We start from the raw sequence: 57,671 nt of genomic DNA on the forward strand, positions 1-57,671 counted from the left end.
GTATCTGCCAACCTGATGGCGCAAGCGGCCTTGCATTTACGTTTGCGCTCGATGAGTGGTGAAGTGCCAGAAACACTAGAACGTCCATTGCCTTGGCAGAAAACCCGCCGTCGTGCATTTTATGAAAAGAAAATGAATGACCAGGATTCAAAGTAATAGTTAGCCAGTTCTACTTAAAAGTTCAACAATAAAAAAGCCACCCTAAGGTGGCTTTTTTATTGCGCTTTATAAAAGCTTATTCTTCATCTTTCTTGTCTTCAGCAGGAGGTAAATCCTTCACTGCTTCAGCAATCAGACCAAACATATAGTTACCATATGCATTGGTTTTGTCATAATGGAAACGTAGACGAGGCGTAATACGTGTCTTGATCCGACGGCCCAGTTCATGGCGCAGGAACCCGGATGCCTTATTCAGGACATCGAGTGTTTCTTTATTTGCCGCTTCACTTTGCTCATCACCAAGTTCACGACCCATTACTGTGACATAAACTTCTGCATATCCTAAGTCTGGGCTTACCTTCACGGCTGAGATGGTCACCAGACCACCCAGACGTGGATCTTTCAGCTCCTGACGGATCAGTTCAGACAACTCGCGTTGTACCGTATCCGCCATACGCTTCAGACGTTGACTACCCGCCATTAAAGACTCCGTTTAATCAATTGCACATCATACACTTCGATTTTATCGAGAGGTTTGATGTCTTTATAGCCTTTCACCGCAAGACCACATTCCATACCGGCACGAACTTCTTCCACCACTTCTTTATAGCGACGAAGAGATTCTAGCTCGCCTTGGAAGATCACCACGTCATCACGTAATACGCGAATCGGTTTGTTACGGTGTAATACGCCTTCAAGCACCATACAGCCTGCTGCAGCACCGAATTTGCTTGAGTGGAACACTTCACGCACTTGAGCAACACCCAAGATGGTTTCACGGTGTTCAGGAGCAAGCTTACCGCTCATCGCTGCTTTCACGTCATCAATCAATTGATAGATCACTGAGTAGTAACGAATGTCGATACTGTCTGCATCTGCTTTTTGACGTGCAGTATTGTCGGCACGTACGTTAAAGCCAAGAAGAACCGCTTCTGAAGATTCAGCAAGTGTGACGTCAGATTCAGTAATCGCACCAACACCAGAACCGATGATACGTACTTTTACTTCATCCGTTGAAAGCTCAGCCAATGCAACATGCAGCGCTTCCAATGTACCGCGTACATCAGTTTTTAATACCACATTGACGATCGGCACATCTTTTTTGCCCATAGACGCCATGATGTTTTCAAGACGCATTGCAGATTGACGTTCAAGACGTTTTTGACGTTCACGATCCATACGCGCATCGGCAACTTCACGTGCTTTCTTCTCGTCATTCACAACAAGAACTTCGTCACCTGCCATCGGCGCTTCTGGAAGACCCAGAATTTCAACTGGAATCGAAGGACCTGCAGACTTGATACGTTTACCGTTTTCATCGGTCATGGCACGAACGCGGCCATAAGATGAACCAGCAAGTACCAGGTCACCCACTTTCAGCGTACCGTTTTGAACCAGAATAGAAGTCACTGCACCGCGGCCTTTATCAACACGCGCTTCAATCACAACACCTTGTGCCGCACCTTCTTCAGACGCCTTCAATTCAAGCAATTCAGACTGAATTAAAATCAGGTCAAGAAGTTCATCAATACCGGCACCAGTATGTGCAGATACTTTCGCTACAGGAACGTCACCGCCCCATTCTTCAGGTACGATTTCTTTGGTGGTCAATTCGTTCAATACACGATCTGGATCAGCTGAGTCTTTATCCATCTTGTTGATTGCAACAATGATCGGTGTACCCGCTGCACGTGCGTGATCGATTGCTTCTGCAGTTTGTGGCATCACGCCATCATCTGCTGCAACAACCAGAACTACGATATCAGTCGCTTTGGCACCACGTGAACGCATTGCAGTAAACGCTGCGTGTCCCGGAGTATCAAGGAATGTGATAATACCTTTATCCGTGGTTACATGATAAGCACCGATATGCTGGGTAATACCCCCTGCTTCGCCTTGCGCCACTTTGGCACGACGAATACGGTCTAGAAGCGATGTTTTACCATGGTCAACGTGACCCATGATCGTAACAACTGGCGCACGAGTGGTTTGCGCACCACGAGCTTCTTCAGCCTGTTCAAGCAGGTTATCTTCAACTGCAGTTTCAGAAACCAGTACTGGGTTATGGCCCATTTCTTCAACCACAAGAGCCGCGATTTCCTGATCGATCGCCTGGTTTTGAGTAACCAGTTCACCCATTTTCATCAGTGACTTGATCACTTCACGAACCTTAACTGCCATTTTCGCAGCCAGGTCAGCAACGACAATCGTTTCACCGATTTCAACGTCATAAACCTGTTTTTTCACTGGTTTTTCAAAACCATGCTTGTTCGCTTGGCTAGATTTCAAACCGCGTTTGTGTGAGTTATCACGGAAAGACTGCTCTTCACCACGACGACCACCTTTCTTCGGTGAACGTGTATTTGAAGTGTTAGTACCACGTTTAATTTCGCGGTCTTCTTTCGCAAATGAGTCTTCATATGCCTGGCCAACTAGACCAGCAGCAAGTGGAGAATCATCAATCACACGAATGGTTGCAGTGGTATCTTCAGAAGAATACTTAGATGCCATCTTGCGCATTTGCTCAAGGGTACGTTGTTGTGCTTCTTCAGCTGCCTTACGACGTGCTGCTTCTTCAGCTGCTTTTAATTGAGCGGCTTGAGCTTCACGCGCTTTTTTCTGTTCTGCTGTTTCAACTTGTTTAACCGCTGCTTTCACAATCGGTTTATTAGTTGATTTGCGTTTTACCACAACAGCTGCTTTAGGTGTTTCCTGTTTCTCAGTTTCTTGTTTCTGAGCTGCACGCATTGCTTCTAGCGCTTTGCTTGCATTGTTTGTACCTGATTTAGGTGCATCAGCAGGTTTTTTAGCTGGTGCTGACTTCTGTTCAGCTTCTGCTTTCGCTTGCTGTTCAGCTTGAGCCTTCGCTAAAGCTTCTGCTTTAATTTGTTCCGGGTCTGGCTTGACGAATGTATGTTTCTTGCGAACTTCTACATTAATCGTTTTCGCCTTACCTGAAGTACTTGCCACTTTAGCAGTACTGGTCGTTTTACGTTTCAACGTGATTTGTCCTGCATGGCCATCTGAACCTTGTGTCTTTTTCACATGATTCATTAAGCGATCTTGTTGTTCGGTGGTAATAATATCGTCAGCTTTACGCTGTGGTAAACCTGCCTCACGAACCTGCTCTAGGAGCTTATCAACATGGCGACCCACGCTGAGTGCTAACTCTTTAATCGACTTGTCCGTCATATACTACCTCCTAGTTAAACCATGATTCGCGCGCTTTCATAATAAGTTGACCGGCCTTCTCAGCACCGAGACCTTCGATATCTTCGATATCATCAGTCGCTTGGTCAGCTAAGTCATCTACGGTTACCACACCACGAGCTGCGAGAGCTTGCGCGATCTCTGCTGTCATGCCTTCCATTGCAACAAGTTCTTCACTTGGCGCTTGTACGTTTTCTTGCTGTTGTAATGCATCAGCAAGTGCAATTTCTTTCGCACGGCTTTGCAGTAGTTCAACCAGTTCCGCATCCAGTTCGATTTCATCAAACGTTTCTGGCGGTACGTAAGCAATTTCTTCAAGCGAGGTGAAGCCCATTTCTACTAACGCCATCGCCAAATCTTCAGCAATATCCAGACGTGTAACAAACATATCCAGGTATTTTTGTGCTTCGCTTTGCTGACGTGCGTAGTACTCTTCTTCCAGCATCATGTCCAGCTTATAGCCAGTCAGTTCAGATGCCAGACGAACGTTTTGACCTTGTGAACCAATTGCGCGAGCTAGCTGATCACTAGTCGCGAAAATGATGTCTGCAGTACGTGCATCTTCATCGATGACAATACTAGATACATCTGCTGGTTCTAATGCACTTGCGATATATTGCGCAGGATCATCCGACCAAACCACCACATCAATACGCTCGCCATTGAGCTCTTGCTGTACAGCCTGGATACGGGTACCACGCATACCAATACAAGCACCCACCGGGTCAATACGGTGGTCATTGGTTTTCACTGCAATTTTAGCACGAACACCCGGTTGACGAGCTGCGGCCTTAATTTCAATGATTTCTTCAGAAATTTCAGGAATTTCTTTTTTCATCAATGCAATCAGCATTTCCGGTTTAGCACGTGACAACAATAACTGTGCACCACGGCCTTCACGGTTAACGCTATATAGAATCGCATTTACGCGTTGTTTCGGACGAAGGATTTCCTTCGGAATCATCTCTTCACGTGCCAGATACGCTTCTGCGTTGTCACCCAAGTCAATGATAAAGCCATCTTTGGTTTGTTTTTTCACTTCACCATAGATCAGCTCACCGACTTTAGATTCATAAGCATCAGCAACCAGTGCACGTTCTGCTTCACGGATCTTCTGTACAATCACCTGTTTCGCGATCTGGGCAGCAATACGACCGAAATCGATTGATTCTACTTCCAGTTCACGGATATCGCCAATCGACCATTGTGCCGGATCCACATCAGAGATCGCATCCTGACAGGCAGGCATTTCATGATCTTCATCAGCCACCACTTCCCATTGACGGAAAGTACGATAATCACCAGTTTTACGGTCAATTTCTACACGAAGACGAGCTTCTTCCGAGTGAGTCCCCTCGTAGAATTTCTTCTTAGTCGCTGCAACCAAAGCTTGTTCTAGCGCTTCAAAAATTGCTTCACGACTTACACCTTTTTCGTTACTAACCGTTTCAACGACGGTAAGAATTTCACGTGCCATAAGTCACCTATTCGTTCAGATTCTTATTAATTGAATTAATCTTGATAGACCAAGTTTGCTTTATCGATATTGTGACTGTCGATATCCAAAATCTGTTGCTTTTCTACTTCAACTTGAATCATTTCATTTTCAAGGTCGACTGCAACCAGTTTTGCCTGAAATTTACGACGGTTATCGACGGCACTGATCAAACGCAGCGCAACCGTTTGTCCGATATAATGAGCCATCTGCTCCAGCTGGAAGAATGGACGATCCCAACCTGGTGAAGACACTTCAAGCGAATATTCACCTGAGATTGGATCATGTACATCCAGGATCGCGCCGACTTGCTGTGTGACACGTACACAGTCCTGAACCCCAATACCACGACCCTGCTCTTCTTCGCCATCTTCATTGACAACAGGTGCTGCATTTTCATCGACCGGTTTGTCGATATAGATCCGTAATAATGAACGTTTGCCTTGTGGCAGGAATTCAATCCCCCACAGATTTACATCACAGGCTTCAACTGCTGGTGCAATCAAGTCCTGAAGTGCTTGAGTTTTATTTGATAGCTTCATTTACTCTCGTCATCTGGTGCGATTTTATGATCTATTTGACCACTACAAACCAATACAAACTATAGTAGTAGTGAAACATGGAGATTTGACCAAATATTGTCGACACTACACGATAGCCAATAAAAAAGGGCGTAAATCGCCCCAATTAATGCACAATTTGAACTTTTTTCAAATCCCACTGTGCAAAAAGGCCCACCATAGTTGTGAGCCTCTTTTAAGAAACTTGGTAGCGGGAGCTGGATTTGAACCAACGACCTTCGGGTTATGAGCCCGACGAGCTACCAGACTGCTCCATCCCGCATCAACGTGCAAAAATTATATACAAAAGATGCGAACTTTTCAATCACAACCACATCATTCTGCATATTTGTTATCTGTTACTGAAAAATTGGTAGCGGGAGCTGGATTTGAACCAACGACCTTCGGGTTATGAGCCCGACGAGCTACCAGACTGCTCCATCCCGCATCAGCATACAAATAATATTCAGCTTAATATTTTACACTAAACTGCCTTTAAAGTTTGCAGCTTTAAAGGATTGGTAGCGGGGGCTGGATTTGAACCAACGACCTTCGGGTTATGAGCCCGACGAGCTACCAGACTGCTCCACCCCGCAACAACATGCAAATAATTCTTCTCAACTTAAATCAGATTTAAGCTGCCTTTTAAAAGTTTGCGTCTTTAAAAAAGGATTGATTGGTAGCGGGAGCTGGATTTGAACCAACGACCTTCGGGTTATGAGCCCGACGAGCTACCAGACTGCTCCATCCCGCATCAACAGAAGTTTTTTTAGCTGCATACACCAACTTATATTCTGGATTATAAGTTGGTGCGGAAGGGGGGACTTGAACCCCCACGCCCGAAAGCACTACCACCTCAAGGTAGCGTGTCTACCAATTCCACCACCACCGCAGCTGTGACGCATTCTAGTCGCATCACTGAAAAAAAGAAAGGTTTAATTAAAATTATTCGGTCGTTTGTGGTGCAGTTGGTGAAGTTTCAACCGGTTGCGCAGGCGCAGTTGGTGCTGATTGAATTGACGATAAACTGTACGCATTCGTGGTTTGTTTCTTGGCAAGAATCGCCAAAGTAATACTGGTCACAAAGAACAATGCGGTAAAAACTGCCGTCAAACAGGTCATGAAATTACCCGAACCTGAGGCACCAAAGATCGTTGCCGCACCGCCGCCGCCAAATGATGCACCTGCATCCGCACCTTTACCATGCTGAACTAAAATCAAGACAATCATCAAAATCGCTAAGATAATATGTACTACCAGCACAAAAGTTTGCATGCTGAACTCCTAATTATTGTGTATTTGCAAATGCTTGAGCAATTTGATGGAACGACTCAGCATTGAGTGATGCACCACCCACCAATGCCCCGTTAATGTCAGGGCAGGCTGCTAACTCTACTGCATTTTCCGGTTTTACACTACCACCATATAAGATTGCCATAGTCGCAGCATAACCTGTAATCTGGCTCAAACCCTGACGGATCTGGGCATGCATGGCCTGCGCATCTTCTGGAGAAGCTGTTTTACCGGTACCAATGGCCCAGATTGGCTCATAAGCAATCACAATATTTTTCCACTGTTCATCTTCTACCACAGTCGCGATATCGCAAATCTGTTGGAGAACCACCGCTTCTGCCTGCCCTGCTTCACGCTGTTCCAGACTTTCGCCCACACAGTAAATTACGGTTAAACCGGCATTTAAGGCATTCTTGATTTTAGTATTTAAAATCTGTGAACTTTCAGCAAAAATTTCACGACGTTCAGAGTGCCCAATCAATACATAGTGAATCTGGCTATCAGCCAATAATTCAGCACTCACTTCCCCAGTATAAGCGCCTGTCCCTGCAATACGTGATACATCTTGTGCTACGGTATATACAGGGCGATTAGCAGAAGCAAATGCAGTTTGAATTTGAGTTAAGGCAAGGGTTGTCGGCGCCACACCCAAATGACATTTCTCTGTTGAAACTGGTGCAGACTCAAGCAAGTCTTTTAAATTCTGAACCAAAGCTTGGGCATCTGCCTGCATTGGATTCATTTTCCAGTTGCCCACCACCCAAGGGGTAATCGTCGAAACCGACATAAATAACCTATTTCACTGACATATCTTGAATTGGGCACATTCTACACGGAATTGTAAAATTTAAAGAATAGTTTTATTCATCCTATTTCTCAGTTTAGACTATTCAAAATGGTTATTTTTTGTTATCACTGAAAAAAATGCCCGGTTCTTCCGACCAGTTCAAGCTTTTACTGAATATCACGAAGATTGCAGCATTCTCAGCTATGGTATTTTTGTATAACAAACGTATAATTTTAGAATAGCAAATTAAAAAAATTGAATTGATAGGCATTTGAAGCATGACAGCATTGCAGGGGTCACCAAGATTTACGGGGTTTATTCGTCGCCTGGTCGATGAAGGGGTATTATCAGCTGAAGATATGCGGACTGCTTTAGCCAATGCCAAACAGGAAAAAACAGATATCGTGGCCTATTTGGTCAGTCATCATAATCTTTCCCCTACTACCATTGCTGAAACGATCTCAGTAGAATTTGGTGAGCCTCTATTTGATATTGGTGCTTATGATCCGGGACAAATCCTGCGTGAAGATATTGATGAAAAGCTGATTACCAAGCATCGTATTCTGCCAATTTATAAAAACGCCAATATTCTTTATGTCGCCACGAGCAATCCGACCAATATCGAAGCAACGGATGCCATCCGCTTTGCAACCAAACTGAATATTGAAACTGTTATTGTTGAACACAATAAACTCGAAAAACTGATTGAGCAAAACTTTACTGAAGAAAGTACTTTTGATTTTGATGATGATTTCGATCTGGATGTAAATGTCGATACAGCCGATCCGACTCAAGAAGAAGACGAAAAAGACAAGGGTGAAGAAGCCCCTATTGTTAAATATATTAATAAGTTACTGATTGATGCTATTCGTATGGGGGCATCAGATTTACATTTTGAACCTTATGAAAAAATGTATCGGGTGCGCTATCGTGTCGATGGGGTTTTACGTCAGATTGCAACACCGCCGCTACAACTGGCAAACCGTTTGGCGTCGCGTTTGAAAGTCATGTCGCAGATGGACATTTCTGAGAAACGCGTGCCTCAAGACGGCCGTATTAAATTAAAGCTCTCAAAAAACAAAGCCATCGACTTCCGTGTTAACTCGCTCCCTACCCTGTTTGGCGAAAAACTGGTTCTACGTATTTTAGATCCGTCTAGTGCCATGCTGGGAATTGATGCTTTAGGTTATGAACCTGAGCAGAAAGAATTATTTATGGAAGCCTTAGATAAACCGCAAGGGATGTTACTGATTACCGGTCCTACTGGTTCCGGTAAAACAGTATCCCTTTATACGGGCTTAAACATCTTAAATCGTGAAGATACCAATATTTCTACTGCGGAAGACCCAGTCGAGATTAACCTGCAAGGGATTAATCAGGTGAACGTCAATAATAAAGTTGGCCTGACGTTTGCAGCTGCTTTAAAATCCTTTCTGCGTCAGGATCCTGATATTGTCATGGTCGGTGAGATCCGTGATCTGGAAACAGCTGAAATTGCAATCAAAGCAGCGCAAACAGGTCATATGGTGATGTCAACTCTGCACACCAACAGTGCTCCGGAAACTTTGACCCGTTTACGTAATATGGGCGTACCTTCTTTCAATATCGCGACTTCAGTCAATCTGGTGATTGCGCAGCGTCTGGCCCGTCGCTTGTGTTCACAATGTAAAAAACCGGCTGACATTCCAAAGCAAAGCTTACTGGAGATGGGCTTTACCGAAGCAGATTTACAAAGCCCTGAATTTCAGATTTATGAGCCAGTCGGCTGTAATGAATGTCGTGAAGGTTATAAGGGCCGGGTCGGTATTTATGAAGTTATGAAGGTAACACCTGAGATTTCAAGAATTATTATGGAAGATGGCAATGCCATTGAAATTGCTGAAGCTTCCGCACGTGCAGGATTTAACAATTTACGCCGATCAGGGTTAGTGAAGGTTATGCAGGGGGTGACTTCTTTACAGGAAGTCAATCGTGTAACCAGCGAATGATCGTGCTGAATATAAAATAAGGATAAAGCTATGGCAGCAGTAAAAAAAGGCCAAATGACACCGATCTTCAGTTATGAAGGGGTTGATCGCAAAGGCGCCAAGATCAAGGGGGAATTGCCGGCACGAAATATGGCCTTGGCAAAAGTGAACTTGCGCAAACAAGGCATCACGATCAAAACTATTCGAGAAAAGAAAAAAAATATTCTCGAAGGTTTGATGAAGAAAAAAGTTTCCACGCTGGATATCACCATCTTCACCCGTCAGTTAGCGACCATGATGAAAGCCGGGGTACCTTTAGTACAAGGCTTTGAAATTGTCGCAGAAGGTTTGGAAAATCTATCTATGCGCGAGGTTGTGCTTGGAATTAAAGGCGAAGTTGAAGGGGGGAATACTTTTGCCGGAGCATTACGAAAATACCCACAATATTTTGACAACCTATTCTGTTCTTTAGTTGAGTCTGGCGAACAATCTGGTGCTCTGGAAACCATGCTGGATCGTGTCGCGATTTATAAAGAAAAAAGTGAGCTGTTAAAGCAAAAAATTAAAAAAGCCATGAAATACCCAGCTACAGTAATTGTAGTAGCTGTGATCGTCACAATTATCCTGATGGTGAAAGTAGTTCCTGTATTCCAGGACTTATTCTCTTCATTCGGTGCAGACTTACCTGCATTTACTAAAATGGTAGTCAATATGTCCGAATGGATGCAAAAATATTGGTTCCTTTTGATTATTGGAATTGGCGTAGTGATTACTGCTTTCCTTGAAGCGAAAAAGCGTAGCAAAAAATTCCGTGATTTACTGGATAAGGCCGCGCTCAAAGCACCCATCTTTGGTGATCTGGTCTATAAAGCGATCATTGCCCGTTATAGCCGCACTCTCGCCACCACTTTTGCTGCCGGTGTGCCATTAATTGATGCGCTTGAATCGACTGCTGGTGCAACCAATAACGTGGTCTATGAGGAGGCGGTATTAAAAATCAAGGAAGATGTTGCGACAGGTCAACAGCTTCAATTTGCCATGCGTGTCACCGATAAATTCCCCTCTATGGCCGTACAAATGGTTGCAATTGGTGAAGAATCAGGTGCATTGGATGCCATGCTGGATAAAGTCGCAACCCATTATGAAAATGAAGTCGACAATGCGGTTGATGGTTTAACTTCCATGATGGAGCCCTTGATTATGGCAATTCTTGGTGTCCTTGTTGGTGGCCTTGTTATCGCAATGTACCTTCCAATTTTCCAAATGGGTTCCGTGGTTTAATGCAAGATTTTATTTTATATTTCAGTCAAAACCCAACTGCGCTTTATCTCGCAGTTGGGCTTTTTAGTCTCTGTATTGGTAGCTTTTTAAACGTTGTCATTTACCGTACCCCTAAAATGATGGAACAGGAATGGCGTACAGATTGCCAGCTGTTCTTGCATCCAGATCAGCCCATTATTGATGAAAGCAAAATTACTTTAAGCAAACCAGCTTCAACCTGCCCGAAATGTCAGACTCCTATTCGCTGGTATCAGAATATTCCGGTGATTAGCTGGATCTTATTACGTGGTAAATGTGGTAACTGTCAAAATCCTATCAGTATCCGCTATCCATTTATTGAGCTTTTGACAGCTGCTTGTGCACTGATAGTGGTGGCAGTATTTGGGCCTACCATACAGATGCTGTTTGGTCTGGTTTTTACCTATGTCCTGATTGCCCTCACCTTTATTGATTTCGATACCCAGTTATTACCCGATCGCTATACCCTGCCGCTGGCTGCACTCGGCCTGGGCATTAATAGTTATGCGATTTATACTACCCCTGATTCTGCCATCTGGGGCTATATCATTGGCTTCTTATGCTTGTGGGTGGTGTACTATCTGTTTAAGCTGGTGACCGGCAAGGAAGGTATGGGCTATGGAGATTTCAAATTACTAGCTGCCTTAGGTGCCTGGATGGGGCCTATGCTCCTACCACTCATTGTATTATTGTCATCATTGGTGGGCGCGATTATTGGGATTATCCTGCTTAAAGTCCGTAAAGAAAATCAGCCCTTTGCCTTTGGCCCTTATATTGCCATTGCCGGCTGGATTGCCTTTTTATGGGGTGAGCAGATCATGAAAATCTATTTAGGTCAGTAAAGTGAAATTTGTACTCGGTTTAACTGGTGGAATTGGTAGTGGCAAGTCTGCTGCCAGCCAATGGTTTGAAGCTCAAGGGATTGCTGTCGTAGATGCGGATATTGTCGCCCGTGAAGTCGTTGATATCGGTCAACCAGCCCTACAGCAAATTCGGGAAGCTTTCGGCGATTGGGTTTTACTCAAGGATGGTTCATTGAATCGCCGTGTTTTGCGCGAACATATTTTCCAGTCTCCAGAAGCACGAAAAATGCTGGAAAATATCACCCACCCTGCTATTCGCAATTCAATTATTCAACAGTTACATGCAGCACAAAGTCCTTATGCGATTTTAGTTTCTCCTTTATTGTTTGAAACAAATCAGCATGAACTAACACAACATACGTTATTAATTGATGCTGCTATTGAACTGCAAATTCAACGGGCTTCACAGCGCGATGGACAAAATGTAGAGCAAATTCAGAAGATCATTGCCGCACAAATGCCGCGTGAACAAAAGTGTGCCATGGCTGATGATATTGTACTGAATGATGGTGAGCTAGAACATCTCTATGCTCATCTCACACCATTACATGAAAAGTATCTTCAGATGGCTGCTCAAAATCATTAACCCGAACTCAGTTAGAGTTCAAATAAAAAGCAGTCCTTTTAGGACTGCTTTTTTTGTTGTTCCAGTTTCTGACTCAGGCTATCTTGATGCATCAGCCAGCGCCAAGGTTGTATGGCACCAATTGCCATACCTACCAAACCAGAAACAATCGCGAGACTTAGAGGTTCATTTAATAACGGTACAGCCAGTATGGCAGCAATGAATGGTGCGAGGGTCACGATACTGCCCGCTTTAAATGCACCTAAACGCTTAATCGCTTCCACATAAGTTAGTGTCGCTACAATCACCACAAAAACACCGTGAAAGAGTACCTGGGAAGCCATTTGCCAAGGTTCAGCAGCATCCAGATGTTTGGGGAAGAATAGCAGATAAATTGGCACATAAATGATGGCTGACCAGATCGCTACACTGGCCATAGAATGCCAGGCAGATAGCTTCCATTGACGTAGCAGTACAGTGAATACACCCCACCACATTGCACTGATGAAAAATAGCAGATCGCCTAATCCCAAGGCCACACCGGACTCTCGGAACATCAGCCAACTCATACTGCCAATCGCAAGCAGCATAATCGCCATACTGATCCAAGTATGTCGGTCAAATCCCTGTTTAAATAACACAAAAGCAGCCACTGCGGTACAAAGTGGAATACAGCCATTTAGAAATACGGCAGCATGAGCTGCAGGTGCATAATGGAAAGCAGTATAGGCGGTCAGGCAATACCCTACCCCGCCAATCATGGCTAAGAGAAAGGATTCCTTACTCCACAAAAAGGCTGTGTCCTTTTTATAAATCAGGACTGGCATCAGAATCAGAAAAGCCAATAGAAAACGTAATCCCACCAGATCCCAGGCACTAATCCCCCACTGGGCACTTAAGCGCGTGCTTAAGGTAAAACCTCCCCAAATACACATGGTAATTAAGACAAAGGCATAACCTTGCGTTCGGGGAGACATAGACTTCTTCTTTAACAGTATTTAGGTAAATAATAAAAAGGACTTAAGCTTGACGCTGACGACAGGCTTCATAAAGAGCCATCCCTGTTGCCACGCTCACATTCAGACTTTGCAGATTTCCTGCCATCGGAATATAAACCGTCTGATCACATTGGCTTTGGGTAATTGGACGCAAACCGGTATCTTCCGCACCCATCACCACGCATACACCTGTACCAGTAAAATCAAATTTCTGGATAGGTAAAGCTTTTTCATCCAGCATCGTACCAACCACACGTACATTAAATTCATCTTTGATTTGACCCAAAGTACGCGCCAGATTGGTCACCTGAATAAACTTCACTTTTTCTGCACCACCTGCTGCCACTTTACGTGCAGTCGGCGTCAGGCTTGCTGAACGGTCACGCGGTACAATCACAGCCGCTACACCCATCGCTGCGGCAGTACGAATACAAGCACCCAGGTTATGTGGATCCGTTACCTGATCGAGTGCTAATAGAAGTACTTGAGAATCTTGTTTCAATAGATCTTCCAGATCCTTTTCATTTAAGGTTGGATGCGGGCGAACTGCCGCTACAACGCCTTGGTGAAAAGGCAAACCAGCCAGTTTTTCCAGCTTGTCACGACTAGCCTGCTGAACACTAATGCCAAAAGGCTCAGCCAATTCCAGCACACGTTTCAGGCGCTGATCATCACGGCCTTTCAGGGTAAAAAGAGTCAAGACACGTTCAGGCTCAAGCTCCAGCAGTGATTCTACTGAATGGACGCCATAATAATACTCAGGTTTAGCCATGAACGACCTCGAAAATAAATTGGGAAATAGGCAGCAAAAGAAAAATCCTGCAAAGCCAACTTCACAGGATTCTGTATTAAGCTTAGTTTAACCGATTCAGAACAAAATTTCTTGATCGGTTACAGCTCATCTGTAGGTCTGTTTAGCCTTCAAAATGGCAAACATAGTCCAGCACATCATCAGTTTCAATTTTGAAACGGCTATTGCCTGGCACATAGAAAGACTGACCAGCACGGAACAGTTCTTTTTCTTCGCTATCAGCGATTTGCACACGGCATTCACCTGAGATGATTTCCATACGCTCAGGCACATGTGTTTCAAAAGTTAATGCATTTTCTGAAGGTAAAATTACCCCTAAGGTTTTTTTAGTGCCATCTTCAAATTGCACCACATGGCTAATGCACAACCCGCCAAAATACACATTCGATTTTTTAAGTACTGATACATGATCAAACTGAGCTGACATGCCATTTCTCCAGATAAAGCATTTTGTAATATTTTGATTGCTGTAGTTTAAATGTGCACCCGCAACTAATCAATCGAAGTTTATCGGACTTGAATGAAATTATTGGTGCCCCCTGCTTGCCTTGATTCCAGCCTGTTTGAATGATTTCGGCAGATCCTGGAAAATGCCGTGATTTTTCCCGCCATTTATAAGCAAAATATATTCCGACCTGATTTAATTTAACTTTCAAGCATGTCAGAAAAATGAAAATATCTTTTGTAACTTCAGTGGCCTGATCTTGGTTCCTGTGACACAACATTCAAATAAGCGTGTATTAATCCCTGAAATTTAAGATAGAATGAAATCGATTTATCCTGATTTATAATAACAGCCGCGTTGCTAGACTGAAGCAACTGACATGCTATTTCATTCAAACTTTTCGCAGCCCGGATGCGTTTATGCTGACACATTTAACTCTGATCAATTTTGCTTTGGCCGAGCATCTTGCTATTGATATTGATAAAGGTTTTAACGTTCTTACTGGTGAAACCGGTGCAGGTAAATCCCTGTTACTGGATGCTCTGTCTGCCTGTCTGGGGGAGCGAACCGATACCAATTATGTGCGTTATGGCACCGAAAAAGCGGATGTAACAGCAACCTTTAGTTATCAGGAAGACAGCCCTGAAGCGAGCTGGTTAAAAGAGCATGAACTGGATGATGAGTCGGGAGAGATTCATTTACGCCGGGTGATCTTTGCCACTGGCCGCAGTAAGGCCTGGATCAATGGTCGTCCCAGTAGTCTGTCTGAACTGAAAGAAATTGGCCGACTACTGGTTCAGCTTTATAGCCAGCATAGTCAGCAGCAACTTCTAGAACCACCTTATCCCAAACACTGGCTGGATCGCTATAGCAATTTTTATGCACCAGCTCAGGAAGTACGTGACGCTTATAGCACCTGGCATAAAAATATTCGCCAGCATCAGGCCGCGCTGGATGCACAAGCAACCCGTAAGCAACGTATGGAAACTCTGGAGCTGCAACTTGAAGAACTGGAAGAAGTCGTCCAGACGGATTATCAGGAAATTGAGCAGGAATTTGACCGCCTTTCACATCATGAAGCCATCATGCAGGATTGTATCTATAGCCTGAATGGCCTGGATGAAGGTGAACAGAATATTTCGCAGGAACTGGCTTCAATTTTACGCCGTATGGAATCGCATGCCGGTCGTAGCGAGCAGCTTTCCCAGATTTATACCTCTTTACTGAATGCCCAAAGCGAACTCGAAGATGCGACGGCGACCTTACGCCAGTTTATGGATCGGCAAAGCTTTGATCCGGAACGTATGGAAGAACTGAATTCCAAACTGGAAGTGTTTCACCGTTTAGCACGCAAATACCGCACCCAGCCAGAATTGCTGAAAGAAGAATATGAGGCCTGGCAGACTGAACTTGAACAATTGCATCAGCTAGAAGACCCAGAAACTCTGGCTGAACAGGTCGAGGTCTCTTATCAGGAGTTTCTAAGCAAAGCTCAACATCTGGACCAGATTCGCCGTGATGCAGCCGAACCGCTGGCGAAAAAACTGACCGAACAGGTGAAACAGCTTGCCCTACCTGAAGCGCATTTTGAATTTAAATTTGAGCCTTTGGAACATCCATCAAGTGAAGGTTTGAGTTTTATTCAGCTTCTGTTTACTGCCAACAAGGGCATACCAGCACAACCTCTGGCACGCGTGGCTTCAGGCGGTGAATTATCCCGTATCGCCTTGGTGATGCAGGTGATGAATGCAGAAAAAACCGAAGCTGAAGTATTGGTCTTTGATGAAATCGACGTCGGGATCAGTGGCGGAACTGCGGAAATCGTGGGTCGCTTATTGGCTGATCTGGCACAGCATGTACAAATTCTTTGTATTACCCATCAGGCGCAGGTGGCTGCACAGTCCGACCAGCATTTATTAGTGAAAAAACGCCAGACTGATCCGGCCAGCAGTACCATTATTAATTTGGAAGAAAGTGAAATTGTACAGGAACTTGCACGTATGACGGGTGGCGTGGAAATTAATGAAACCACCTTGCAGCATGCACGTCAGTTAAGACAGTTAAAGTTTCAGCAAGCATAAATCATGCTTAATAAAAAATCCCTAACTAGTGCAGGGATTTTTTTATGAACAGCTTTTAGTTAAAGCCAAAAATTACCATTTGACTGGTTGATCACTAGAACCTGGTGTCATTCCATAACCGGGTGACTGGTCATAAGCTTGACGAGTTTGTACAGGCTGCAATTTCAAACCTTGTAAAATCTCTGGATTAAGACCTTGAGCAATTTTGTCTGCAGTACTGTCATTTAAATCGTTCGTCAAAATATTCTGCGTCATTAAATTAGACAAGGTACGGTTAAAGATTCCGGCTGCAACAACTTTACTGGTCGCTGCTTCAATCACCCGCCAGCTTAGACTCACCTGAGCCGCGCCAGCATTCAGACCATACATCTGCTGCTCACTGGCACTAGATAAATCTTTAATCTGACCAACCAGCAAATAATCTGCGCCAACTTTCTGACCAATGCGTGCCAGTTCCTGTGGTGCGCCATCCCAATACAGGAAATCAGTTTCAGACTGCATTTCCTCAATATAGTGACGATCAACCACACTTAACTGTCCGCTTTGGGTCAGATAAGTGCCCAGTGTATCGGATAATTCCTGACTAAATTCACGGGCAGATCCCCCACCAGCCAGTCGATTATTTTTTTCTGCCATCTGGAATGGTAAAACAGCGATCCGGTGTAAATGCTGATCCTGCACAGCAGATTCAAATTTAACTACATGAGCACGAACTTTGGCCCGATAATTATTCTTCGCTCCAGAAACACTGAGCACCTGGAATTTAGTAACTGAACCCGAGCCCTGATTGGCTACACTAAAGACCGGGGATACCTTGCCGGTATAGGTCCAGCCTTGATGATTCACTGATAAAGAAACGGTTTCTTCATAATCCATCTGTGAAGAAACCGAAGCACCATTTACTGATTGAACCGCTACCAATAACGCTTCAGAAATGGCCTGATGCTGTGTAGAACCACTGCCGCTGGCTTCTTTGATCACTTCCTTAATTGCTGCAAAAGCAGGTGAACTGAGCAATCCGGACAATAAGCCTGCAAGTAATATTTTTTTCATAATGAATTCTTCTGCGGTCACTGTGCCAAAGCACAGCAACCTTAATTTAAATTACAGGCCGAAAGTCGAACGCTTGCCTGCTTTACGGATTTCTTTCTCGCCAGTCCACTCGACAATTCCAGTCTGCAGGTTTTGCAATTTAAAGGTGAACTTGTAATACACATCGCTCTTGCTGCCCGCATTTTTTACAATGCTCGACAAGTTGCCATTTAGCATATATTCAGCACCGATATGACCACCGCTCCGTACAGCGGTTGCCTGATTCACCATGCCGCTCTGTTTTTGATAGGCCAGTTGTTGCGCCATCGCATTCACAGACTTCATATCCACAAACCGGAATTTTCCAGAGTTGATCAGCTTGTTCTGAATGCTGTCAGTAATGGATTCAGTATCAATATGTTCCTGAGTTTTATTGTGAATACGATCTACTACAATCACCGGGCGACGGTTTTGTGTCATCTGTACGATCGGCGGGAACATCAGCATGTCATCCACCATTTTCGCTGCGATCATTTGCAGATCAGTCGAACCGAAGTCAGTCGTCAAAGTTTCAACTGCTTGCGCATCGCCATAACTCACTGCACCAGTAGACGCACAGCCACTAACCAGAGTCGTTGCTGCCAATACAGCGAAAATCAATTTTGCATTCATGTTTAATCTCTCTTATTTTTTCAAGTACACAACAACATCGACAGCAGATGGATTTGGCGCCAGGGATTGCACGCCTTTGGTTTCACGGCCAGTTAACTGAATCGGCTTCCAGATGGCACCTTCAGGATTCACTTCCGCACCTTGCGCATCTACCCACACGATCTTGTAGCTAAAATCTTTGTTATTAAAACGACGGTTTTTGATTGCAATTGATGCGCGCTTCAAATCCCCTGCCGCACTCATATTTACGCGTTCTACAAATACTTCCGTACTCAGGATCGGGTTATTGGTGATCGTACGGATGCTGATTTCATTGCTTGAATTGGTCTGGGTCGACAAGGCATTCGGTGCAGTACACCCCACCATTAACAGTGCCCCTAAACCAAGTACTGCAAAGCTGAATTGATGTTTCATATCGTTCTCTTAGATTTTATTAATGTGGGATGGTGCTTACGCTGGCAGTAATCTTGTCATTGACGTGATGTGCATAGACAAAGACAGTTTGATTGGCTTTGACATCCAGATTGACAGCTGAACTGGAAAGACTGCCGCTAGAGAGCTGTAATTTATGGTTACCTGGAGCGAGATTTAAGCGGGCAATCTGGGCATTACTTGGCAAGGTACTCCAGCCACGCAAGTCGGCACGTTCAGTTGACATATTAAGCACATTGCCGGCCACCTGACCCAAAATACCCAGCTGATTGCCCAACTGTTTTTGTGCCGCATATTTGGCGCTTGCACGCATGATTTGACTGGTCAGATTGCCTACTACTTTTTCTTTCAGATCTTTAACTGCCAGAGCGCCAATATCACTAATCACGTAGCTGTCTTGCATAGGCTTATTGTTAACTTTGACTTTTAAGCTTTTCGGTGCCACATAGGTGCTTGGTTCATAAGTCGCAAAAGCGATATTGACCAGACCGCCTGGTGTTGGCACATCAATCTTGTTTTCAACCTTTTGTGGCACAATGCCTTGCTCGATAAAGACAATCACCGGCACACTGCCACTTTTTGGTTTTGCTACTAACTGATTCAGGCGTTTTACATCTTGGGCAATCTGCGCATCTGGTTGTAATTCATAGGCCTTTTTATAATCTACCAAGGCATCATTATATTCACCCAAGGTTTCCCATAAATTGGCAGCCATGTAGAACGCATACGCATTCTGGTAGCTGTTTTTAATCTTGCCTGCAATAGGGTCCAAACCTATAAACGCTTCATCCAGTGCGCTAAGCGGATTTCCTTCAGTAGCCGGTTTTTTAACTTTATCTTTTTTTCTTTCCAGCTCTTTCTGGTGAGCCAGTTCAATTTCACGCTGGAGGCCTTGCGCGACCCGCATTTCTACGGATGCAGCTTCTAAATCTTTGAGAAAAATATAGTTTTTTGCCTGAGAAATATGTGCCAGTACCTGTTCATGTGGTGGCACCAGATAAGGAACGATTGAATCATTACTCATCAAAGCCAGAGCTTTAAAGCCCACACGGGATACACTGACTTTCGCACGATTTTGCTGTTTATCCAGCAAAGTAAAAGCCTGTTTATAATATTCTTGGCTTTGATCATATTGATGATTAACCTGTAATAAACGGGCTTGTTCTAACAGATATAAAACTCCATCTTTTGAATTAGTTTTATTCTTGAAATCTGTAATTAAATTTTCAGACAGTTCTGCATTTAAATGACTACGAAAAAAATTACCTTCTTCATTATATGTTTTGAATACTGCCGCATGGGAAATAATAGATGCTGAACATAGAGTAGAAATTAAAGTCGGCGAATTCAAACATGAGGTGCGACAGTTTCAAAAGCCTTATGATAATCAACAAGCTGAGCAAATTTCTCTAATGGTGTAAGCCAATCTAACGCTTTTCTAGGACGAGTATTCAGTGACATGGCGACTTGATTTAAATAATGCTGATCTGCCTGATTTAAATCAATCCCTTTAGGTAAATATTGCCTAATTAAACCATTCATATTTTCGCATGTACCTTTCTGCCATGGCGAATGTGGGTCACAGAAATATACATCTATGCCTAAATCTTCTTCGAGGATTTTATGTTCTGACATCTCACGTCCACGGTCATAGGTCAACGTTTTACGTAGTTCTGCAGGTAAATATTTCAGAGCTTCAGTTAAAGCCTTGCGCACTGATTCTGCCTTTGCATCAGGTAATGTTGCCAAGATACAGAGCCGTGTATTTCGTTCAATAAGTGTTGCTATCGAACTTTTATTGTCTTTACCTTTAATTAAATCGGCTTCCCAATGACCCGGTATTTTTCTTTCTTGAACTTCGGCTGGGCGCTCATGAATAGTTTTAATATCCTGTAATATAGAATCTTTTTTAGGTTCACCGTTAGCTTTTCGCTTTTTATTTTCATGACGCAGACAGGATAATAAGTCTTTTTTCAACTCACCCTTTGGTAATGCTCGTATAGTTGAATAAATCGTTGTATGGCTTACATTCATTGTTTGATCCAAATCAGGAAATGTCTTTAAACGCTTTGCTATTTGCTGAGGAGACCATAAACAACGGATCGCTTCAACAATAAATCTCCAGAGAATTGAGTCGATTTTGAGTTTTCTGTGACCGCGTCTACGTCTAGCGAAGGTGTTATCAGAAGCATATTGAGCTTGATAAACGTCATTGATGCTATTTCTTTTAAGCTCACGATAGATCGTACTAGGATGTCTTTTAATGAGTTCAGCAAATTTTCTGGCTGAAAAGCCTTCTTTTCTTGACTCAAGCATTAATGCAGTACGATCTTCAAAGTTAAGATGATGGTATGACAATTTTATATACTCCATAAACCCTTTAAATTAATTAGGTGGTTTATGTCGCACTTCAAGTTTTACTCTGCCGTCCCTTTAAAAAAATGATGCATAACGATCCGTTAAAATAATAGAAGATTAAAAATCGGCGCATCTTACAAACAAAGCCTGATTGTTTCAATATGTAGTTTATGTATATATTACGTAAAATTTAACTCTAAACAAACGCATTATATTTACCTAAATTAAACAATATTAAATAAACTTTACAAATTATGATCGTTTTTAAGTATGAAAAATCTTTTCTATTATTGCTATATAAGTTTAATTAATTACATCTATTCATTAATAAAATAACTTATAAAAAATTAATAAAAAATAAAGCACTCCGCTTTAAATATAAAATTTAATATTTTCTTTTATTTAATTATTTAGTTTAATTATTAAACAATTAAAAATATATAAACTTATCCCTTATTGAATTTATTTTATATTCTTAGTCAATAATAAATGCACTCTAGAATTTACCATTCAATAAAATAAAACTGATTTTATTGATTTATTGAAAAAATAAAAAAAATACCTATTTGTAGTTTTTTTATACTCAGTATCTACAAAGCTAAGTTGTCAGTGGTGCATTTTTGTGGGATAAGTAAATAAAGGAATAGATAATTTGCAAATTGAAAATCCAGTCTTTTGCCCTGATAAATCATCTACCACGATCACAAACGATATAGACTTTTGGAGAGCCGCTCAGGTGACTAAACAATATCTGACTCATCGTTGTCTGATTGCGCCACCCCATGCAAGTGACGATTTTTTTGCCCATACGGTCATTTATCTGGCTCGTCATGATGAAGATGGCGCTCAAGGGATTATTATTAACCGCCCTGCTGGCATTCAAATTAAAGAATTGCTGAATGATCTGGACATTGAGGCGGATAATGTCAATCCCCATGAAGTGTTGCAAGGTGGACCTTTGCGACCAGAGGCCGGTTTTGTCCTGCATACCGGTCAGCCGACTTGGCATTCCTCTATTGCTGTGGGTGAAAATGTTTGTATTACCACATCTAAAGATATTCTGGATGCGATTGCGCATAATGGAGGCGTAGGCCGCTATCAGATCGCCTTGGGTTATGCGAGCTGGGGCAAACATCAGCTTGAAGAAGAGATTGCCCGAGGTGACTGGCTAATCTGTGAATCCGATATGGACCTGATTTTTAACTTACCTTATAACGACCGCTGGGATGCTGCCTATAAAAAAATGGGCGTAGACCGAACCTGGTTATCTTCCGAGATTGGACATGCCTGATGTAAACGCGCCAAACACTATTATGGCGTTTGATTTTGGTACACAGAAAATGGGAATAGCAGTCGGCCAATCCCTGATTGAAAGTGCCAATCCCCTCCCTTTATTTCCTATGAAAGACGGGATTCCGAACTGGGACGAATTACTGAAAATTGTAAAAAGCCATCAGCCGGGCCTATTTTTGGTCGGCCTGCCACTAAATATGGATGATAGTGAATCTGAACTGTCGACACGGGCACGTAAATTTGCCCGCCGTTTACGTCATCAGACCAATATTGAAACCTTGATGGTGGATGAACGCCTGACCACTCGTGAAGCACGGGATGAACTGGATCATTATCAGGCACAAGGTCGCGGCAAAAAATTGTCTGCGGACAGTATTGCTGCTGCCCTCTTGATTGAAAGCTGGTATAGGCATCCGGCTGGACTGCAACCCTAAATTTCTTTTAAATATAAGCAATAGCATCTTTCGAGATACTATTTTTTTTGAATTGAAGAATCTCTTTTTTAGTTCATTGGGGTACTTTTAATCTAAAAACAATAGAGTGCCTTCATCAATCATTTTTTCATCATTCGACACCGAAGAAATCCCCTTATCCTAATTTCTCCCTGATAGAGAAAGAACTTTAAATACGAATGGACTAACATTTTTGGTTTTATCAAAGATAATTTAATTAAGGAAAAAAATAACGAAAGGTCAGGTTAATTCTAGGTTCTAAAACCCGAGTCGTTTTCCGGATACAATGTTTCCAGTAGTGTTGGGTCTGTCCTCGCATCACAATCAACTGACCACTTTGTAAAAGCAGATCTACTGTTTCATTCTCTGTTTTGTGTTTAAAGCTCATCTTGCGGGTTGCCCCCAAACTGAGGGATGCAATCACATTTTCCTGTGACGTTCCCTGATATAAAGCCGCTTCATCATCACTATGCCAGCCCAGACCTTGCGAACCATCTTCATATAAATTGGCCAGACAGGAATTAAACGAATGACCGACCAGCTTTTCAATATGCTGTTTTAACCGGAACAGACCCGGTGTCCAGATCTGAGCCTGCTTGAAACTTCCAGAGTAGTGATACTGATAATGTTCATCGCCATACCACACCACTTTTCGTCCCGTAATATAATGCTTGCCAAATAAATTCACTTCGTCCGGCTGCCAGACCAGATGAGCTAAAAAATCCTGTAAATATTGCTGGCTCTGCTTTTCATCCAAAATCTGGCCATAATCTTCCACGACCCCATCAAAGGGTAATAGATTAGCTTGAGGTTCTGGCGCAAACAGGTCCAAAGTCATTTTAAAATCAGTCTAAAAATTTCAGTATCTTGCTGAAAAGATTGAGACTTATCCGGAAAAATTACAATCTAATTTCACAAATAAATACAACATTTACTCTTGTGAGTACCTTTATTCCTGCCTAGACTAAATTCAACTTTGACAATAAAAATAATTGCTTATGAATTTATGGCAGCTGTTTTTAAAACTTCGTCCCTTTGTCAGCCCTTATCGACTTCTGGTGATTGCAACCCTCATTCTGACCCTGATCGGTTCCTTTACTGCTCAGGTCAATGCACTGACCCTGCAATATGCAGTCGACAGTATCAATGCTTTGCTGGAACAAGGACAAGGGCTGGATGAAGGCTGGCATATACTGATTACTATCTCTGCCATTTTACTTGGTAAAGAGGTGGTGAATGCACTGGTACAGTTTGGGCAGAAGTTTTATGGAGAAAAGCTGCGGATTTTTATTTCCCAAGATCTGGCTCAAGGCATTATTGAAAAGTTTTTAAAGTATCGGCTGGCATTTTTTAATCAGGATAATAATCAGGCCGGAAAATTGCAGACCCGGATCGACCGCGGAATTGGCTCCCTCACCCGACTGGTTCAGATCTTTTTCATTGATATTTTTCCTCTATTTACCAGTGCAATTGTCGCGCTCGGATTGATGTACTATGCCAATTTTTATGTCGGGCTGGTCGCCACAGCGATTGTACCGATCTACTTCTGGCTCACCTATAAACAGGCACAAAAACTTGGTGGATGGCGCCGTAGTCTGAGAGATGGCCGGGAAAAAAAGAGCCAAGGGATTCTCAGTATCATCAATTCAATTACAGTCATCAAATCCTTTAACCGGGAATCAATTGAATCAGACAAGCAGCTGAGCTTGCAGCGTGAACTGACCGATAACCAGATGAAAACCCGGCAAACCAGCTTCCTGTTTGATGGCTTAAAAACCTTTATTGAACAGATCGGCATAGTCCTGATTATTATTCTGACCTCCTATTTTGTACTGGATGGCCAGATGAGTATCGGCATGATCATGTACCATGTGCTGCTCTTTAATAACGTCTCTGCCCCGATTCGCTCGTTGCACCGGATTTATGATGAAGTGAATGATGCCATGATCTATTCAGAAAGCTTCTTTAATATTCTGGAAGCGGATGCTGAAATTGAACAGAGTGGCCAGCAAAAACCACCTGTCCAAGGCCGATTTGAGCTAAGTGGCGTGAATTTTTATTATCCGAATGGGCATCATGCTTTAAAAGATATCAATATGGAAATCCGCCCCAATACCATTACCGCACTGGTAGGATTATCGGGAGCCGGAAAATCAACCTTGATCAGTCTGCTAGATAAATTTTATGAACCACAGGAAGGCCAGATCAAGCTGGATGGGATTGATTTAAAAGATTATGACACTCAATATTTACGTGATCATATCGGATTGGTACTACAGAAAAACCATATTTTCCAGGGCACAATTTTTGACAATATCCGTTATGGCAAAACCAATGCCAGTATGGAGGAGGTGATTGCAGCTGCTCAAAAAGCCTCGATTCATGAACAGATTTTACAGCTACCGGATAGCTATGATTCCGATGCCCTGCAACTGTCCGGCGGTCAGCAACAGCGGATTGCCATCGCACGGATGTTCCTGAAAAACCCGCCGATTATTTTTCTGGACGAGCCGACGGCGAGTCTGGATGCCATTGCGACAGAACAGATCAAACAAAGTCTGGATCAGATCAAGCAAGGCCGTACCGTGATTATTATTTCGCATAGCCTGTCTCAAATTATTGATGCAGACTATACCTATGTGATGAAAGAAGGTTGTATTGCCGAACACGGTGAACATGACGCGCTTTATCATCAGGACGGCGTATATAAGGAAATTTTCGATGCGATGGCCAAGAGCCTGAATATTGAAAAAATTGCCAAGACTTTTGAAGATGATGCAGAGGAAGAAACGCATAGTTAGCTCTTCATTAGACTATCCCTAAAAAAGAAAAGCGGTCTTTAAAGACCGCTTAAAATCAAAATATCATGATCCAGATTTAAAAATGCACAATCCATTCACCCCTGATATAACGATAATCGTAATTCGGACCATAGAACGAAGCACTGCGGTTATAGCCAGCATTCATCCGCAGAAATTGCGAGCCACGAACAGGACTTTGTAGGTTAAGTTCGAATAGCTGGGTAGACTGGCTCGGATCCTGATTAATTTTTTCTCGACCAAAGCCTGCAGTTAAGCCTGCAGACCAGCCAGCGAAGCGCTGACGCCAACCAAGAGCGAGCATCGATTCTTGATAATCTTCTGGGTTGAAGTACTCTCTACCCACATTAAAATACTAGGATGTTTAATGAATGCCTCAATCATGCCACGAGCCCAACGCTGACGCTGTTTAACAAACACTTTAAGCGTCGTCGGTGCATTGGTAAACAGGCAGGCATCCTCACAATGGCCAATCCGATAACCTGCATTTAACAAGGCCCAAGTCAGCACAATATCTTCACCTACACATTCAGGCCAGCCACCGACTTCAATCAGGGCATTACGGTCATAAATAGAAAAAGCACCTTGCGCTACCAAAGTTCCCTGATAGAGAGATTGCAGGCGTTTGGTTGCTGAGATTCCCAGAAAATAGTCCCATTCCTGAGTTTTGGTCAGCAGATTGGTACGCGAATTACGTACCAGAATTTTACCTGCAACCGCACGTGTATTTGGAGGATCTGCCACATAGCGTTCAACAATATTGATCAGGGCAACACGATGGAGATAGGAATCCGCATCGACGGTAATTACCAGATCATGTTCCGCAAGTTTCAGGCCTTCATTTAAGGCGTGCGCTTTCCCTGCATTTTGCTTTAAATCCAATAAAGTCAGCCAGGGAAATCTTGATTCTGCTTTGCGAACAATCTCTGCGGTTTCATCCTGAGAACCATCATTGATCACAATAACCTGTAATTTTCCCGGATATTTTTGCTGGTTAATACTGACCAAAGTGTCTTCAATTGACGCGGCTTCATTGTAAGCAGCCACCAACATGGTAATCCCTGGATAAACTGCTAATGGCTGGCGTTTAGGGCGTCTGTCCATCATCAGGCTTAATGCCGCAAATGAGTTCATAAATCCTGGAATAATGGCAATACCATAAATCAGAAAAATAGCCCAAAAGTAACCAACATAAGTGCTCAAATCATGCAACCAGTCCTGAGCAATCCAGATGGAAAATACGGTCCAAAAACACGCACCCATTAACGCGATCACAAACTTTAACTGCACAGAAAAATAAATTCGGGAAGCTTCTCTTTGACTTTCATCAATGATCATGAATTTTCTCTTAAATATATAATTTCACTGAGTAAATTAATGCAGGGTTAGGTTTAGACCAGAAGTATGTGACTGATAACAAAAGAGCTTCGTTTTTCTTTCTTATCTATAGGTTTGATGAGCACATGAAAAAATCTTTTCACTTTCTGAAAATGATTCCATTTTCATAAATCAACCCGCATTTTGCTAAGTTATATACAACTTTTGTATGTTTTTTGATAAATAGTTCACATTTCTTTTAATTAAATTTATAAAGCTTATTAGTAATTGTTATTTATGTGATTTTTCTCATAGCAATATTAGGGAACACCTATCCTATCTAGCTTTCACAATATCAAGAACATATTTTTGAAATAAAAAAACCTACATAATGCAGGCTTTTTACTATTATTTAGTTTTAATTAACGTTGAAATTTTTGCTCAATTTCTTCGACACTGCTATGCCGTACATCCAGGCCCTTGACCATATAAATGACCTGTTCCGAAATATTACGTGCATGATCTCCAATGCGTTCCAGCGAACGTAGTACCCAAAGTACATTAATCACCCGACTAATATGCCGTGGATCTTCAATCATATAGGTCATTAAAGTACGGGTAGCGGACTGATATTCCCGGTCAATGTCGGCATCGGCCTGCATCACGCGCAGCGCTTGGTCTACATCCAGACGAGCAAAGGCATCCAATGCATCATGAATCATCACTCGAACTTGGTTACCAATATGTCGGGTTTCCATATAACCGCGTGGTGAACCACCCTCTTCACACAAAGTCTGGGCAATACGGGCAATTTTCGATGCTTCATCTCCAATCCGTTCCAGATCGGTATTGGCCTTGGACATGGCAAGCACCATACGCAGATCAATGGCAGCGGGATGACGGCGAGCCAAAATCAGAGTGAGTGCCTCATCAATTTCACTTTCCAAGCGGTTCACAGTATTGTCCTGAAACTGCACATCGACCGCCATGGCAGCATCTGTATCCAGCAGCGCATGAATGGCATTGGCTACCTGCTGTTCTACCATGCCACCCATGGTCATGAATTTGGTATTTACATCCTGCAATTCTTCATTGAATTGCGAAGAAATATGATGACTGAGCACAGGATTATTGGGACTCAAGGAAATCTACTCCAGAACAGGAAAAGGCAAGAACACATCATGAAATATCATTAAAGCATGACCATCATGAAAGTTTGATGACAACTCATTAGTCGTCTTTAAGAACGGTCATATTCAATGAGCCAGGCATTCATCTCTGCCAGTTCCTTTTCTGTCAATTGTCCTACTGAAGCCTGTAATTGCAGTACATGCAGCAAATAATCATATTTAGCATTCAGATAGTCAGTCTTAGCAGAGAAGGCATTACGCTGCGCCAGCAATACATCCACCATGGTTTTTAAACCTTCCTGATATTGAGCTCTGGAAGCTTGAGACACAATATCTGAAGATTGCATCGCTGCTTTACGTGCATTGAGTTTGGCCTCATCCGTTTCTACCTGCAGATAAGACTGTTTGACATCGGTGTTGGCTTTGCGGATTGCGGCATCCAGTTGGGCTTCACTTCGCTGCACATTTACGCCGGCCTGACGAATACTTTTTTGGGTTCGGCCCCCGGTAAACAGGTTCCAGTTGACCTCGACGCCAATCTGGTCAAAATCACCATTGGTTGATAACACTGTTTCAGGAGTCTGCTTTAAATAGCCATAGGTTCCGACGGCTTCAACCTGAGGATAGAGAGCCGCCTGCTCTACCCGCTTGGCATCTTCCGAATAGCGTTTCTGCAAACGGGCCTGTAGAATTTCCAGATTCTGGTTTTGTGCCAGTTCGGTCCAGGAACCGATATTACTCGGAACAGGTTTCTGAAACTGGAAATCCTCACGCAGAACCGCCAGATTTTCCTGATAAGGTCCAATCAACTGAGCCAACTGTTCCTGAGCTAGAACCAACTGCACCTGTGTAGAAATCCGGTTAGCTTGCGCACTCTGATATTGGGCATTGGCTTCACTGACATCACTTCTCGCCACGAGCCCTTCTCGAAGTTTGGCATTCATCATCCTTAACTGTTCTGATAAAGCCTGCTCTTCCTGTAAATAAGCTGTGGTTAAAGACTGCTGACGTAAAACATTAAAATAGGCTTCTGCCACCTGCAAAATATGCTGCTGCTTTTGCAGACGCAGATTAACTTCGCTGAGTTCTACCGAGGTTTTGACCTGCTTATAACCCTGCCAGGCATCCCAACGAAACAGTGGCTGACGTGCAGTGACTGCAATCTGCCGTGTGGTCGTACTCGAACCTTGTAGTTCCCCAAATTCGGCAGGCAAACCTTCTATCGATGAATTATCAGCAGACTGGTTTTTACGGGTCACATTTCCAGATAAAGTCACAGTCGGCAATAAATTTCCGCTGGCAATGCCCAGATTGAGCTGATCCGACTGGTATTGCAACAGATTCGCCTGCCAGTTCGGATCATTCTGCTGGGCACGCTGATAAGCTTCAAGCAGATCCAGCGCAAACAGTGTCGGACTGGCACCCAATAAACAGGCACTGACGATGAGTTTTAATTTCATTTTATAATTTTCACCCCTACAGCCATTTAAATCATCAGATTAAGGCGCTTTAAACCCAGCAATACTAAAGATTTCTTTTGATTTTTTACGTATGACTTTTATTACTTTTCTCTTATAGATCCACGATTTTATTCAATATTCCTCCTATTTTCCCTATCCCGCATCCTAGCTTAACAAAGCCATTCACAATACTACACATAGAACTTGAATTAGATCTATACAATATAGCTCCCAGTAAGGCAGTTATTTCTGATTTCATCTATATAGAGTCCTGAAGCATAGTGTTAACGCGAATTCATTCGATATTCAAAGTTTGTTTTGTTTTCAGCAGCTTGCTGTTCGTAGGCGGATGCCAGCAATCCTCAGAACCGCAAGTTGAAATGGAACAGGCCGAGGTTAAAACCGTTCAATCTCCCGCGAACGATTTCACCCTCATGTGTGAAAATATTGAAAAAAACATGTCCCAGATTAATGAACAGCGCACCACTTTTGCGCTGGAACAGATTAATCAGGATCTTAAAGTGTGTCTGCCGCTCATGGAACTGGCCGAGCAGAAACACCTGATGCAGCGTTCCACCGAAATGTATCAACGCTTCCTGCATGTGGAACGTACCGAATTCCAGCAACGTGCTTTCGAGCAATATGCCTTGGATATGGCTCAGCATCCCACCATTCAGCAAAGCCACTTTGAACAGTTGACTACACGCGACCAGTATTTATTGAAGCATAAAGGTCAGGCCTATGTAGAACTCTTAGATCAGGGCAATGGCACGCTACAATATCGTCGTAGTCCGGAATATCTGGTACGTATCTTTGCGCCGTATTTACCAGCTGCCGAAAAGGTATTTATTGAAAATCTGGCTGAGCAGAATATGGAACCGGTCTTGGTCGAAAAACGCTTACAGCTTGAAGCTGCCCATATTGCCGCTCGCGCTTTATTCTGGGAAGATTATCTGCAAACTTATCCGAAAAGTAGCTATCAGCGCGATGCCGAATATCTGCTGAAACAATATACTTATTTCCTGTTCAGAGGCAGCGAGCAATCGCCAATCTCTGAGGATTATCGTGACCGTTATTCAGTAGAAACCAGCCATCTGGAAACTATTATTGGTCTAGCGCGTGGTCAGAAATCCAAGTTATCGACACAGGCGCAATTATTTTTAGAGTTTCTGGACATGAATCCTGAACAGCGTCAGCGTGCCTTAGCTGCGGAATATCGTGACCGTTCCAGCACTGAACAGATTTTATATTATGCTCAAGTCACCCCACCCTCACAGAACTATGGTAAAGACTGCTTTAAGGATGCGATCTGTCTTTAAAACAATCTTTTCTTAAAAATCGATGAGATAGCCGAAAATCAGCAACTCCTCCCAATTTAAAGCTACTTTTTAAATACCAACTAAGCTAAGATTTAGCCTCGCTTGACGGAGCGCGAGTAATAACTCGCTGAGATCACTTAAATCAGCCTTTTCGGCCATTTGATAGTGAGTACCGTTGAACCTGATCAGGTTAATACCTGCGTAGGAATCAAGCCATCTAAAAACGACTACCCTTGTTTTATCTACTCCCAGATAATTCTGTCCACGTTTTTGGTCGTGCTTGATTCGTTGATGTCATTCATAAGGATCATTGCAATGAGCCAGTTAACGAATCTTTCTTCTGAAACTCCCCTTACTCCACACGAGCAGGAAGCGCGCGATCTGACCCGCATTCTGCCGGCTTCCCGGAAAGTTTATCTGCAAGGCTCGCGTCCTGATATTCAGGTGCCCATGCGAGAAATTTCTCTCAGCGAAACTCCGACTGGTCTGGGCGGTGAATATAATGCACCGTTGATGGTCTATGACACTTCAGGGGTTTATACCGATCCAAATGTTGAAATTGATCTGAATAAAGGCCTACCAAATCTGCGTGAAGGCTGGATTGAACAACGTAATGACACAGAAATGCTGGATGATTTAAGTTCTGAGTTTGGTCGCCAACGTCTGCGCGATATCCGTACTGCCAATATCCGCTTTGCCCATATCCAGAAACCACGCCGGGCTAAACTTGGCCAGAATGTGACCCAGATGCACTATGCCAAACAGGGCATTATTACGCCGGAAATGGAATATATCGCGATTCGGGAAAACCTGCGTCAGCTGGAAGGGACCGATATGCGCCAGCATCCGGGACAGAATTTTGGTGCCAAAAATTTACAGGAAATCACCCCTGAATTTGTCCGTCAGGAAGTCGCTGCAGGCCGTGCCATTATTCCTGCCAATATCAATCACCCTGAACTGGAACCAATGATCATCGGGCGCAATTTCCTGGTGAAAATCAATGCCAATATCGGGAACTCCGCACTAGGTTCAAGTATTGAAGAAGAAGTGTCAAAAATGACCTGGGCAACCCGCTGGGGTGCCGATACGATTATGGATCTGTCGACTGGTCAGAATATTCATGAAACCCGTGAATGGATTATCCGTAACTCTCCAGTGCCAATCGGTACCGTACCAATTTATCAGGCACTAGAAAAAGTCAACGGTGTAGCTGAAGACCTGACCTGGGAAATCTTTAAAGATACCTTGATTGAACAGGCTGAACAGGGCGTGGATTACTTCACGATTCATGCCGGTGTGTTACTTCGTTATGTACCACTGACCGCGAATCGTTTGACTGGCATCGTATCGCGTGGTGGTTCGATCATGGCACAGTGGTGTCTGGCCCATCATCAGGAAAACTTCCTTTATACCCATTTCGATGAAATTTGTGAAATCATGAAAGCCTATGATGTGTCTTTCAGCCTTGGGGATGGCTTACGTCCGGGCTGTATTCAGGATGCCAATGACGAAGCGCAATTTGCCGAGCTACGGACTTTAGGTGAACTAACGCATCGTGCCTGGGAACATGATGTACAGGTGATGATCGAAGGTCCTGGCCATGTACCGATGCATATGATTAAGGAAAATATGGATCTGCAGCTGGAAGTCTGTAAGGAAGCGCCTTTTTATACTCTTGGGCCGTTAACCACAGATATCGCACCGGGTTATGACCACATTACTTCGGCGATAGGTGCCGCGATGATTGGCTGGTACGGTACGGCAATGCTTTGCTACGTGACACCGAAAGAACATTTAGGCTTGCCGAACAAGAAAGATGTCAAAGATGGCATCATTACCTACAAGATTGCTGCACATGCTGCTGATCTGGCCAAAGGCCATCCGGGAGCACAAGCACGTGATAATGCTCTGTCTAAAGCCCGTTTTGAGTTCCGTTGGGAAGACCAGTTTAACCTGAGCCTGGATCCGGACACAGCACGCAGTATGCATGATGAAACCATGCCAAAAGCGGCGCATAAATCGGCTCACTTCTGCTCAATGTGCGGACCAAAGTTCTGTTCAATGAAAATCACGCAAAATGTGCGGGATTATGCCAGCCAGTTATCTGCTGATGAAACCCCGGCTGTAACGCAGGCAGAGATTGAAGCCGGCCTTAAGCAGATGAAAAACGATTTCCATAGCTCTGGTCAAAAATTGTACCACAAGGTGTAAAACCGTAAAAAAAACAGTTGTTTTCATAAAAATCTCAGATAGGATGAAAAAAATAAGTTATTTCATCCTTTTCTGAGTTATGAATATTATTAAACAAGCCTCTTATAATAAAAAAGATTTTAGGATAGAGGCCCGTGAGTTTTTATATCGGGGATTTATTCAGGTGGAAAAAGTCACGTTACGTCATCGTGTCTTCCATCAGGAATCTTATAAACCTGCATTGCAGCGTGAGCTCATCCATCGTCCTGAAGCCGCTGGGGTACTGCTGTATAACGATCAACAGCAAAAATTCGGCTTGATTGAACAGTTCCGTATTGGCGGGCTGGATGATCAGGATACGCCATGGCAACTAGAAGTCATTGCCGGTGTACTGGATGGCGATGAAACGCCTGAGACCTGTATTCGCCGCGAAGCTTTCGAAGAGTCAGGCTGCACTGTTGATTCCTTACAGCATCTTTTCAGTTTCTACCCTTCTGCCGGTGCCTGCTCGGAACTGTTTCATCTTTATGTCGCCCAGACTGAACTGCCTGAAGAAGGCGGTGTTTTTGGTATGCCGGATGAAGGGGAAAATATCCAGCTGCACATTCTGGATTATGCCGATATTCCGACCCTGCTGAATAATGGTCGCTTGAGAAATGCACCTGTGATTATGGCCTTACAATGGCTACAACAGCATCAACAGGCTGTCCCATCAGGTTTAAGGGGGCAGACATGACATCGGAAAAATTCAGTCCTGCATCGCCACAAGAATGGACCATTATCCAGATTTCTGACACCCACTTGATGGATCAGCCCAATCTGGAATTCGCGAATATGAACCCGGAGCAGAGCTTTCATGAAGTCATGCAGCATATTCAGTATAATTTTCCAGGAATGGATGCCTTAGTACATACCGGTGATCTGGCACAGGTGCCGATCGCAGAAACCTATACACGTTATTTAAAATATATCCAGTCTTGCCAGGTGCCCTATTACCAGATTCCGGGCAATCATGATGACATCAAGGTCTTTCCTTTTTATCAGGATCGAGATCAGGCTCATGCGATTCATTTTGGCAACTGGACCCTGATTTTACTAAATAGTGCAGTCCAGGATCGGATAGATGGTTGGGTAGAGCAGGCTCAACTGGAACAGCTAGACCAATTATTGCTTGAATACCGTAATCAGCATGTGGTTGTGGCTTGCCATCATCATCCTTTTGCGATGAAGTCGCACTGGATTGACCAGCACCGGCTAAAGAATGCCGAAGATCTAAAAGATGTACTGGCCCGGCACCAGAATGTGAAGCTGGTTCTGTTTGGTCATGTGCATCAGGATTCCTGCAATGAATGGCACGGTATCCAGTTTTTATCGACGCCATCGACCAGCGTACAGTTCAAACCCAAGAGTGATGAATTCGCGCTAGACCAGGCGGCACCCGGCTATCGTGTATTACATTTGAAACAAAATGGGGAGTTCGATACACATATCGAACGTGTGACCTTAAGCCAGCAAAATATTAATACCGAAATTTCAGGTTATTAACTTTGCATTTTATTTTTTTTGAATTACTTTATTGCAACCAAAGGAAATGTGATATCTATAATCCAGACATCAAAGACTATCAAAAAGCATAAAAAGTCTATATGATGACGACCCCCGTAGGAGGATAATCTTTCTACAGGGTGGATAAAAATTGCATATCACCATATTTTTTGCGTATTAACATACGCATATGATGAGGAATGCCCTAAATGGCGAATGACAACCAAAATCAAGTCTTAGACGAACAAACTGATGTTGTAGAGGAAAAACCTACAAAACGTGTGCGCAAATCTAAGCCGAAAACGACTGAGGGTGGTTCTACTGCTAGCTTATTTGGTATTGAACCTTATCAACCTAAAAAAAATGAAGAATACATGTCTGAAGGGCAGCTTGAACACTTCCGCCAAATCTTGATGGCATGGAAAGCTGAACTGATGTCAGAAGTTGATCGTACTTTAAATACGATGCAAGACGAAAACACTGCACTCCCTGATGTAAACGACCGTGCGACTCAGGAAGAAGAATTTGCCATCGAACTTCGTACTCGTGACCGTGAACGTAAACTGATCCGCAAAATCGAGCAATCTATCGAAGCGATTAAAAACGATGACTACGGTTTCTGTGAAACTTGTGGTATCGAAATTGGTCTGCGCCGTCTAGAAGCACGTCCAACTGCAACTTTATGTATCGACTGCAAAACTTTGGCAGAGATCAAAGAGAAGCAAAATAACGGTTAAGCATGTCTTTAAGTAATCCCTCCCTGACCCTCCCTTTATCAAAGGGAGGGAAAGCTGAAGAGAATTACGTGGGCCGGTTCGCGCCATCGCCAACCGGCCCTTTGCATTTTGGTTCCCTCATTACCGCAGTCGCTAGTTACTGCGATGCCAAAGCCCATCAGGGGCGCTGGCTAGTCCGTATTGAAGATACAGACATCCCGCGAATTTATCCCGGCAGCGAAGAACATATTTTGCGTGCCTTGGATGCTTTTGAATTCGAGCCAGATGGTGAAATCATTTATCAGAAAGATCGTCTGGATATTTACGAAAATGTGATCCAGCAACTGCGCCAGCAGGGTCTGGTCTATGCCTGTCAATGTACCCGTAAAATGCTGGGTTCCAATCATATTTATCAGGACACCTGTCGTGACTTAGGTTTGCCTTTTGAACATCAGGCAATTCGGGTCAAGGTTGAAGATGTTGAAATCTGTTTTGAAGACCGTCTGCAAGGCCGACACTGCTCACAACTGAAAAAGGACTTGGGCGATTTTGTCTTAAAACGCCGTGATGGCATCATCAATTATCAGTTGGCAGTTGTGGTCGATGACTATCTGCAAGGCATGACCCATGTAGTCCGTGGTGCAGACCTTTTGGACAACACGGAACGTCAGATTTATCTGGGTCAATTACTAGGTTATCCGCGTTTAAGCTATATGCATTTACCACTGGCAATGAATGATCAGGGCCAGAAACTATCTAAACAAAACTTGGCGCAAGCACTGGATCTTGATCAGGCTCCCCTGCTCTTGCAAAAAGCACTTCAAGCCCTATGTCAGGTGCCCGTAGAACTGGATCGCTCTGCTCATATGCTCGAACAAGCCGTCGCACAATGGGATATTTCCCGAATCCCGCATACAACTGAGCTACAAGGTCACTATTTATAAAAACAGGTTTTCACTTAAGCTAAAAGCAATAACAAAGGCGAGTGAGGACTATAAAAATGTTTTTTATTTTTGGTGTAGGACCGAAAACCAAAGTCATTGAGAAAAGTCAGTTTCTTTGTCCAGTCTGCCGAACCCGTTCTGGGTATGAACTCAAACAGCAGCGTAATTATTTTTCTTTATTTTTTATTCCGCTGATTCCACTTTCCAAGGCGAAAAGTGCTTTTGTGCGTTGCCTGAATTGTGGAACTGTCATGCCGAGCACAGTACTTGACCATGCTCAGCCTGATCCACAGCGTCCGTCTAATCTAGAAGCTTGATTCTTCCCGGCTTGGATTGACCTGCTGAGTCGTCGAATCAATTTTCAAAATCAAACTGATCATCACTGCACAAATAATAAGTGATGAACCGCCATAACTAATAAATGGCAGGGTCAACCCTTTGGTTGGCAATAGGCCCATATTCATCCCGGCGTTTACCAGAATCTGTAACAGGAAAATGATACTGATCCCATAAGCCAGATAACCTGCACGCAAGTACTGATGCTGCAAGGCACGATGCCCAATCCGGATACAGCAGACCATCACCGTGAAGGACAGAATCAGAATGGTAGAAATACCCAAGAAACCAAATTCTTCCCCTAAGATTGCCAACATAAAGTCAGTATGCGCTTCCGGCAGATATGACATTTTCTGGATACTATGGCCTAGCCCTACTCCGGTCCATTCACCACGACCAAACGCCATCAAGGCATTAGAAAGCTGATAACCGGTACCGAGCGGATCTTCCCAAGGATTCGAGAAAGACAATAAACGTTGTAAACGATAAGGTTCCAGAGCAATCGCAGCAGCAAATGCACCCAATAAAGTAATAAAAGCGACACCGAACTGAATCCAGGGTGCACCAGCCAGGAAGAATACACCGAGCATGGTCAGGGTGATTACCACTGTTGCCCCTAAGTCAGGCTCAAGAATAATCAGGCCAACGGTTGCACCCATGATGGCACTTAATCGTACCAAGCCTTTGATATTATTACGAACCTCTTCAGCACGACGGACTACATAGTCAGCGGTAAAAATCGCCATCATGACCTTAGCGACTTCGGAAGCCTGCAAGGTAAAACCGGCTACCCGAATCCAGCGCTTGGAGCCGTTTACTTCAGTCCCGACAAAGAGTACGGCGACCAGCAAAACAATGGTAATAATCCATAAAAAGAAAGTGTTATTGAACCAGACTTTTAATGGAACTTTATAGGCTAAAAAGGCTGCACCCGCCGCAACCAGAATCGAGATCGCATGTCGGGTCACATAATGGAAAGCATTCTCATGCATCCGTTCCGCATAAGGCATCGAAGCCGATGCCACCATGATCGAACCGATGCACAGCAAAGCCAGCACACAAAAAATCAGCACATTACGCGGATTAACTTCAGCGGGTAACTTAGGTACCCACTGCTGATAAAATTGATTAATTTTATTGATCGCAGTCTGAGCAAACTCAGCCATATCACGAATCCTTGTTATTCTTAATTGAGTTCATTCACATAGGCCACAAACTTGCGACCACGTTCCGGATAACCGGAGAACATGTCAAAACTTGCACATGCAGGAGACAATAACACGACATCATGTGCCTGAGTGCGCTTTTGGCAAACTTCTACTGCTTCCTGCAGGCTTTCCGCATGAATCAATTCAGTCGTACCTGCAATTGCTTCTTCAATAATTGGGCGGTCCACGCCAATCAATACGGCGATTTTTGCATACTTAGATAATGAGTCACGTAAAGCAGTAAAATCCTGACCTTTACCCTGACCACCAAGAATAATGGCAACCTTACCGCTTTGAGCTTCGATCGCCATGCCTAGACCATCAAGTGCTGCGAGCGTTGCTCCGATATTGGTTCCTTTGGAGTCATTATAATAACGTACCCCATTGAATTCTTTAACAAATTCGCAGCGATGTTCCAAACCTTTGAAGGTTTTTAATGTATCTAGCATAACGTTCATTGGTAAGCCAATTGCTTCACCTAGAGCCAGACAAGCCAAGGCATTCGCCACATTATGGGTACCTTGAATGTACATGTCAGAACTTTTGAGCAGACGTTCACGACCACGTGCCAGCCAGATCGTGCCATCCTTATCTTTGAGAATACCGTACTGGTTGATGTCCGGTGCATTCAAACCAAAGCTCTGCATCGGTGTTGCATCTGGAACCAGTGGACGGGTCAGTGAATCATCACGGTTAAACACCACTTTTTTCACGCCTTGGAAAATACGGTGTTTGGCGGTGTGATAACCCATCATGTCGCCATGACGATCCAGATGGTCTTCACTCATATTCAGAACAACAGCCACTTCAGCCTGCAAGTTTGATGTGGTTTCTAACTGGAAGCTCGACAACTCCAAAATATACAGCTCAGGATCATCTTTGGTCAGATCCAGTGCTGGACGACCAAGATTCCCCCCAACCGCCACTTTTTTACCCGCATTCGCTGCCATCAGACCGATTAAAGTAGTTACGGTACTTTTGGCATTGGAACCGGTAATCGCCACAATCGGCTTATCAGTCGCACGACGTAAAATCTGGATTTCACTTACCACAGGAATACCTTGATCTAGTGCTGCCTGGATTTCAGGCAGTTTTGGATCGAGTCCCGGACTGATGATAATTTCTTCGGCAGAGAGCAACAGATTCTGGTCAAAATTGCCAAAACTGGTCTGTACTTCCGCAGGAATTTGGTCATGTCCCGGAGGGGTAGCTCTTGAGTCCGTTACTGCAACGCGGTAGCCCTGGCCATGTAAGAAGTTGACCGCAGCAACACCTGAAATCCCGAGTCCTGCAACGACTTTTAATCCACCACGTTGTATTAACATTTTCGCCCCATTTTCTGGTCTATTTTAAAACTGACGAAATGGTAGCACTTTGCTGTTTTGAATGCTTTTTCTGTTTTGACTTTCTCTGGCATTTTTTGTGTCAGGGCGTAAAAAAATACCGTTAAATCTTCATCTTTAATCGGTTTAATAATTAATAAATTTTTATTGGAGTCATCATGGGAATAAAAGTTAAGACTATGCTAGCCATAACTTGAAAGGAAAATCAGACAATGCTTCCATTCATATAAAGAAAAATAGTGGATTCTTCTTACCCAGATAAATTAATAAGTTTTTAAAAAATAAAAAATTAGAGAGCTTATTTCTAAACTCCCTCACTCATTTACATGCTCAGTTTTTATTCTCAAACAGAATGAAAGTTTACTTCCATTTCACTGCCTGAGCTTTAGGCTTAGCATCCGAACTTTGTTCCGATGCCGGGCAGGCACAGTTACCACCACAGCCACTGGCCATAGCCGGTTTTAACCATTTCGCCAGCGTGTACCAGTCCTTGGCTGCACAGGCATCAGACAGCTTCTGGAAGACTGAGCGTGAGGTATTCGGAAATACCTTTTTAAATACCACGAGCGCACTCCAGACAACCAGTACCGCTACAATCAGAATTTCAATCATCTCAATCTCCCATTCACATGATCAGTCAGATCTAGCCAAGGTTTCCCTTCAGCCAGTTTAACCCAAATAATGTGATGCAATTTGATAAGTCAGGAATGACATGAAATATGCCAAACCAAACAGGTAGAAGGTCATAAAGCTGACCGTTTTCCATGAACCGGTTTCACGCTTCACAGTGGCTAAAGTCGCCAGACAATGCGGCGCATAGATAAACCAGACCAGTAGAGACAAGCCGGTCGCGATCGACCAGCCCAGATCACCACCGCCACTAATCAGTGCCGCCAGACCCTCAGACATGGCATCTTCATCAACTGCAGACAAGGCATAAACCGTACCCAATGCTGCCACAACGACTTCACGCGCTGCCATCGCCGGAATCAGTGCAATACAGATCTGCCAGTTAAAGCCCAATGGGGCAAAAATAGGTTGCATTACATGGCCCAGCATCCCGGCAAAGGAATAATCGATATCCGGTAAAGTTGCACCTTCTGGTGGCTGCGGGAACGTACACAGGAACCATAGCAGAATAGATAATGCAAAGATGATGCCGCCGACACGCTTCAAGAAAATTTTGCCGCGATCCAATAGCCCAATCCAGACGTTTTTCACATCCGGGAAACGGTAACTTGGCAGCTCCATCAACAGCATGTGCTGTGACTTGTCTCTATGGAAAAATTTCAGGATAAAGGAAACAATCAGTGCACTCAGAATACCGGCCATATACAGACCAAATAACACCAGACCCTGCAGGTTCATGAAACCCCAAACGGTTTGCTCAGGAATAAACGCTGCAATCAGCAAAGCATATACTGGCAGACGTGCCGAACAGGTCATCAGTGGCGCCACAAAAATCGTAGTCAGACGGTCACGTGGATCACTAATCGTCCTTGAAGCCATAATCCCCGGCACGGCACAGGCAAAGCTGGACAATAGAGGGATGAAAGCACGGCCCGAAAGACCTGCTTTAAACATCAATTTATCCAGCAAGAAGGCGGCACGTGGTAAATAGCCGGACTCTTCTAGTACCAGAATAAAGAAGAACAGAATCAGAATCTGCGGCAGGAAGACCACGACCCCACCCGCACCGGCAATAATCCCGTCAACCACCAAGCTGTTTAATAAAGGATGAGCGATCAGCCCACCCATGTACTCGCCCAGCCAGCCGAAGAAAGTTTCAATTCCGTCCATAAATGGCGCAGCCCAGGCAAAGACCGCCTGAAACACCACAAACATCATAATGGCTAAGCTAAGCAGGCCCAATACCGGATGCAGGAATATCTTGTCCAGAAAATCAGTACGTTTATCTTCCTGATCGGCATAATTCACCACATCTTTCAGAATGCTGGCAATCTGATGATGGTGATCACCACTCAAACCGCTGAGTTCAGTTTGCGGGGCAGAAAACTTGTTTTTATCCAGTGCATTTTTCAGATTTTCAATGCCTGAAGTACGCACAGCAACAGTTTCAACTACCGGCACACCCAAGCGCTCAGACAGTTTCTGGGTATTGATCTGCATCCCACGACGGCGTGCTTCATCCATCATGTTCAGCACCACCAGCATTGGACGACCCAGCTGAATCATTTCCAGTACCAGCCCCAGATGCAGTTTTAGGTTAGTTGCATCTACAACGCACAGGAAAGTATCCTGCTGGCCTTCTTCTGCAATTTTACCCTGAACCACATTACGGGTAATTTCTTCGTCCGGGCTGGTGGCATCCAGACTATAAGTTCCTGGCAGATCCAGTACACGTACCGGTTTACCTGAAGGAAGTGTGAAATTCCCGACTTTACGCTCAACCGTAACCCCGGCATAGTTGCCGACTTTTTGACGGGATCCGGTTAAATGGTTGAATAAAGAAGTTTTACCGCAGTTTGGGTTACCGACAAGGGCAATACGTAAGGTATCACTCATGCCGCGGCTCCCTGTTCAATTTCAATCTTGGCCGCTTCCGATTTTCGTAAAGCAAAACGCGTAAACCCCACCTGAATAAGAATCGGATCCCCACCAAAAATACCTTTGGTAATGACTTGTACCTGAGTCCCTGGTACAAAACCTAAAGTTTCCAAGCGACTGGCCACAACATCGTGGGAAGCGCCTTTACCATCAGTAGTTCGATTAACTTTTCGAATGATGGCAGTTTGTTTTGCTTTCAAATCAGACAAACGCACCGTGAAAATTCCTAAGACTTTTGTACAGTATACAAACAAATGAGAATAATTAACAAATAAGTATTAATTACATTTCTTCTTAGCTGTATAGCACATCGACATGTTCGTAAAATTAAACTAGAGTGGAGATGAGCAATCAGGCTTCTCGCTTTTAAAATTATCTTCATTAAACATCATGCTGAATAAAAAACCTCGCATTCCTAGTCCAGTTCAGATTCCTGAAGCTTTCAGTTACTTACAGGGTTTTCGCGATTATCTGATTGCCCAGACAGTGAGCCCTCATACCCGAAATGCCTATTTGTCTGATCTGATCCAGTGTGCCGAATGTCTGGTTAAACCTTTACCAGAATGGAACCATGACGATATTTCCGATGTACTGATTGAACTGACCAAACAGCAAAAAAGTCCACGTTCAATTGCACGATGTTTGTCCGCCTTACGTTCTTTTTATAAATTCCTGCGGGAACAAAAACTGCGGAGTGACAATCCGGTTGCTGCCCATAAAACACCAAAACTGGGCCGTGCTTTGCCTAAAGACCTGTCTGAAGCTGATGTTGAAGCGCTGATTCATGCACCCGATATTAATACTGCCCTCGGTTTACGTGATCGTGCCATGTTTGAAGTGCTTTATGCCTGTGGTTTACGGGTGACAGAACTGATTAATCTGCGTCTCGATCTGATTAATTTAAAACAGGGCTATTTGCGTATTGTTGGTAAAGGCAATAAAGAACGTCTAGTGCCAATGGGACAGATGGCCTGTGAATGGGTAGAAAAATATTTACAAGAAGCACGTCCGCAATTGTATAAAACAGCAACTGATTATCTGTTCCTCACCCAGCATGGCGGCATCATGAGCCGACAGAATTTCTGGTATGCCATTAAACGCTACGCACTACAAGCCGGAATTCAAGCTGAACTGTCTCCGCATACTTTGCGCCATGCCTTCGCCACGCATTTACTTAATCATGGCGCTGACTTACGGGTAGTACAAATGTTGCTAGGTCATAGTGATTTATCCACCACACAGATCTATACCCATGTGGCACAAGTCAGAATGCAGCAACTGCATGCAACCCATCATCCACGGGCTTAAGAGCTGATTCAAATAGAATAAACTGAGAAGTTTGACGTAGCTCTATCTTTTTTTGCTATGCTAATGCTCTGTTTTTAGTCCAAGAAAAAAAGGGTTATTATGACATTTGCCCGCACCAAAATTTTTATCGCTTGTCTGCTTGCTACCGGTCTGGGACTGAGCGCATGTTCCAATTCCAATAATTCAGATAAAAAGCAAGATACGCTTACAGCAAGTGCACCGGCGACGGGTGAAGCCTCTAACCTTAGCGAACGTAATGCACAGCAACGCCTGATTTCAACGCTCGAAGGTCATTTCAAAAAAGCGGGAATTAACGCAAAAATCACGGGTATTAAAACCACTGAAGTACCCAACATGTCATGGGTCAGCCTGGAAGGTATGGCACCCGTCTATGTGACAAATGATGGCAAATATCTGATTCAGGGCGATGTCATTCGCCTTGGAGATAAAGAGCTGCACAATGTCAGTGAAACTTTGCAATCTGACGTCAACAAGAAAATCTTTGCAAACCTTAAAGCGGAAGACCTGCTGATCTATCCAGCCAAAGGTAAAACCAAGCATGTGATCTATGTCTTTACCGATGTCAGCTGTCCGTATTGTCACAAATTCCATGAACAGATGGATGAAATGAACAGCAAAGGCATCGAAGTGCGTTATATTGCTTGGCCACGTGGTGAACAGCATATGCCCGCCATGGAAGCCATCTGGTGTAATTCCGACCGTCGCGCAGCCTTCGATCAGGCCATTGCCGGTGGATCTATCACGCCGACTACTTGTAAAAATCCTGTGAAAGATCAATATCAAATGGGTCTTAATATTGGTGTCAATGGTACGCCGGGTGTATACAGTTCTGAAGGACTTTATCTCGGTGGCTATATGAGCACATCAGAATTATTGGATCGACTTAAATAACTCATTTTAATTAGTTATTTAACTTTATTTTATAGATGAAGATATTCTGAAATGACCCTAGAGTCAGGCCGCTTTTTTAGCTATGATCTAGGCTCTCGTAAAAAACTGTTTATATTTGGAGTGTGACGTGAAACCAGTTCGTCTGGCAATCCTCGGTCTTGGTACTGTGGGTGGTGGTGCCCTTAAACTATTAAAAGAAAATGCTGCTGAGATTAAACGTCGCACCGGTCGTGAAATTCAAATTACCCATGTTGGTACGCGTCGTCCGCGTCCTGATCTGGATCTACCTGAATCAGTCAAACAAAGTGCAGATCTGCTCGATATCGTACGTCAACCTGATGTAGATGTGGTGGTTGAAGTCATGGGCGGTATTCACCCTGCTTATGAAGTGATTAAAGAAGCCATTTTGCATGGCAAACAGGTCGTAACTGCCAACAAGGCCCTATTGGCTGAACATGGAAATGAACTGTTCAAACTTGCCGATGACAACGCTGTGCAAATTGCTTACGAGGCAGCGGTGGCTGGCGGCATTCCAATTATTAAAGTGATGCGTGAAGGTCTGGCAGCCAACAAGATTGACTGGCTGGCTGGCATCATTAACGGTACAGGCAACTTCATCCTGACTGAAATGCGAGATAAAGGCCGTGCCTTTGCTGATGTACTGAAAGAAGCACAAGAGCTGGGTTATGCAGAAGCAGATCCAACCTTCGACGTAGAAGGCATCGATGCAGCACACAAACTGACATTACTGGCCTCTATTGCTTTTGGTATTCCATTACAGTTTGATAAAGTCTTTACTGAAGGCATTAGCAAAATTACTGCACAAGACGTGAAATATGCTGAAGACTTGGGCTTCCGTATCAAACACCTCGGTATTGCCCGTCGTGCTGAAACGGGTATCGAACTCCGTGTACACCCTACTCTGATTCCTGAAGAGCAATTGATCGCTAATGTGAATGGTGTAAAAAATGCAGTTCTGGTTCAAGCCAATGCGGTTGGTCCTACACTGTATTACGGTGCAGGTGCGGGTGCAGGTCCTACAGCTTCTGCAGTAGTCGCAGATGTCGTGGATATCGTACGTGATATTTCTTATACTGAAGATGGTGCTGGTACAATTCCACAACTGGCTTTTGAAAGCTTAAGTGACCTGCCAATCCTGCCACGTGAAGAAATGACGACTGGATACTACATCCGGATCAATGCTGAAGATCAAACCGGAGTACTGGCTGAAGTAACCTCTATTCTAAGCCGCGAAGGCATCAGTATTGATGCAATTCTGCAGCAGTCACGTCTGAAAGATCTTATTCCTATCGTGATCCTGACTGATCCAGTCAAGGAAGCGAAAATGGATGAAGCGTTAAAACAAATTCAAGCTCTTCCTGTCATTCATGGCGAAATTGTACGAATTCGTTTAGAATCGCTTGATAATTAATCGGGTCGAGGGGACACTCTCCCCTTGCCAAGCTCTACACAATTGGAACATCATCATGTCGAATGCCAATCGTTATACTGGTTTAGTTGACCGCTATCGCGACCGTTTACCAGTGTCTGCAACTACTAAAGCCGTTTCTCTGGGTGAAGGTAACACGCCACTGATTAAGCTTGCGAATATTCCGCGCATTATTGGCAAAAATGTTGAAATTTATGTGAAGTACGAGGGCTTAAACCCGACTGGTTCATTTAAAGACCGTGGTATGACCATGGCGGTAACAAAAGCGGTTGAAGAAGGCTCTAAAGCGATTATCTGTGCTTCTACAGGTAATACTTCAGCAGCTGCAGCAGCTTATGCAGCGCGTGCAGGTATCAAGGCGTTTGTTTTAATCCCAGAAGGCAAAATTGCGATGGGTAAAATGGCGCAAGCGATGATGTATGGTGCGATCACCATGCAAATCCGCGGTAACTTCGATGACGGTATGCGTCTGGTAAAAGAAATCGCTGACAAAGCACCTGTCACTATCGTGAACTCAATCAACCCATACCGTCTGCAAGGTCAAAAAACCATTGCTTACGAAATCGTGGATGAATTGGGCCGTGCACCAGATTACCACTGCCTGCCTGTAGGTAATGCGGGTAACATTACTGCGCACTGGATGGGTTATACCGAAGCGGTTGCAAATCAGCCTGCTGGCGAGTTTGAGCAAGTGGTTTACGACACTGCTACTGATGCCTTCACTGGTCCTAAACCTGAAGGTCTGCCAACAATGGTAGGTTACCAGGCTTCTGGTGCTGCACCTTTCCTTCGTGGTGCACCTGTTGAAAATCCTGAGACTGTTGCAACTGCAATCCGTATCGGTAATCCACAAAGCTGGAACCATGCGAAAGCGGTTGTTCGTGATTCTAAAGGCTGGTTCGATGAACTGACTGATGCCGAGATTCTGGAAGCGCAACGTCTTCTTTCTATGTATGAAGGCGTATTCGTAGAACCTGCATCTGCAGCTTCAATCGGTGGCGCAATCCGTGACATTAAAGCAGGTAAAATTGCTGAAGGTTCTGTGATCGTGTGTACTGTAACTGGTAACGGTCTGAAAGATCCGGATACTGCGATCAAACAATGTTCTGATGCTGTAATGCTTTCAATTGACGCAACTTTAGAACAGGTTCGTGAATCAATTCTTTCTAATATGTAATTTAGATTGAAATAAAAGGCCCTGCAATTGCAGGGCTTTTTATATGCGCTTAAAAAAGATTAAACACGTTGTTTAGGCAGGCTAGATACCCAAGTCATCAGACGAGTCGCATCATTGGTACGTGCAGCAGTTGAATCCGCACCTAATACCACGACCACCACAGGACGGTTATTCAAGGTGGTGTGCATGACGACACAACGTCCTGCTTCATTAATATAACCGGTTTTAGACAGATTGATATTCCAACCACCATTACGCACCAGTGAATTGGTGTTGTTGGATTTCAATACACGGTAACCCAGGTTGAAATCATAGCTGGCAGTGGTAGAGAATTGACGGATCAGGCCATACTGTGAAGCGGTATTGACCAGAATCCCCAAATCACGTGCAGAAGACACATTGCCAGGATGCAGGCCAGTAGATTCCATATAGTGGGTTGAATTCATGCCCAGCTCTTTAGCTTTGGCATTCATCTTCGCAATGAAGGCTGCACGACCGCCTGGATAAGTACGCGCCAATGCAGCTGCAGCCGGGTTCTCAGACTTCATCAAAGCAAATAATAAGGCTTCAGCACGATTCATGCTGTCCCCGGCTCTTAAGGTAGAACTTGAGCTCTTACAGCCTGCACAGGAAAAATCAGCCTGTTGCAGGGTAATTTTTTCAGACATATTCAAACGCGCATCTGAAATCACTACTGCAGTCATCAATTTGGTAATCGACGCAATCGGGTAAGCATTATTGGTATTTTTACTGAATAACACTTCACCTGTCTGTGAATCCATCACCAGAGCTGCACGCGCACTTACAGCAGGTTGATTAATAAAATGACTATTATCAATAATCTGCACAGGTTTTGTCGGTACTGGTGCTGGTGCGCCGCCCTGACGAATCGTCGTCGTAACAGTTGCTGAACCTGGTGGTGAAGGTTCTGCAGCAGATACGCTCAAATTATCATTCATGAGCTGATTGACTTCATCAGAAGACCAGCTGATGCTGGATCCGCCCTCTGTTGTGCCAGAATTCATAATGATTTCAGCAAAACTTGTCGTGCTCATGCTGATTAACACGGACAGGCCGAGTAGATGCCTTAAAGACTTGTTTATTTTCTTCACTATTCCTTCACTCAACTAACAGAGGTAAGATTGATTTGCGTATTACCTCTAATATGCCTTACATTTAAACACAATGCCGAACATTTTTTGTTCTTGACACTATGTGATAAGTTTCAGATTTAATCTGCGAATAGGATTGCTAATTTTGTAGTTTCATTGCAAGCTTATTTTGCTTTATGTAACAAAAAAATGATTTTTTAATGAGGGAGAGTCTAGGTGATCACAGTTTTAGTTGTCGACGACCATGAATTAGTTCGTACTGGAATTTGCAGAATGCTGGAAGACCATGCGGATGTTCAGGTGATTGGACAGGCTGAATCTGGTGAAGAAGCAATTACCCTCGTCCGTCAGCATCATCCCAATGTGGTTCTGTTAGATGTCAACATGCCAGGTATCGGTGGTGTAGAAACCACACGCCGTTTGCTACAGACTGCTCCTGAAACCAAAGTTCTTGCGGTCAGTGGCCTGGCTGAAGAACCTTATCCTTCACTATTATTGAAAGCAGGTGCCAAAGGTTATATCACCAAAGGTGCACCTGTATCAGAGATGGTCCGTGCCATCAATAAAGTCATGCAGGGCGGTAAATATTTCAGTGCCGACATTGCTGAACAGCTGGCGAGTTCTTACCTGTCCGATACCCAGCAATCTCCTTTTGACGCACTGTCTGAACGTGAAATGCAGGTAGCCATGATGGTAGTGAACTGTATCAGCGCGCAGGAAATTGCCGACAAGCTGTTTGTAAGTGTTAAAACAGTTAATACTTACCGTTACCGGATCTTCGAAAAACTGAATATCGATAGTGATGTTAAACTAACCCATCTTGCAATGCGCTATGGCCTGATTAAACCTTAATTTAACCCTCTGCTTAATGCGGTTCCTATGGCGCAAACATCCAGTTATTCTGAACTGAATCAATATCATCTGGGCCTATGGTATAGCGCCTACCGCCTGATTATCAGCACGGGTCTGTTGCTGATTTTTCTGCTGACTTATCCTGATATGACTACAGATTATCAGTATCCTAAACTCTATCACTATGCCTTAATGATTAGCGTCGCCGTCAATACTGTGCAGCTGTTTACGCTGAGATGGGTAAAGCGCCTGATTCAGCCGCAGTTCATTCTGATTTTTGCCAGCGATGTCTTTTTTCTCAGTTTATTGACCTTGGCCAGTCAGGGTCCAAACGTGCATCTCGGACTGATTTTTGTTATTACCATTTTTTCAGCCTCATTATTGCTCGATGCCAAGAAGGCCCTGATCATCACCCTGATTGCGGTGATTAGTATCATCTACCAGCATTTTATCGGCAGTATTTTTGCCTTTTCCTCGCTTACCAATATCGGGAATAGTGCCCTGCTGGCCTTTTTGTTTTTTGTCGTCTATGGCTCAGGACAAATTGCGGTACGGCGCTTTCAGATTCTGGAAAACCTGAATTTTTCTCAATCGCTGGAACTATATCGCTTACAGAATATTAACCGCTATATTCTGGAACAGATTGAAACCGGCTATCTGGTTTTAGATGAGAATTACCATGTGGTGCTCAGTAATCCGGCTGCCTGTCATCTGCTCGGCATTGAGCCAATGTATGCCCATGAAAGATTTTCGTTATACCAATCTCAAAATGACCTGTTTGAACTGATCCGTTTTGAAAATCTGGAAAATGGCGAGCGGTTTCAATTTGAATCCCAGCAGAGTCGTTATAATATTCACGTGCAGGTACAAAAGCTGATTGTGCCGCACCAGACTCTGACGCTCCTCGTGCTGCAAGATGCCCGCAAACTTAATCAGCAGGTGCAACAGTTAAAGCTTGCTGCTCTAGGCCAGCTTTCCGCCAGTATTGCCCATGAAATTCGCAATCCTCTGGCTGCCATTGTACAGGCCAATGATCTTTATCTCGATTCTGAACCTGAACAGCAACAAGTTCTGCATCAGATGATTAGCCGACAGGCCACCCGGATTGACCGGATTATTCAGGACACCCTGAATATGGTGAAGAATAAAGAAACCCATCCAGTCGTAATTCAGCTGAATGAATTTATACCACTGTTTATTCAGGAAGATTTAGCAGATGTGGCGGACCAGATTCAATTTAATATTGATGTACCACTGGCAATTCAGTTTGATGAGGCCCAGTTACGTCAGATTCTAATTAACCTGATTCGTAATGCTATCCGTCATAATTCACCGGATTCACCCCATATTCAATTGAATATTCACCCATATGAACATAAGGTATGGATAGATGTCCGGGATTTTGGCTCTGGTGTTGCCACCCATGATCAGGAATTATTATTTAAACCTTTTTTCAGCACGTCTATCCATGGAACGGGACTCGGACTATATTTATCACATAGTTTTTGTGAAGCCAATCAGGCACAACTCAACTACATTTCACAAGAACAGGGCGCATGCTTTCGGATTAGCTGTCAACGTGTGACAGCATAAAAGGAATAAGGGGAAATATTGTGGAACAACAACCACTGGTTTTATTGGTGGATGATGAGGAAGATCTATGTACCCTCATGCAAATGTCATTGATGCGCATGGGAATCCGTACGCATATTGCCCATCGTCTGGAAGATGCAAAAAAATGTCTTAGGGATCATCAATATGATGCCTGTCTGACAGATCTAAATCTTCCTGATGGCAATGGTCTGCAATTACTGGACTGGATTAACCAGCATTCCCCTCACCTTCCGGTAGCTGTTCTAACGGCCTATGGTAATATGGAAATTGCCATTGCTGCACTCAAGGCAGGTGCATTTGACTTTGTCAGCAAACCGATTAATCAAAAGCATCTGGAACAACTGCTGCAAAAAGCGCTAAATAAACCAGTAGACTATTATCAGAATAATTCCAATGACTCATTAGAGCATAAGCTGCTAATTGGACAATCCCTGCCTATTCAGCAATTACGTGTCACCTTGAAAAAAATTGCCCGCTCTCAGGCACCCGTATTTATTACTGGCGAATCAGGTACCGGGAAGGAAGTGGTGGCCAATCTGGTTCATCGTCTCAGCAATCGCAATGAAGGGCCTTTTATCGCAATTAACTGCGGTGCAATTCCGACTGAACTGATGGAAAGTGAACTGTTTGGCCATAAGAAAGGCAGCTTTACGGGTGCGACTCAGGACAAGCAGGGACTGATTCAGTCTGCCCATGGAGGCAGTTTGTTCTTAGATGAGATTGCTGAATTACCGCTATCTATGCAGGTCAAACTGTTACGTGCCGTCCAGGAAAAACGCATTCGTCCAGTCGGTTCTGACACTGAAATTGATGTCGATTTCCGTGTCATCAGTGCCAGCCATCAGGATCTCGATGCATTGGTACAACAAGGCAAATTCCGTCAGGACTTGTTCTTTCGTATTCATGTGATGGATCTGGTCTTACCACCCCTGCGTGAGCGCGGCCAGGATATTCTGCTCCTCGCTGAGCATTTTATTCAAAAGATCTGCCAGGAATGGGAGATTCCTGCGAAAAAACTGACGGAACGGAGCAAGGAATTTTTACTGGAGCAATACTATCCGGGCAATGTACGCGAACTGCGTAATATTATTGAACGCGCAATTACTTTGAGTGATGAAGACAAGATTGATCTTCAGCATCTGCAAACTGCTCCACTGCGTCATCTGGCACCTGTCTTATCAGAAACGGCAAATCTGGCAGAGCCGACCTCATCTACGGATCAGATCATTATTCCCAAGAAACTCCCCGAGGAAGGTCTGGAACTGTATTTAGAAAAGATTGAAAAAGAAATTCTGCTGAATGCTTTGAATCTGACGCATTGGAATCGTACATTGGCCGCCAAAAAACTCGGTATGTCGTTTCGCTCTTTACGTTATCGTCTGAAAAAATTCGGACTGGATACCGAAGAAGAGGAATAATTATTTCTGCAGGAGCAGCAAGTCTGTGACGTGATCCAGATAGCTCTCCTCACGCGCATCCTGACCGAGAGGATAGGTGAAATGTGGCTGAATCCCCTGTCCTTCAATCATATTGCCGCTCGGGCTAAAGTATTGCGATACAGTCATCTGCAAAGCAGAGCCATTGCTCAAAGGAAACAGTTTCTGCACTACCCCTTTGCCATAGCTCTTTTCCCCTACCACCCAGGCACGATTATGTTCTTTCAGAGCAGCAGTAAATACTTCTGCAGCGGAAGCCGAACGGTTATTGATTAGAATCCCGACTTTCAGATTTTGAAATTCAATTCCTGGAAGTGCCTGAAATTGCTGATTACCTTCAGAACGGCTCTTGGTCGAGACAATAATGCCCTGATTCAGGAACAAATCTGCTGATTCAACAGCCGCAGACAATAAACCACCCGGATTATTACGTAAGTCAAACAGCACTGCTTTCAGGCGATTGGTTGAATAACTTTCAATAATTCGCTTGATTTCATTAGCAGTATCTTGCTGGAAAACTTTGACCTGCAGCACCAGAACCTGATTACTGTGTAAAGTCGATTTAATCTCGGTATCCACTTTGGTATTGCGGACCAGTGTAATCGGTACACTTTGCGCAGAAAGCTGAAGCGTTAAAGTAGAGCCAATGGCACCAGTCAATAAATCTCGCACCTGCTCACGTTTCAGCGCACTCAAGACCTGATCATCAATCTTATAAACTGTGACACCATTGCGAAGGCCTTGTTTGGCAGAGTCAGCATCCGGACTTAGGCCTTGTACCATCCATTGTTTTAGCTGTGGATTAAAATGCAGATCAAAATCAATACTGGCCAGATCACCTTCAGTATATTCACGCAGCTGTTTATAGTCTTCAGGAGATAAATAGCGGGAATAGCGGTCCAGGCCGCTCACCAAACCTTGAATGGCTTGCTGGAAAAGCACATCGTCATTTTTGTCTTGAATATAATTATCTTTGACGATGCCATAAATCTGAACAAATTCCTGGATGGATGTAACAGGAATTTCATTATAGACCTGTTCATCCATTTCCAGTTCATCGAGTGCCATCTCGGTCGAAACAGCACTCCAGGCGGAATGACTCAAACACATCAGTAAGCAGGATAAGACTACAGACTTGCCATGTGTTTTTATCATTCTTATACCTGTTTTATAAAAGATTAAGCGTGCAGCTCAATAAGATTGCGACCCTGCATTTCAGCTGGTACCGGAATTTGCATCAAGTTCAGCAGGGTTGGTGCGACATCAGCCAATACGCCACCTTCTGCGATTGTTGCAGAGCTTGGACCCACATAGATAAATGGAACCAGTTCAGTGGTATGCTGGGTATGCACTTGACCGCTCTGATAATCCTGCATCTGCTCCACATTACCATGGTCTGCAGTAATAATCATATGACCTTTTTTCGCCATCACAGCTTCATAAACACGGCCCAGGCAAGTATCCACAGCTTCAACGGCTTTCACTGCTGCATCAAATACACCTGTATGACCGACCATATCACCATTGGCATAGTTCACAACCAGTAGGTCAAACTCGCCTGAATTGATCGCTGCCACCAGTTCATCAGTGACTTCATAGGCACTCATTTCCGGTTTCAGGTCATAAGTCGTAACATTTGGAGATGGGATCAGGATACGTTTTTCACCTGGATACTCATCTTCACGGCCACCGCTAAAGAAGAACGTTACATGCGCATATTTCTCAGTTTCTGCAATACGTAGCTGAGTTTTACCTAGGTTCGACAGATACTCACCTAAAGAATTTACCAGCGCTTCTGGCATATATGCCACAGGTGCATCAATGGTCGCCTGATAACGGGTCAACATCACGAATTTCGCCAGATTCGGTACAACCTTACGTTCAAAACCGGCAAAATCTTTTTCAACAAAGGCACGAGTCAATTCACGGGCACGGTCAGCACGGAAGTTCATGAATACGACGCTGTCGCCATCCTGAATCTTCACAGTGTCGCCAATGCGAGTCGCTTTTACGAATTCGTCTGATTCCTCTGCAGCATAAGCCTGTTCCAGACCTTCAACTGCACTAGCTGCAGTACGCACTGCTTCACCTTCAGTCAGCAGACGATACGCTTGCTCTACACGATCCCAACGGTTGTCACGATCCATGGCAAAATAACGACCGATCATGCTGACAATACGACCCTGGCCCGGATATTGAGCAAATAATGCATCCAGTTTTTCTAAAGAGGGTTGCGCACTTTTTGGTGGTGTATCACGGCCATCGAGGAACGCATGCAGATAAACCTGAGCACCGCGTTTTAGAGCCAATTCAGCCATCGCCACGATATGATCTTCGTGTGAGTGCACACCGCCTTCAGACAACAGACCCATAATGTGGACTGCGCCATTTGCTGCTTTGGCTTTCTCAACCGCATCTACCAGCACTTCATGTTCGAAGAAAGCCCCAGTACGGATATCTTTGGTAATACGGGTAAAGTCCTGATACAGCACACGGCCAGCACCAAGATTCATATGACCGACTTCAGAGTTCCCCATCTGACCATCAGGCAGGCCGACATCTTCACCTGAACCTGAGATCAAACCATGCGGATGCTTTTCCTGCATAGCAGTTAAATTTGGTCGTTTAGCCGCTAAAAACGCATTGTCTTCGACCGCTTCGCGATGACCCACACCATCCATAATCACCAAAACGTGAGGGATTTTGCCAGCAGTTGCATCCGTCATAATGAAATACTCTTTTCGTCTACGAATTAATCGCTCTAGTTTACCGAATTTTGCAAAAAGAGGCCATGACCAGACGATGGTTTAAGCCTCTTGTTGCGATTGATTTCTTCTATTTTCCTGTAGTTTAGCGGGCCCGATGGAGCAAGTAGCCGCCAATAGCAAACATCAGCAAAATAGGAATAAATACAAACCATGCCGGTGACGGCGCATAGACCAGACTGGCATAACCGAGAAAATCCTGCAGATAGAAGAAGCCTAACCCTGCGAATAACGCAATCACCAAACGGAAGCCCATCGATTGCTGACGCAATGGCCCAAAGATAAATGAACAGGCAATCACTACCAGCGCAATCAGGGCAAATGGCGAACCGACTTTCTGCCAGAAAGCCAGCTGATAGGTTTTAGGTACCTGACTATATTCATGCATATAGCTCATAAAGCTCACCAGCTGGCTTGGCGATAAATCTTCCGGATCAATCGTCACCATATGCACATATTTCGGCTGCAAGGCCAAAGCCAGTGGTTGCTCATCATGCTGTACCAGTGTCGCATTGCCGTTTTGTAAAATATCAAACTGTTCTGTGCTATCTAGTTTCCAAGCCCCATCTTTGACGAATTCACCCTGCTTGGCATCCAGAGTACCCCGCAGTCGGTAATTGTCATCAAAGTCCAGCATCTGTACATTTTTCAGCTGGCCCTTGGCGTTGGCATAATCAATATAGATAAAGTGATTACCCTCACGCGTCCAGTAACCTTTCACTTCACCAATTTTGACTGGCTTGTTATAGCTTTTGACTGCTTTGGCCTGTTCATTGGTATATGGAATCACCCACTCGCTCAGGGCAAACGATAATACGACCAATAGCAATGCTGAACGGATCACCCAGCCGACAATCCGCCACAGACTGACTCCGACTGAACGCATTATGATCAGTTCACTATTGGAAGCCAATGTACCTAAACCGAGTACCGCGCCAATCAGTGCCGAAATTGGCAGGATTTCATAAAGATAATTCGGTGCCCCCCAGAGTACATATTTCAAGGCATCCCAGGCACCATAGCCTTCTTTCAGGGAACCCAATTCACCTAAATACGTAAATAAGACCTGCAGACCTGAAAGAACAGCGGTTGCCCCAAGCATCGCCAGCGCGGTGGTTCCGGTCACATGTTTGGCAACTATACGACGTGCTAACATTGTTAAGACCTCACTCGCTGAATCCGTTTTTTAATTTTTGGCGCCAAATTCTGTTTACGTGAGAACAATGCACCGGCTATGGCATATATGATCAGGACCAATGGATAAGCCCAAATGCCCATTTCCGCCTTGCTGACCCGGGTTTTGATCGCCATCAGGGCGACGATCAGGCTGGCAAAGATCATCAGTGCCGGGAATAATTTGAGATAGCGACCTTGACGTGGGCTCACTTCAGACAGAGCTACAGACAAAATCAGGGCAATTACAATGGCAAATGGTACAAAGACACGCCAGCCAAGCTCACTGGCTACCACCGGATCCTGACGGTTTTTCCAAAGCTGTCCGGTCGGCAAGGCCTCGACTTCATCACTGGCCAGTTCTGCTTCTTTATCACTTTCGATCCGTAAACGATAGCTTTCAAATTCAGCCTGGGTATATTGCGGCGTGCCTGGATAAATTTCATAGCGGCGGCCATTGACGAGATCGACCACATTGGCCGCATCATTCGGCATTTCAATTCGGGTCGCTTCCTGCGCCAGAATCATCACATCTGGCTTGCCTTCTTTTTCCGCACGCTGATAGAAGAAGATATCTTTCAGGTTTTTGCGATCTTCGGATAGATCTCCGGCATAAATGGTATAAGGTCCGGAAGAGATAAATTCTTTGGGCCGAACCAGATCAAAGCCGGTTCGTACTGCCTGCTCACTGGTCAAGGCTTCGAACTGTCGAATCCCCCACGGTGAAGCCCACAACATGAGAAAGCCTTGTGCAAGGAGATAGACCAAAGTCATCGGAATCAAAAGACGTGCCAGCTGATGCCGGCTAATTCCGCTACTATTTAAGACCGCCATCTCATGATCAACATAGAGACGACCAAAGACCAGCATTAAGCCAATAAAGAACCCAAGTGGAAGAATCAAGGTCAGGAATTCAGGCAAACGATAACCAATGATGCTGAACAGGATTCCAGCATCCAGACGCCCCTGTGCGGCCACACCAAAATACTTGATCAAACGACCGCCCATCATGATAAGGGTCAGTAAGACAATCACCACCAAGGAGGTCGATACCACTTGCTTGACCAGATAACGCCGAATAATCAAATTAGTTCTTCCAAAATGAGCTCCATAAAACGAGTGCTAGTTTACCCGAATAGCAAAAATATAAAACCTAGGTGGCTCTGCCCATTGAAAATCTATTCGGATAAATGTTTCAATGCTTGAATGATTTGCAAATCTAAACAGGCGTGAAAACAAGATATGAACCTTACAATTAATACGTCATTCCCAGAGAATGGATCAAGTCAATCTTTGTTGATTTTAGTCGACTCAGAACAGATTCAGAGCGCTGCATCAACATACCAAATCAACAGCCTAGATACATTAATTGAAGCCTCCCAATTCAAGGCCGGTCTAGCAGAAAGTTTAAGCCTGATTGGACAGGTCAGCCAGTCTCAGCATGCCACCCTGATCGGCCTCGGCAAGACTGCCGAATTACAAGCGGGAAAACTGGCGAAAATTGCCCAGGCCATTATTAAAGCCTCTCAAAAAAAATTCAAACAGATTTCTGTTGATCTGACACAACTTCCACAAGAATTGCACTATCTGTTTGCATTGGCTTTAACTCAAGCCAGCTACGGCTATGACGAATACAAGTCAAAAAAGAACGAATTTATTCTGCAGCAGATTGATTTCATCGCTGCCGAAACTCCGCTAACAGCTGAACAGTTGCAATTGATTCAGGCCATTCAGACTGGTCAGAATCTGGCGCGTGATCTGGGTAATCGTCCTGGCAATATTTGTTTCCCAGAATATCTGGCAGAACAGGCGCAAGCGCTGGCGGCTCAATATCCGGACCTGCTTAAAGTAACTGTACTTAATGAACAGCAAATGGCTGACCTTGGTATGGGTGCCTTCCTTGCAGTTAGCAAAGGTTCAGACCGTCCAGGCCGTATTATTACAATTGAATATCTGGCTCATCGTGAAGAAGCACCAGTTGTATTACTGGGTAAAGGCATTACTTTTGATACCGGCGGTATTTCATTAAAACCAGGCGCTGGCATGGATGAAATGAAATACGATATGTGCGGTGCAGCTTCAGTTCTGGGCACGCTTCGTGCACTATGCGAATCTCGTTTACCAATTCATGTGGTAGGTGCGATTGCTGCAGCGGAAAATATGCCATCGGGCAAAGCCACCCGTCCAGGTGACATCGTAACCACC

53 protein-coding genes, 5 tRNA genes and 1 riboswitch (2 of these 59 running past the window's edge) are annotated in these 57,671 nt (G+C 44.1%); of the genes, 24 read left to right on the forward strand and 34 right to left on the reverse strand.

The window, feature by feature from the left end:
- On the forward strand, nt 1-156 hold the 3' portion of the coding sequence (locus tag O4M77_RS13150; RefSeq protein WP_005233541.1) for a Na+/H+ antiporter subunit G. It extends 243 nt beyond the left edge of the window; 156 of the gene's 399 nt are visible here — the last part of the coding sequence; its start codon lies beyond the left edge, outside the window; its stop codon occupies nt 154-156.
- A gap of 79 nt (nt 157-235) precedes the next feature.
- Here the strand turns inward: O4M77_RS13150 and O4M77_RS13155 are convergent, their stop codons facing one another.
- The 11 genes from O4M77_RS13155 to tpiA form a co-directional block, all read right to left on the reverse strand.
- Nucleotides 236-640, reverse strand: a complete 405-nt coding sequence (locus O4M77_RS13155; RefSeq protein ID WP_054580942.1) for a ribosome-binding factor A — start codon at nt 638-640, stop codon at nt 236-238.
- A complete protein-coding gene (gene infB, locus O4M77_RS13160; protein ID WP_180011351.1) occupies nt 640-3,351 on the reverse strand; it encodes a translation initiation factor IF-2 in 2,712 nt (903 codons plus the stop codon). The genes O4M77_RS13155 and infB overlap by 1 nt, the downstream gene beginning before the upstream one ends.
- A 10-nt stretch (nt 3,352-3,361) precedes the next feature.
- Nucleotides 3,362-4,846: a transcription termination factor NusA gene (gene nusA, locus O4M77_RS13165; RefSeq protein ID WP_004787201.1), complete on the reverse strand. Its 1,485-nt coding sequence runs from the start codon at nt 4,844-4,846 to the stop codon at nt 3,362-3,364.
- 35 nt (nt 4,847-4,881) lie between these two features.
- Nucleotides 4,882-5,406 carry a ribosome maturation factor RimP gene (gene rimP / locus O4M77_RS13170; protein ID WP_179992192.1) on the reverse strand — a complete coding sequence of 175 codons (525 nt, stop codon included), beginning with the start codon at nt 5,404-5,406 and terminating at the stop codon, nt 4,882-4,884.
- A gap of 224 nt (nt 5,407-5,630) precedes the next feature.
- Nucleotides 5,631-5,707 (reverse strand) — tRNA-Met (locus O4M77_RS13175).
- Nucleotides 5,708-5,795: 88 nt separating this feature from the next.
- Nucleotides 5,796-5,872, reverse strand: a tRNA-Met gene (locus O4M77_RS13180).
- Nucleotides 5,873-5,943: 71 nt separating this feature from the next.
- Nucleotides 5,944-6,020: transfer RNA gene (locus O4M77_RS13185), tRNA-Met, on the reverse strand.
- Nucleotides 6,021-6,101: 81 nt separating this feature from the next.
- Nucleotides 6,102-6,178: transfer RNA gene (locus O4M77_RS13190), tRNA-Met, on the reverse strand.
- 53 nt (nt 6,179-6,231) lie between these two features.
- Nucleotides 6,232-6,316: transfer RNA gene (locus tag O4M77_RS13195), tRNA-Leu, on the reverse strand.
- Between the two features lie 53 nt (nt 6,317-6,369).
- Entirely contained in the window at nt 6,370-6,699 is a 330-nt protein-coding gene (gene secG, locus O4M77_RS13200; RefSeq protein ID WP_323713551.1) for a preprotein translocase subunit SecG, read from the reverse strand.
- Between the two features lie 13 nt (nt 6,700-6,712).
- Entirely contained in the window at nt 6,713-7,504 is a 792-nt protein-coding gene (tpiA, locus tag O4M77_RS13205; RefSeq protein ID WP_159122713.1) for a triose-phosphate isomerase, read from the reverse strand.
- A 278-nt stretch (nt 7,505-7,782) separates the two neighbouring features.
- Here tpiA and pilB point away from each other — a divergent pair, with 278 nt between their 5' ends.
- From pilB to coaE, 4 genes are read left to right on the forward strand one after another with little or no spacing between them, the layout of a single operon-like run.
- Entirely contained in the window at nt 7,783-9,492 is a 1,710-nt protein-coding gene (pilB, locus tag O4M77_RS13210) for a type IV-A pilus assembly ATPase PilB (protein WP_159122714.1), read from the forward strand.
- A gap of 30 nt (nt 9,493-9,522) precedes the next feature.
- Nucleotides 9,523-10,752 carry a type II secretion system F family protein gene (locus O4M77_RS13215; RefSeq protein WP_323713552.1) on the forward strand — a complete coding sequence of 410 codons (1,230 nt, stop codon included), beginning with the start codon at nt 9,523-9,525 and terminating at the stop codon, nt 10,750-10,752.
- Complete coding sequence (locus tag O4M77_RS13220) at nt 10,752-11,612, forward strand: prepilin peptidase (RefSeq protein ID WP_180002777.1); 861 nt, start codon at nt 10,752-10,754, stop codon at nt 11,610-11,612. The genes O4M77_RS13215 and O4M77_RS13220 overlap by 1 nt, the downstream gene beginning before the upstream one ends.
- 1 nt (nt 11,613) lies before the next feature.
- Nucleotides 11,614-12,219, forward strand: coding sequence for a dephospho-CoA kinase (gene coaE / locus O4M77_RS13225; protein WP_159122717.1), 606 nt, complete (start codon nt 11,614-11,616; stop codon nt 12,217-12,219).
- Between the two features lie 38 nt (nt 12,220-12,257).
- Here the strand turns inward: coaE and O4M77_RS13230 are convergent, their stop codons facing one another.
- The 3 genes from O4M77_RS13230 to O4M77_RS13240 form a co-directional block, all read right to left on the reverse strand.
- On the reverse strand, nt 12,258-13,175 hold the full coding sequence (locus O4M77_RS13230) for a DMT family transporter (RefSeq protein ID WP_323713553.1): 918 nt from the start codon (nt 13,173-13,175) through the stop codon (nt 12,258-12,260).
- 43 nt (nt 13,176-13,218) lie between these two features.
- Nucleotides 13,219-13,968, reverse strand: coding sequence for a 23S rRNA (guanosine(2251)-2'-O)-methyltransferase RlmB (gene rlmB, locus O4M77_RS13235; RefSeq protein WP_005233526.1), 750 nt, complete (start codon nt 13,966-13,968; stop codon nt 13,219-13,221).
- Nucleotides 13,969-14,110: 142 nt separating this feature from the next.
- Entirely contained in the window at nt 14,111-14,434 is a 324-nt protein-coding gene (locus tag O4M77_RS13240; protein ID WP_004787221.1) for a pyrimidine/purine nucleoside phosphorylase, read from the reverse strand.
- Between the two features lie 437 nt (nt 14,435-14,871).
- Here O4M77_RS13240 and recN point away from each other — a divergent pair, with 437 nt between their 5' ends.
- Nucleotides 14,872-16,533 (forward strand): DNA repair protein RecN, encoded by a 1,662-nt coding sequence (recN, locus tag O4M77_RS13245; protein WP_323713554.1) that lies wholly within the window; start codon nt 14,872-14,874, stop codon nt 16,531-16,533.
- 72 nt (nt 16,534-16,605) lie between these two features.
- Here recN and O4M77_RS13250 read toward each other — a convergent pair whose 3' ends face one another.
- From O4M77_RS13250 to O4M77_RS13270, 5 genes are read right to left on the reverse strand one after another with little or no spacing between them, the layout of a single operon-like run.
- Nucleotides 16,606-17,586 (reverse strand): CsgG/HfaB family protein, encoded by a 981-nt coding sequence (locus tag O4M77_RS13250; protein WP_323713555.1) that lies wholly within the window; start codon nt 17,584-17,586, stop codon nt 16,606-16,608.
- A gap of 51 nt (nt 17,587-17,637) precedes the next feature.
- Nucleotides 17,638-18,237: a penicillin-binding protein activator LpoB gene (gene lpoB / locus O4M77_RS13255; RefSeq protein WP_180016615.1), complete on the reverse strand. Its 600-nt coding sequence runs from the start codon at nt 18,235-18,237 to the stop codon at nt 17,638-17,640.
- A gap of 12 nt (nt 18,238-18,249) precedes the next feature.
- Nucleotides 18,250-18,651: a YcfL family protein gene (locus O4M77_RS13260; protein WP_180053818.1), complete on the reverse strand. Its 402-nt coding sequence runs from the start codon at nt 18,649-18,651 to the stop codon at nt 18,250-18,252.
- Between the two features lie 19 nt (nt 18,652-18,670).
- Nucleotides 18,671-20,020, reverse strand: a complete 1,350-nt coding sequence (locus tag O4M77_RS13265) for a hypothetical protein (RefSeq protein WP_323713556.1) — start codon at nt 20,018-20,020, stop codon at nt 18,671-18,673.
- Complete coding sequence (locus O4M77_RS13270; protein WP_253105210.1) at nt 20,017-20,985, reverse strand: IS30 family transposase; 969 nt, start codon at nt 20,983-20,985, stop codon at nt 20,017-20,019. Before O4M77_RS13270 ends, O4M77_RS13265 begins: the two co-directional genes overlap by 4 nt.
- Nucleotides 20,986-21,763: 778 nt before the next feature.
- Here O4M77_RS13270 and O4M77_RS13275 point away from each other — a divergent pair.
- Together O4M77_RS13275 and ruvX are read left to right on the forward strand one after the other, a co-directional pair.
- Nucleotides 21,764-22,318 carry a YqgE/AlgH family protein gene (locus O4M77_RS13275; protein ID WP_323713557.1) on the forward strand — a complete coding sequence of 185 codons (555 nt, stop codon included), beginning with the start codon at nt 21,764-21,766 and terminating at the stop codon, nt 22,316-22,318.
- Complete coding sequence (gene ruvX, locus O4M77_RS13280; protein WP_312309888.1) at nt 22,311-22,754, forward strand: Holliday junction resolvase RuvX; 444 nt, start codon at nt 22,311-22,313, stop codon at nt 22,752-22,754. The genes O4M77_RS13275 and ruvX overlap by 8 nt, the downstream gene beginning before the upstream one ends.
- Nucleotides 22,755-22,989: 235 nt before the next feature.
- On the opposite strand, the gene O4M77_RS13285 is transcribed toward ruvX, so the two are convergent.
- Nucleotides 22,990-23,610, reverse strand: coding sequence for an alpha-ketoglutarate-dependent dioxygenase AlkB family protein (locus O4M77_RS13285; protein ID WP_323713558.1), 621 nt, complete (start codon nt 23,608-23,610; stop codon nt 22,990-22,992).
- A 160-nt stretch (nt 23,611-23,770) separates the two neighbouring features.
- On the opposite strand from O4M77_RS13285, the gene O4M77_RS13290 reads away from it, so the two are divergent.
- Nucleotides 23,771-25,573, forward strand: a complete 1,803-nt coding sequence (locus O4M77_RS13290; RefSeq protein WP_323713559.1) for an ABC transporter ATP-binding protein — start codon at nt 23,771-23,773, stop codon at nt 25,571-25,573.
- A gap of 76 nt (nt 25,574-25,649) precedes the next feature.
- On the opposite strand, the gene O4M77_RS13295 is transcribed toward O4M77_RS13290, so the two are convergent.
- From O4M77_RS13295 to O4M77_RS13310, 4 genes are all read right to left on the reverse strand, one after another.
- Nucleotides 25,650-25,895, reverse strand: a complete 246-nt coding sequence (locus O4M77_RS13295; protein ID WP_180031551.1) for a hypothetical protein — start codon at nt 25,893-25,895, stop codon at nt 25,650-25,652.
- Entirely contained in the window at nt 25,844-26,929 is a 1,086-nt protein-coding gene (locus tag O4M77_RS13300) for a glycosyltransferase family 2 protein (RefSeq protein WP_323713560.1), read from the reverse strand. Before O4M77_RS13300 ends, O4M77_RS13295 begins: the two co-directional genes overlap by 52 nt.
- Before the next feature lie 401 nt (nt 26,930-27,330).
- Nucleotides 27,331-28,050 (reverse strand): phosphate signaling complex protein PhoU, encoded by a 720-nt coding sequence (gene phoU / locus O4M77_RS13305; RefSeq protein ID WP_004787240.1) that lies wholly within the window; start codon nt 28,048-28,050, stop codon nt 27,331-27,333.
- Nucleotides 28,051-28,148: 98 nt separating this feature from the next.
- Complete coding sequence (locus tag O4M77_RS13310; RefSeq protein WP_284879478.1) at nt 28,149-29,498, reverse strand: TolC family outer membrane protein; 1,350 nt, start codon at nt 29,496-29,498, stop codon at nt 28,149-28,151.
- Between the two features lie 281 nt (nt 29,499-29,779).
- Here O4M77_RS13310 and O4M77_RS13315 point away from each other — a divergent pair, with 281 nt between their 5' ends.
- From O4M77_RS13315 to O4M77_RS13345, 7 genes are all read left to right on the forward strand, one after another.
- On the forward strand, nt 29,780-30,817 hold the full coding sequence (locus tag O4M77_RS13315) for a hypothetical protein (RefSeq protein ID WP_323713561.1): 1,038 nt from the start codon (nt 29,780-29,782) through the stop codon (nt 30,815-30,817).
- Between the two features lie 96 nt (nt 30,818-30,913).
- Nucleotides 30,914-31,042, forward strand: a riboswitch (TPP riboswitch).
- 90 nt (nt 31,043-31,132) lie between these two features.
- Nucleotides 31,133-33,028: a phosphomethylpyrimidine synthase ThiC gene (gene thiC / locus O4M77_RS13320; RefSeq protein ID WP_159124360.1), complete on the forward strand. Its 1,896-nt coding sequence runs from the start codon at nt 31,133-31,135 to the stop codon at nt 33,026-33,028.
- Nucleotides 33,029-33,107: 79 nt separating this feature from the next.
- Entirely contained in the window at nt 33,108-33,743 is a 636-nt protein-coding gene (locus O4M77_RS13325; RefSeq protein ID WP_323713562.1) for an NUDIX domain-containing protein, read from the forward strand.
- Nucleotides 33,740-34,552: a metallophosphoesterase gene (locus O4M77_RS13330; protein ID WP_323713563.1), complete on the forward strand. Its 813-nt coding sequence runs from the start codon at nt 33,740-33,742 to the stop codon at nt 34,550-34,552. The genes O4M77_RS13325 and O4M77_RS13330 overlap by 4 nt, the downstream gene beginning before the upstream one ends.
- A gap of 209 nt (nt 34,553-34,761) precedes the next feature.
- Nucleotides 34,762-35,289, forward strand: coding sequence for an RNA polymerase-binding protein DksA (dksA, locus tag O4M77_RS13335; protein WP_004787252.1), 528 nt, complete (start codon nt 34,762-34,764; stop codon nt 35,287-35,289).
- Between the two features lie 2 nt (nt 35,290-35,291).
- The gene (gene gluQRS, locus O4M77_RS13340) at nt 35,292-36,212 is read left to right on the forward strand and encodes a tRNA glutamyl-Q(34) synthetase GluQRS (RefSeq protein ID WP_323713564.1); all 921 of its coding nucleotides are present in this window, start codon (nt 35,292-35,294) and stop codon (nt 36,210-36,212) included.
- A gap of 56 nt (nt 36,213-36,268) precedes the next feature.
- A complete protein-coding gene (locus tag O4M77_RS13345; RefSeq protein WP_159124363.1) occupies nt 36,269-36,529 on the forward strand; it encodes a zinc ribbon domain-containing protein in 261 nt (86 codons plus the stop codon).
- Here the strand turns inward: O4M77_RS13345 and ftsW are convergent.
- The 5 genes from ftsW to O4M77_RS13370 form a co-directional block, all read right to left on the reverse strand.
- Entirely contained in the window at nt 36,518-37,714 is a 1,197-nt protein-coding gene (gene ftsW, locus O4M77_RS13350; protein ID WP_323713565.1) for a putative lipid II flippase FtsW, read from the reverse strand. The two genes, O4M77_RS13345 and ftsW, sit on opposite strands and share 12 nt — an antisense overlap.
- Before the next feature lie 20 nt (nt 37,715-37,734).
- Nucleotides 37,735-39,081 carry a UDP-N-acetylmuramoyl-L-alanine--D-glutamate ligase gene (gene murD, locus O4M77_RS13355; protein WP_323713566.1) on the reverse strand — a complete coding sequence of 449 codons (1,347 nt, stop codon included), beginning with the start codon at nt 39,079-39,081 and terminating at the stop codon, nt 37,735-37,737.
- A gap of 378 nt (nt 39,082-39,459) precedes the next feature.
- A complete protein-coding gene (locus O4M77_RS13360) occupies nt 39,460-39,711 on the reverse strand; it encodes a DUF6587 family protein (RefSeq protein WP_323713567.1) in 252 nt (83 codons plus the stop codon).
- 57 nt (nt 39,712-39,768) lie between these two features.
- Nucleotides 39,769-41,625 (reverse strand): ferrous iron transporter B, encoded by a 1,857-nt coding sequence (gene feoB / locus O4M77_RS13365; RefSeq protein WP_323713568.1) that lies wholly within the window; start codon nt 41,623-41,625, stop codon nt 39,769-39,771.
- Nucleotides 41,622-41,882, reverse strand: a complete 261-nt coding sequence (locus O4M77_RS13370) for a FeoA family protein (RefSeq protein WP_004787267.1) — start codon at nt 41,880-41,882, stop codon at nt 41,622-41,624. The genes feoB and O4M77_RS13370 overlap by 4 nt, the downstream gene beginning before the upstream one ends.
- A 175-nt stretch (nt 41,883-42,057) precedes the next feature.
- On the opposite strand from O4M77_RS13370, the gene xerD reads away from it, so the two are divergent.
- The 4 genes from xerD (at nt 42,058) to thrC (ending at nt 46,514) form a co-directional block, all read left to right on the forward strand.
- Complete coding sequence (gene xerD, locus O4M77_RS13375; RefSeq protein ID WP_159124366.1) at nt 42,058-42,975, forward strand: site-specific tyrosine recombinase XerD; 918 nt, start codon at nt 42,058-42,060, stop codon at nt 42,973-42,975.
- Nucleotides 42,976-43,074: 99 nt separating this feature from the next.
- Nucleotides 43,075-43,887: a DsbC family protein gene (locus tag O4M77_RS13380; protein WP_034703409.1), complete on the forward strand. Its 813-nt coding sequence runs from the start codon at nt 43,075-43,077 to the stop codon at nt 43,885-43,887.
- A gap of 127 nt (nt 43,888-44,014) precedes the next feature.
- A complete protein-coding gene (locus O4M77_RS13385; protein WP_005233480.1) occupies nt 44,015-45,319 on the forward strand; it encodes a homoserine dehydrogenase in 1,305 nt (434 codons plus the stop codon).
- A 55-nt stretch (nt 45,320-45,374) separates the two neighbouring features.
- Nucleotides 45,375-46,514: a threonine synthase gene (gene thrC, locus O4M77_RS13390; protein WP_323713569.1), complete on the forward strand. Its 1,140-nt coding sequence runs from the start codon at nt 45,375-45,377 to the stop codon at nt 46,512-46,514.
- Nucleotides 46,515-46,573: 59 nt separating this feature from the next.
- Here thrC and O4M77_RS13395 read toward each other — a convergent pair whose 3' ends face one another.
- Nucleotides 46,574-47,626 carry a serine hydrolase gene (locus O4M77_RS13395; protein ID WP_034703413.1) on the reverse strand — a complete coding sequence of 351 codons (1,053 nt, stop codon included), beginning with the start codon at nt 47,624-47,626 and terminating at the stop codon, nt 46,574-46,576.
- 216 nt (nt 47,627-47,842) lie between these two features.
- Between O4M77_RS13395 and O4M77_RS13400 the strand changes: the two genes are divergently transcribed.
- The 3 genes from O4M77_RS13400 to O4M77_RS13410 are packed head-to-tail and all read left to right on the forward strand — an operon-like array spanning nt 47,843 to nt 51,510.
- Complete coding sequence (locus O4M77_RS13400) at nt 47,843-48,478, forward strand: response regulator (RefSeq protein WP_005233474.1); 636 nt, start codon at nt 47,843-47,845, stop codon at nt 48,476-48,478.
- Between the two features lie 27 nt (nt 48,479-48,505).
- Nucleotides 48,506-50,071, forward strand: coding sequence for a sensor histidine kinase (locus O4M77_RS13405; RefSeq protein WP_180016630.1), 1,566 nt, complete (start codon nt 48,506-48,508; stop codon nt 50,069-50,071).
- 17 nt (nt 50,072-50,088) lie between these two features.
- Complete coding sequence (locus O4M77_RS13410) at nt 50,089-51,510, forward strand: sigma-54-dependent transcriptional regulator (protein WP_373684718.1); 1,422 nt, start codon at nt 50,089-50,091, stop codon at nt 51,508-51,510.
- Here the strand turns inward: O4M77_RS13410 and O4M77_RS13415 are convergent, their stop codons facing one another.
- The 4 genes from O4M77_RS13415 to lptF form a co-directional block, all read right to left on the reverse strand.
- The gene (locus O4M77_RS13415; RefSeq protein ID WP_034703419.1) at nt 51,511-52,683 is read right to left on the reverse strand and encodes a S41 family peptidase; all 1,173 of its coding nucleotides are present in this window, start codon (nt 52,681-52,683) and stop codon (nt 51,511-51,513) included.
- Nucleotides 52,684-52,706: 23 nt separating this feature from the next.
- Nucleotides 52,707-54,254 carry a 2,3-bisphosphoglycerate-independent phosphoglycerate mutase gene (gpmI, locus tag O4M77_RS13420; protein WP_323713570.1) on the reverse strand — a complete coding sequence of 516 codons (1,548 nt, stop codon included), beginning with the start codon at nt 54,252-54,254 and terminating at the stop codon, nt 52,707-52,709.
- A gap of 124 nt (nt 54,255-54,378) precedes the next feature.
- On the reverse strand, nt 54,379-55,449 hold the full coding sequence (gene lptG, locus O4M77_RS13425) for an LPS export ABC transporter permease LptG (RefSeq protein WP_323713571.1): 1,071 nt from the start codon (nt 55,447-55,449) through the stop codon (nt 54,379-54,381).
- 2 nt (nt 55,450-55,451) lie between these two features.
- Complete coding sequence (lptF, locus tag O4M77_RS13430; RefSeq protein WP_323713572.1) at nt 55,452-56,552, reverse strand: LPS export ABC transporter permease LptF; 1,101 nt, start codon at nt 56,550-56,552, stop codon at nt 55,452-55,454.
- Nucleotides 56,553-56,708: 156 nt separating this feature from the next.
- On the opposite strand from lptF, the gene O4M77_RS13435 reads away from it, so the two are divergent.
- Nucleotides 56,709-57,671, forward strand: partial view of a leucyl aminopeptidase gene (locus tag O4M77_RS13435; RefSeq protein ID WP_323713573.1) — the 5' portion only. Its footprint extends 486 nt past the window's final position; 963 of the gene's 1,449 nt are visible here — the first part of the coding sequence; it begins with the start codon at nt 56,709-56,711; its stop codon lies off the right edge, out of view.

It is taken from the genome of Acinetobacter sp. YWS30-1, from assembly GCF_033558715.1.
Lineage (GTDB): Bacteria > Pseudomonadota > Gammaproteobacteria > Pseudomonadales > Moraxellaceae > Acinetobacter.

Bases quoted from the DNA above. Each gene is read 5' to 3' on its own strand.
- O4M77_RS13155 (WP_054580942.1), bottom strand. From the start codon at position 640: ATGGCGGGTAGTCAACGTCTGAAGCGTATGGCGGATACGGTACAACGC.
- infB (WP_180011351.1), bottom strand. From the start codon at position 3,351: ATGACGGACAAGTCGATTAAAGAGTTAGCACTCAGCGTGGGTCGCCAT.
- nusA (WP_004787201.1), bottom strand. From the start codon at position 4,846: ATGGCACGTGAAATTCTTACCGTCGTTGAAACGGTTAGTAACGAAAAA.
- rimP (WP_179992192.1), bottom strand. From the start codon at position 5,406: ATGAAGCTATCAAATAAAACTCAAGCACTTCAGGACTTGATTGCACCA.
- secG (WP_323713551.1), bottom strand. From the start codon at position 6,699: ATGCAAACTTTTGTGCTGGTAGTACATATTATCTTAGCGATTTTGATG.
- tpiA (WP_159122713.1), bottom strand. From the start codon at position 7,504: ATGTCGGTTTCGACGATTACCCCTTGGGTGGTGGGCAACTGGAAAATG.
- pilB (WP_159122714.1), top strand. From the start codon at position 7,783: ATGACAGCATTGCAGGGGTCACCAAGATTTACGGGGTTTATTCGTCGC.
- O4M77_RS13215 (WP_323713552.1), top strand. From the start codon at position 9,523: ATGGCAGCAGTAAAAAAAGGCCAAATGACACCGATCTTCAGTTATGAA.
- O4M77_RS13220 (WP_180002777.1), top strand. From the start codon at position 10,752: ATGCAAGATTTTATTTTATATTTCAGTCAAAACCCAACTGCGCTTTAT.
- O4M77_RS13230 (WP_323713553.1), bottom strand. From the start codon at position 13,175: ATGTCTCCCCGAACGCAAGGTTATGCCTTTGTCTTAATTACCATGTGT.
- rlmB (WP_005233526.1), bottom strand. From the start codon at position 13,968: ATGGCTAAACCTGAGTATTATTATGGCGTCCATTCAGTAGAATCACTG.
- O4M77_RS13240 (WP_004787221.1), bottom strand. From the start codon at position 14,434: ATGTCAGCTCAGTTTGATCATGTATCAGTACTTAAAAAATCGAATGTG.
- recN (WP_323713554.1), top strand. From the start codon at position 14,872: ATGCTGACACATTTAACTCTGATCAATTTTGCTTTGGCCGAGCATCTT.
- O4M77_RS13250 (WP_323713555.1), bottom strand. From the start codon at position 17,586: ATGAAAAAAATATTACTTGCAGGCTTATTGTCCGGATTGCTCAGTTCA.
- lpoB (WP_180016615.1), bottom strand. From the start codon at position 18,237: ATGAATGCAAAATTGATTTTCGCTGTATTGGCAGCAACGACTCTGGTT.
- O4M77_RS13260 (WP_180053818.1), bottom strand. From the start codon at position 18,651: ATGAAACATCAATTCAGCTTTGCAGTACTTGGTTTAGGGGCACTGTTA.
- O4M77_RS13270 (WP_253105210.1), bottom strand. From the start codon at position 20,985: ATGCTTGAGTCAAGAAAAGAAGGCTTTTCAGCCAGAAAATTTGCTGAA.
- ruvX (WP_312309888.1), top strand. From the start codon at position 22,311: ATGCCTGATGTAAACGCGCCAAACACTATTATGGCGTTTGATTTTGGT.
- O4M77_RS13285 (WP_323713558.1), bottom strand. From the start codon at position 23,610: ATGACTTTGGACCTGTTTGCGCCAGAACCTCAAGCTAATCTATTACCC.
- O4M77_RS13290 (WP_323713559.1), top strand. From the start codon at position 23,771: ATGAATTTATGGCAGCTGTTTTTAAAACTTCGTCCCTTTGTCAGCCCT.
- O4M77_RS13295 (WP_180031551.1), bottom strand. From the start codon at position 25,895: ATGCTCGCTCTTGGTTGGCGTCAGCGCTTCGCTGGCTGGTCTGCAGGC.
- O4M77_RS13300 (WP_323713560.1), bottom strand. From the start codon at position 26,929: ATGATCATTGATGAAAGTCAAAGAGAAGCTTCCCGAATTTATTTTTCT.
- O4M77_RS13310 (WP_284879478.1), bottom strand. From the start codon at position 29,498: ATGAAATTAAAACTCATCGTCAGTGCCTGTTTATTGGGTGCCAGTCCG.
- thiC (WP_159124360.1), top strand. From the start codon at position 31,133: ATGAGCCAGTTAACGAATCTTTCTTCTGAAACTCCCCTTACTCCACAC.
- O4M77_RS13325 (WP_323713562.1), top strand. From the start codon at position 33,108: ATGAATATTATTAAACAAGCCTCTTATAATAAAAAAGATTTTAGGATA.
- O4M77_RS13330 (WP_323713563.1), top strand. From the start codon at position 33,740: ATGACATCGGAAAAATTCAGTCCTGCATCGCCACAAGAATGGACCATT.
- dksA (WP_004787252.1), top strand. From the start codon at position 34,762: ATGGCGAATGACAACCAAAATCAAGTCTTAGACGAACAAACTGATGTT.
- gluQRS (WP_323713564.1), top strand. From the start codon at position 35,292: ATGTCTTTAAGTAATCCCTCCCTGACCCTCCCTTTATCAAAGGGAGGG.
- O4M77_RS13345 (WP_159124363.1), top strand. From the start codon at position 36,269: ATGTTTTTTATTTTTGGTGTAGGACCGAAAACCAAAGTCATTGAGAAA.
- ftsW (WP_323713565.1), bottom strand. From the start codon at position 37,714: ATGGCTGAGTTTGCTCAGACTGCGATCAATAAAATTAATCAATTTTAT.
- murD (WP_323713566.1), bottom strand. From the start codon at position 39,081: ATGTTAATACAACGTGGTGGATTAAAAGTCGTTGCAGGACTCGGGATT.
- O4M77_RS13360 (WP_323713567.1), bottom strand. From the start codon at position 39,711: ATGATTGAAATTCTGATTGTAGCGGTACTGGTTGTCTGGAGTGCGCTC.
- feoB (WP_323713568.1), bottom strand. From the start codon at position 41,625: ATGAGTGATACCTTACGTATTGCCCTTGTCGGTAACCCAAACTGCGGT.
- xerD (WP_159124366.1), top strand. From the start codon at position 42,058: ATGCTGAATAAAAAACCTCGCATTCCTAGTCCAGTTCAGATTCCTGAA.
- O4M77_RS13380 (WP_034703409.1), top strand. From the start codon at position 43,075: ATGACATTTGCCCGCACCAAAATTTTTATCGCTTGTCTGCTTGCTACC.
- thrC (WP_323713569.1), top strand. From the start codon at position 45,375: ATGTCGAATGCCAATCGTTATACTGGTTTAGTTGACCGCTATCGCGAC.
- O4M77_RS13405 (WP_180016630.1), top strand. From the start codon at position 48,506: ATGGCGCAAACATCCAGTTATTCTGAACTGAATCAATATCATCTGGGC.
- O4M77_RS13415 (WP_034703419.1), bottom strand. From the start codon at position 52,683: ATGATAAAAACACATGGCAAGTCTGTAGTCTTATCCTGCTTACTGATG.
- gpmI (WP_323713570.1), bottom strand. From the start codon at position 54,254: ATGACGGATGCAACTGCTGGCAAAATCCCTCACGTTTTGGTGATTATG.
- lptG (WP_323713571.1), bottom strand. From the start codon at position 55,449: ATGTTAGCACGTCGTATAGTTGCCAAACATGTGACCGGAACCACCGCG.